Here is a 54214-nt window from a genome sequence, read left to right on the forward strand (position 1 = left end):
TGGCGACGACTGGGACCACGCGATCATCGACTGGCTCGCCGCGGAGTTCGAGGACGAGCACGGTATCGACCTGCGCGACGACCGGCAGGCGCTCCAGCGCCTGAAGGACGCAGCGGAGGAGGCGAAGATCGAGCTCTCCAGCCGGAAGGAGACGGAGATCAACCTGCCGTTCATCACGGCGACGGACGACGGCCCGATCCACCTCGAGAAGTCGCTGACGCGTGCGAAGTTCGAGTCCCTGAGCGCGGACCTCATCGAGCGCACGCAGGCGCCGACCGAGCAGGCGCTCGAGGACGCGGACTACTCGAAGGACGACATCGACGACGTCATCCTCGTGGGTGGGTCGACGCGGATGCCCCAGGTCAAGGAGCAGGTCGAGGAGATGCTCGGTATCGACCCGAAGGGGAACGTGAACCCGGACGAGGCCGTTGCGCTCGGTGCGGCGATCCAGGGTGGCGTGCTCGGCGGCGAGGTCGACGACATCGTCCTGCTGGACGTCACGCCGCTCAGTCTCGGTATCGAGGTGAAGGGCGGGCTGTTCGAGCGCCTCATCGAGAAGAACACGACGATTCCGACCGAGGAGTCGAAGATCTTCACGACGGCGGCGGACAACCAGACGACGGTGCAGGTTCGCGTGTTCCAGGGTGAGCGCGAGATCGCGGACGAGAACGAGATGCTCGGCGAGTTCCACCTCACTGGCATCCCGCCGGCACCCGCTGGAACGCCCCAGATCGAGGTTGCGTTCAGTATCGACGAGAACGGTATCGTGAACGTCACCGCGGAGGACAAGGGCAGCGGGAACAAGGAGGACATCACCATCGAGGGTGGCGCTGGTCTGTCGGACGCGGAGATCGACCAGATGCAGGAGGAAGCGAAGGAGCACGCCGAGGAGGACAAGCTCCGCCGCGAGCGCATCGAGGCGCGGAACAACGCCGAGGCGACGCTCCAGCGTGCGGAGAAGCTCCTCGACGAGAACGCCGACGAGGTCGACGACGCGCTCATCGAGGACATCGAAGCGCAGATGGACGAGCTCGAGGCGACGCTCGACGACGACGAGGCGTCGAAGGAGGAGATCGAGGACGCGTCGAAGGCGCTTTCGAACGAACTCCAGGAGATCGGGAAGCAGATGTACGACGGTGCCGCGCAGGGCGGCCCCGAGGGCGGCGCGCAGGCCGGCCCCGGCGGCATGGGCGGCATGGGTGGTGACGGTGCCGCTGCTGCGGAAGGCGACGACGAGGAGTACGTCGACGCCGACTTCGAGGACGTTGAGGAAGACGAAGAAGCGTAAGCGACGAGTCTTCCTCTAACAGTGAGAGCTTCGCTCTCACGGGTTCGAAGAGGACGAAGAGGCCTGACGGCCTCGACGTCCTCTTCTGCCCGCCAGAAATCTTCGATTTCTGGGGACGTCGAGGAAGACGAGGAGGCGTAAGCTGACGCGTCTTCGGTAGTCGGGCGGGTCTTCTCGGTTCTTTTCTGGTGGTCGTGTGTTCGCGAGTGGCGTCGCTGTGGGTGGTTCGAGGGTGATTGGCGGGTGCTCGACCGAACCCGCGCTTTTCAAGTGGTTCAATGGATTAACTGGCTGTAACGAGATGAGTGAGGACTTCTACGACGCGCTCGGTGTGAGTCGAGATGCGTCCGAGGACGAGATCAAGCAGGCCTATCGGAAGAAGGCCGCGGAGTATCATCCGGACGTGTCCGACGCGGAGGACGCTGAGGAGAAGTTCAAGGAGGTCAAGAAGGCGAAGGAGGTGTTGACCGACGAGGAGAAGCGGCAGGCGTACGATCGGATGGGCCACGAGCGGTTCGAGCAGGCGGAGAAGCGCGGTGGGTTCGACCAGGGTGCCGGTGGCGCGGGCGGTGCCGGTGGGCCGTTCGGTGGCGCGGGCGGCGCTGGCGGGCCGTTCGGTGGCGCTGGCGGTGGTGGTGGTATCAACGATATCTTCGAGCAGTTCTTCGGTGGCGGTGGTGCCGGCGGCGGGCAGCGCGGGCCGCGTCCGGGTCGAGACCTCCGGATGGAGCTCGGCCTCGACCTGGAGGAGGCGTTCGAGGGCGTGACGAAGGAGGTCTCTATCACGCGACCGTCGCGGTGTGACGTCTGCGAGGGCGAGGGGCATCCGCCGGAGGCGGACGCGGAGACGTGCCCGGAGTGTAACGGCGAGGGGCGCGTGACGCGCGTCCAGCAGACGCCGTTCGGGCGGATGCAGCAGACGGGCGAGTGCCCGCGCTGTGACGGTGCTGGCGAGCTCTACGACGAGACGTGCGGGGAGTGCCGTGGCGACGGCATCGTCCGGGAGGACGTGACGATGCGCGTCGACATCCCGGAAGGTATCAAGACCGGACAGACGATTCGCCGCGAGGGCGAGGGTGCGCCCGGCGAGCCAGGTGCGAGGAACGGCGACCTCCTCATCGACGTTCGCGTCCGCGACCACGACGAGTTCGAGCGCGACGGCGACGACCTCTACTATCGCCTCCCGATATCGTTCCCGCAGGCGACGTTCGGGGACGAAGTCACCGTGGACGTGTTCGGTGAGGACGTCACCGTCGAGATTCCCGCAGGCACGCAGAGCGGCGAGCAGTTCCGCGAGCGGGGCGCCGGGATGCCCCGCACGCATCGCCGCGGCCGTGGGAGTCTCGTCGTGCAGGTGCAGGTCGTGACGCCGGACCCGGGCGACCTGAACGAGGACCAGCAGGAGGCACTGGAGGCGTTCGCGGAAGCCGGCGGCGAGGAGATCGAGCTCAAAGAGGGGTTCTGGCAGAAGATCAAGAACTCGTTCTGACTGCGACGACCGATACCGAGTCCTTCACCGACGGTTCCTTCGCCGTCGATCGCTTCGCGTACGATTCCTTCACCGCTGATTCCCGCACCGCAGATTCCTTCCTCGCCGACGTTCGCCTGATCTCGTACGGAGTGTGGTGTCAGTCGCGGGCGTCCGGTTCGGCGGGTTCCGGCGAGTTCTCGTTCCCGGAGACGGGTCGCCGGGTCTCGTCGCTCCGGTCGCTGGCGCGGCCTTGTCCGTCCGTACCGGTCGCGTCCGTCGATGATGCGGCTGCGTCGTTCGTTCCCGGCGTGTTCGCGTCCGGTGCCGCCTGTGCGGACTGCGGGTCGTCTCGCTGACGGCCACGGCCACGACCGCGACGCTGCGACGGCTTCGATTCCGTGGGCTCCTGCGCGGACTGGGTCTCCTCGGTCGCTTGCTCGCGCTGCGTCTCGAGCAGTTCGAGGACGGCCTGCTGGAGGCGTTCCGGTTCCGCTGCGTTGTCGAACTCCACGTACCCGATACCGCGGTTGCTCCCGACGGAGAGGAACGAGATGGTCGCGAACCCGAGCATCGACTGCAGGCGGCTCTTCGAGAGTTCGACGCCCCGGATCATGTGGAGCGGGAGTTCGCGGGATTCTTCGCGGTACGCCAGGTGGTACTGCCGGCGGACGCTATCGGTCGTGACGACGTACTTCGTCCGGTAGAGGACGACGTACTTGATCGCGAGCCGGACCGCGCCGATGACGGTCAACCCGAGGACGACGAGGCCGGCGATGCGTGCGTTCTCTCCCTCGCCGAACAGCGTCGGGTTCTGGTAGAGGAACGCGCCGACGAACCCGCCGACGATGATAGTCAGGACGAGGTAGCCGAGCACGAGCTGGGTTGCTGGTGATGCGACGGTGACGATGTCGCCACCGAAAGTGTCTTCGTCTCGATTCGCCACGAACCGTTCGTCTGAGTCTTCAGTCATGGGTTAGCCGACGATGTTCAGCGAGTACGCGAGGATGGTTCCGACGATGTACAGTGCCGGTGCGGCGGCGACCGCGAGGAGTACGAGGAACCCCGTGAATCGCGACGCGCCGTGATTGATGCGGGCACCGAGGTACATCGAGTACAGGTAGTAGAGCACGCACCCGACGAGCGCTGCGAGCACGAACTGGCCCTCCTGGGAGACGGCCGCGACGTTCACGGCGTCGGGGCGGCCGGACGCGAGCGTGAACTCGCTCCCGAGCGCGTCGATGAAGAAGTAGATGAACTCCTTCTGGATGGCGATGACGAACGCCGCCGCGACCTCGGTCGTCGCCGACTGCGAGAGGTACCAGACGAGACTGAACAGGCCCGCGAGGTACGCGCTCGTCGAGTACGTTATCGTGTGCGCGGTCTGCAGGACGCCCTTCGAGTTGAGCGTCAAGAGGACCGCGGCGTGGTAGTTGACGAGCGTGAGGACGGCAGCGACCGTCAGGAACGCGGAGTTCTGGATGAGCGCGGAGAGGAACTGCCAGAGCGCCGTCGGGTCGGCGAGGCCGCCGGCGAGTGCCTCGAACCACGACGGCGCCGCCGCGGTACTCTGCACGCCGATGCCCGCGAGCGTCAGCGGGACGGCGTACAGCGCGAGGTTCACGACGTACACGACCGCGAGCCGGTTCATCTCGAGCGCCGTCCACACCCAGCCTGCGGCGTAGTTATCGGTCCGCGACTGGACGAACCGCCGCGGTTGGAAGACGGCGTTGAACAACCCCCGAACCACCCCTGCAACGTATCCAGTTGCCATCGCGTAACACGCCTACGTTCAGATAGAACCCTCATAACGATTGTGGCACTTTCGAGCGTTGTCGTGCGGATTTCTCGCACGTGACGGTGTCGTCTGTCCGTTTCGCGTCCGACGAGCGACGTGGTGGTCGCGTTCGACGCACGCCGACGTCCTGAATCTTTGACAGGATGAGGACCGTCGGGTCTTTGGCTGCCCGCCGGTTACGGCCGCGTATGGAGACGCTCGTCGACCTCGTCGCGCGCTCGCGACGCTCTGACGCACCCGCGCTCCGCGCTCCCACGCACGACCAGTTCTACGACTACCAGCGCCTCTGTACGACGACGTGGAAGACCGCGAACTTCCTGCACGCTCGCGGCGTCCGCGCACGCTCGACGGTCGGCGTCGGCGACGACCCGCGCGCCCAACCAGTGCTCGCCGTCCTCGCGAGCGCACTCCTCGGCGCGAAAGCGTACGTCGGCGCGCCCAGGGACGTCGACGCCCGCGCCGTCGTCGCGCACGTCGACGACGTCGACGACTACGACCTCGAACCCGGCACGCAACGCGTCGCGTACGGCGGCGACCACGACGACCCCGACGTCTACCACTTCGAAGGCGACGTCTGGAGCGAGAACCCGACGATGCCACCCGAAGCCCAGTCGCGCATGGACGTGAACGTCGCGCTCGTCACCGGCACCGAAGCACTCACGCACGGCGAACTCCTCGCCGCCGCCACCGACGTCGCCGACCGCCTCTCGCTCAGCGACGAGGTCGAAGTTGCCGTCCGCGCCCCGATCTCCGACCCGCGGGCGTTCGCCGCCGGCGTCCTCGCACCGCTCGTCGTCGGCGGGACCGTCGTCTTCCCGGACGACGACACGGTCGCCGACGCCGCCGTCACCGCCCCCGACGCAGACGACGTGCCCGAGAGCCGGACGCTCGGCGTCCGCGACGTGGAGTTCTAGTCCGACGGCGGGGTCGCCGTTCGGTCACTCGTAGGTGAACGTCATCCCGCCGTCGAACGTCAGGTCGCCACCGTTCAGGTGGGTGGCGTGCCCGGAGAACCCGAACACGAACAGGTTCGCGACGTCGACCGGCTCCATCATCTCCTTGACGCGTGATTGGCCGAGCATGACGTCCTCGATGACCTCGTCGACCGAGATTCCGCGTTGGTCGGCGGTGTCGGGTATCTGGTTCGTGACGAGCGGTGTCTTCACGTACCCGGTACTGATGGAGAACGCACGAAGGCCGTCGCCGCCCTCGGCGGCGATCGATTGCGTGAGCCCGCGGAGGCCGAACTTCGAGACGTTGTACGCGACCTTGTCTGCGGTGACGTAGTGCCCGTGGACGGACGCCATGTTCCCGATGGCGCCGACCCCGTCGTCGGTCGCGCGGACGTGCTGGATCGTTCGTTTCGCGAGCGCGAGCGGGGCGCGGAGCATGACGTCGTGCATCTGGTCGTACTTGTCCATCGGGAAGTCCTCGATGGCGTCGATGTGCTGGATGCCAGCGACGTTCGCGAGGTACCGGACGGTCCCGTGCGTGGCCGCGTTCTCGACGATCCGGTCGTGGTCGGCGTCGTCCGTGAGGTCGGCGACCGTGGTCTCGAGGGCGCCGGCGACGTCGAGGTCGTCCGCGTTCTCGCTCGTCTCGGCGAGTCCGTCCTCGTCGATGTCGGTGGCGAGGACGGTGAGGCCGTTCGCGGCGAGCGCGAGTGCGGTCGCTTGCCCGATGCCCGACCCGGCGCCCGTGACGATGCAGACGTTCTCGCGCGAGAAGGTCGGATCGTCGACGAAGAGCACGTCGTCGTCGGTGATCGCGTCGACCGTCAACCGGTCGTGCGTGGGAGTTTCTGCCATCGTCTAGCGGTGGTCCTGCAATCGGTGAAAAACGAGAGGTTGACATGTATACCACGTGCACCGGGTCGTGCGTTCGGGCGAGACGGGGGTCTGGGGGGCTGTCGGCAAGTGAAAGTACATGGATAAAAAGACATAAACTGTCAGGCGTCGACGGTTTGGTAAATGATATCACTCCAGATGGACATGGTCCAGTACGACTGTCCGTACATCGACACGACAGTCGAGAACGACGTGTCCTTCTACGCTCGTCAGTGGGACTTCGACCACGAGCGAGAGGAACTGGAGACCAGGATCGTCGTCGACGGCGACGACCGGGGTACGGTCGACAACGGACTCCGCACCCTGCGCGACCATCCGAACATGCGCGGGTTCGACCTGCTTCGACGAGACGGCGACGTCGCACTCATCCGCTCGCGAATCGAGCAAACGAACGCGATGGCGGTCATCCGGGACCGCGGCGGCTACATCACGGGACCGTTCGAGATTTCGGACGGGAGCGAGATCTGGAACGTCGGCTTCGACCGCGAGGACGTCGCCGAGGGCGCACTCAGTGCACTCGAACGCGACAACGACTTCTCGGTCGAGTCCCGCGAGTCGATGACGCTCGAGGACTACTACGACCTGATGCGGAACGTCGACCCCGCCACGTCCATGCTCGACGGTTGCCGAGAACTCTCCGCGACCGAACGCGCGACCCTTCGAGCAGCCGTCGAGGACGGCTACTTCGAGACGCCGCGAGACGCGACGCTGTCGACGCTCGCGGAGACGTTCGACGTCTCGAAGATGGCGGTCTCGAAGAACCTCCGGCGTGGCGAACGCAAGCTCCTCGGACGCATCATGGAGGCGATCGAGGAGTTGGACGTCGAGGAGACGTAGGAAGAGGGCGAGCGCATCCAGTCGTCTCGCGGTCGCCAGCGTTACTCGACGCCGCTACCCTGCATCAGTCGCTGGATCTCCTCGCGTTCGACGAGTGCCTGCGGGTCGCCGCTGTCGACGATCTCGCCGCGTTCGATGACGTAGAGTTCGTCGACGACGTCCGGCACGTGCGTGACGTTCGACTCCGCGATCAGCACCGCGATCCCCTGATCGTTGATGTCCTCGATGTAGCCCTTGAGTCGCTCGACGATGATCGGCGCGAGCCCTTCCAGTGGTTCGTCGAGGATGAGGAGGTCGGGTTGGAGCGCGAGTGCACGACCGATCGCGACCATCTTGGCTTGCCCGCCACTGAGGTTCTCGACGAGTTGGTCCCGTCGGTCGTCGAGCTCGTCGAGGAGGTCGAAGACGTCCTCGATGACGGCGTCCTCGTCTGTGATTCCGCGAGCGTCGCCGGCACTCCATATCGGGAGTCGGAAGTTCTCCTCTATGGACATCCCCGTGAAGAGCTTGCGGTCCTCGGGTTGGTACCCGATACCGCGCCGTGGGACGACTTCCGCTCTGACGTCCGTCAGTTCCTCGCCCTTGAATCGGACGGATCCACCGCGGACCTCGGTGAGACCCATGATGCCGCGGAACGTACTCGTCTTCCCGGCCCCGTTCCGGCCGACGAGCCCGATCGCCTGCCCCGCCTCGACGTCGAGGTCGACGTCGTCGGTGACCTGGAAGCCGGCGACGGCGGCATCGAGCCCGCGGACGCTGAGGAGTGGCTGGTCGCTCATTCTTCCACCCCCAGGAGGACGCGACGCAGTTCGTCGTCCGTCTCGAGTATCGACGCCTCCCCCTCGCCGAGCACGCTCCCCTGGTGGAGCGCGATGACGCGGTCGGCGTGCTCGGTCACGATGTCCATGTCGTGCTCGATCGCGACGGTCGTCACGTCCTCCGCGCGACTCACGTTCACGATGGTCTCCATGACGTAGTCCGTCTCCTGGGCGGACACCCCAGAGGTGGGTTCGTCGAGGAGGAGGACGTCCGGGTCCAGTCCGAACGACATCGCGACGTCCAGTAGCTTCCGGTCGCCGTGCGGGAGCGTGTCGGCGACGACGTGCTGCTGGTCGTCGAGCCGGAAGCGCTCGAGGAGGTCGTCGACGATCGCCTCGACGCCTTCGTGTTCGTCGCTGAAGCTGAACGCGCTCCCGAGCAAGCCCTGCTCGGAGAGGACCGCCGTCCGCAGGTTCTCCCTGACGGTCATCTCCTCGAAGACGTGGACGACCTGGAAGCTCCGGACGACGCCCGCCTTCACGCGGTCCTCGGGCGCCATGTCCGTGATGTCGAGCGTGGTGTCATCGCCGTCCTCGTCCGTCCGATGGAGGACGACGCTCCCCTCGTCCGGTTCGAGCAGCCCCGTGAGGAGGTTGACGAGCGTGGTCTTGCCGGCGCCGTTCGGCCCGACGATGAACACCATCTCGCCGGGTTCGCGGCCGAACTCGACGTCGACGTGGTCGGTCGCGACGAGCTGCCCGAACGACTTCCGTAGGTTGCGTGCTTCCAGCATCATCGCACCCCGAACACGAGTACCAGCAGGTTGCGTTTCGCGCGCGAGAGCGCGGTGCCGAACGCCTCGGCACCATCTTGCACCCACTCGCGGACGACCGACGGGTTGGCGGCGAGCGCGGCCGTGCGCTCGCGGAAGCCGCTCCCGGACTTGAGCGACCCGACGATGCCGCGCGGGAACCCGAACACGAGCAGCACGAGAACGACGCCGGTAAGCGCGTCGAAGTAGTTCGTGAGGTCGCGGCCGACGTCCTGGAGGAACACGAGCACGACCCCGCCGACGAGCGGGCCGAGCAGGGTCCCGAACCCGCCGAGGATCGCCATGAACAGGATCTCGCCCGAGCGCAAGAAGTACAGCGTCGATTCCGGCCGCACGTGCTGCTGGACGAGCCCGTACATCCCGCCTGCGACGGCGCCGTAGACGCCCGAGAGGACGAACGCTACCAGCACGTATCGCTTGACGGGAATGCCGATGAACTGGGCGCGCGTCCGGTCCTGTCCGATGGCGTCGAGCGCGTTCCCGAACGGCGATTGCACGATCCGCCACATCACGAACAGCGCGAGGACGACCACCAGTACCGTCAGGTAGTACACGACGACGCTGTACACGTCCGCGCCCATCTCCGCGCCGAAAAGCGTCGCCTGGTTCGCATCCCCCGGCCTGACGGGCAAGCCGTCGCTCCCGCCGAGGTAGCTCTGTCCCTGTGCGATCGCGAACAGGAGCTGGCCGAACGCGAGCGTCAGCAGCGAGAAATACAGGCCGGTGTGGCGGAGCGACAGGAAACCGACGACGCCCGCCATCGCCGTCCCGACGAGCGTTGCAGCGGCGAGCAACAGCACCATGCTCGTCACGTCGAACTGCGTCGCGAGCACCGCAGCGGTGTACGCGCCCGTTCCGAAGAACGCCGCGTGCCCGAACGACACGAGCTTCGTGTGTCGCAGCAGGAGGTTCAGACCGACGGCAGCGAGCCCGAACAGCACGCCCTGATGGAGCACGCGGAGCTGGATTCCGGGCGAGAGCGACGCCATATCCGGGACGGCGACGAACAGCACGAACAACGCCAGCCAGCCCACGAGGCGGCGTGGCGTCAGTACCATGCCGCGGGTGACGCGGACGTATCGTTCGCCGTCGCGAGTCGTCGTGGACGGCACGTAGCTGCTGCGCCCCCACGCCTCGAGCGACCGGGAGTCGTCGACGGCGGTGCCACGGTCGCTCACGCGGTCTCACCCCAGGTTCCGAAGAGGCCGTTGGGTTTCACGAGCAGTATCAGCGCCATGATGGCGAACGGTGCGGCGATCTCCGCGGGCGGGTACTGCCAGATCGCCCATCGGCTGAGGACGCCGACGATCATCGCGCCGACGAACGCGCCACGGAGACTCCCGAGGCCGCCGATGACGATGATGACGAACGACAACACGAGCGGGTTCGCGCCCATCGCGAGGTTCGCGTTGCTCTGCGGGAGCGCCATCGCGCCCGCGAACCCGGCGAAGAACGCCCCCATCGCGAACACGAGCGTGAAGGTCCGGTCGGTACTCACACCGATCGCGGTCGCCATCTCGCGGTCGATCGCGGTCGCGCGGATGATTCGACCCGTCTTCGTGCGATTGAAGAAGTAGAACAACCCGACGACGACGGTCGCACCGACGCCGATGATGACGATCTTGAACGTCGGGAACGTCAACCCGACGAACTCGGCGGCCGGGATGGCGTTGATGCCGCTGTAGATGTCCTGTGCGCGAACGGGCCGGGGCCCCCAGACGAGCTTGTTCACGTCCTTCAGGATGAGGAGCAACCCGAACGTGAGTACCAGCTGGTACACCTCGTCTCTCTCGTACAGCGGTCTGAGGAACAACGCCTCGAGGAGGATGCCGAGCGGTATCAGTACCGCGGCCGCCACGACCGCCGCGAGCAGGGAGAGCGCGAGGAACGCGGCGAGCCCCACGACCCCCTCTGGGTTCGCGAACGCGCCGCTCACGTACCCGAACACCGAGAAGGCGACGTACGCGCCGACGGCGTACAGCTCGCCGTGCGCGAGGTTGAGGACGTCGAGGATTCCCAGGATGATCGTGAGGCCGGACGCGATCAGGAACAGGATGAACCCGTACTGGATCCCGTTGAGGGTGTGCGTCGCGAAGTTCGCTAGTTCGCTAACCATGGTACTCGGAGTTTCTGCGGCGGTTTCGCGTCCGTGACCCCCTGTGCAATCGCGAGGTCACCAGCTGTTCACCCACTCTTCGGCGTCCGTTCCGATGGGAGGTGCGACCTCCTGCGGCGTGAATACGTTCACGTCCGCGAGGACGGCTGCGCCGAGGTCCTCGTCCCACTCCATCCGCCCGGAGTACGCGTTCGACTTGCCCTGATGGTCCGACCCCATCACGTGGTATCCCGCAGGCGTGTGGAAGCCGTGGTCTTCGAGCGACCGCGCGATCTGTTCCTGGGACGGCCACTCGCCCGTGATCTCGACGGCCTTCTCGGTCGCGGTCGCCCACGCCGTCACCGCGCCGTAGCCGCTCATGAAGTGCGCGGTCGGGACGACGTCGTACTGGTCGCGGGCCGCTTCGAAGAGTTGCTGGTTCGGACTCCAGCGCGAGCCGTTCGGGAAGTCCCAGTACCAGTTCCGACTGCCCGAGAACGCCTGTGCTTGCTCGACGACGTCGCGACCGAGTTCGTCGACCGCGCTGTAGAGCACGCTGCCGACGAGTTGCGTGTTGTCGAACATGTCGTTCGCCGCCGCCTGATTCATGAGGGTCGTGACGTCGCCGCCCCAGCAACTGGAGAACGTGACGTCCGGTTCGGTGTCGTTGACCTCCGTGATGTGCGTGGACATGTCGTCGGCGAGCAGGTCCGGGAATCCCTCGTGGACGACCTCCACGTCGCCGACGAGCTTCTCGATGGCGAGCTTGAAGAACTTCCACTCGTCCTGCCCGAACGCGTAGTTCGGGTTGATGCCCGCGATGCTGTCGATGTTGTCCGCGCCGAGGCGCGACACCGCCTCACGCGCCGCCGTGACGCACTCCATGACGTCGTAGTTCTGGAACCGGAACGAGTACGTCGGGTCCGACACCGTATCCTCGTACAGCGTCGTGACCGTGCCGTCCGTCCCGACGTTGACGACGCCCTGGGACTCGACCTCGGGGGCGAGCGCGGCGTGCCCACCGCTGGAGATCGGGCCGAACGTCACGTCCTTACCCTCCTCGACGAACTGCGTGTAGTTCTCGACGGCGGCGTCGGCCTCGTGCGCGACGTCGAGTCGCATCTCCCGGCCGGCGATACCGCCGGCGTCGTTGATTCGCTGGATGGCGATCTCGGCGCCGTACTGGGCCTGGAGACCCAGCACCGACGCCGCCCCTTCGGTGAACGTCTGCAGACCGGCCTGTATCGGTTCGTCCGGGACGTCGGCGTCGCCGTTCGTTGCACCATCGCCGTCGTCGCCGAGGAGTGTACTGCAGCCAGCGAGTGCTGCGGCGACCGCGGTCCCGCCAACCATCCCCAGCATCGAACGTCGGTCGATTCCTCCGTCGAAGTCCGTAGTTTCTCTCGTCATGGTCGAATACACGCAGTGGCGCACCATCGGACCGTGCCAATGGTACCCACTGTCACATGTATAGGGTGGAGAGAAACGGCCGAATAACCGAGCGTTTACACGTCAACCCGACGGCCAGCCCGAGCCCACGAAGCCGCGGCAGCGCGACGATGGCGTCAGCGAGCGTTCTCGACCTTCTCTAACGCCTCCGGATTCTCGATGCTGCTCATGTCGCCGAGTTCCTCGCCGGTGTAGACGCCCTCGATGGCGCGCCGGATGATCTTCCCGCTCTGGGTCTTCGGGAACTCGTCGACGAACAGGACCTCCCGCGGGCGGAACGGCTTCCCGAGTTCCTCGCCGACGACCGCGCGGAGTTCCTCGCGGAGGTCGTCGGACTCCTCGACGCCGTCCTCGAGGACGACGTACGTGACGACCGCGGTCCCCGTCGTGTCGTCGGGGGCGCCGACGGCGGCGGCCTGGTTGACGGCGTCGTGCTCCATGAGTGCGCCCTCGACCTCCGCGGGGCCGACCTTCCGACCGGCGACGTTGAGCGCGTCGTCCGCGCGACCGTGGAGGAACCAGAAGCCGTCCGCGTCCATCTGCGCCCAGTCGCCGTGGTCCCAGAGGTCCTCCCAGTTACTCCAGTACTCCTCGAGATAGCGCTCGTCGCCGCTCCAAAGCGACTTCGTCATGCTCGGGCACGAATCGCGGGCGACGAGGAACCCGCGTTCGTTCGTGTCCTTGATGGACTCGCCGTTCTGGTCGACGATGTCGATGTCCATGCCGAGGCCGGGGCCGCCGAGCGTACAGGGTTTGAGGTCGTTTATCGGCATCGGCATCAGGAAGCACCCGCAGATCTCCGTGCCGCCAGAGATGTTGATGATAGGGGCGTCGCCGCCACCGACCTCGTCGAGGAACCACTGCCAGCTCTCGGGGTCCCAGGGCTCCCCGGTGGAGCCGAGCAATCGGAGACTGGAGAGGTCGTGGCCTTCGAGCCACTCGTCGCCGTGCTTGCGGAGCGCGCGGATGGCGGTCGGCGAGATACCGAACTGCGTGAGGGAGTGGCGGTCGATCATCTCCCAGAACCGGTCGGGCTCGGGATGGTCGGGCGCGCCCTCGTACATGAACATCGTGTTCCCGAACGAGTGGTTCCCGATGAGCGTCCACGGCCCCATCATCCACCCGATGTCGCTCACCCAGAAGAAGCGGTCCGAGGGCTTGAGGTCGAACCCGAAGTAGAGCTCCTTCGCGCACTGCAGCTGGACGCCGGCGTGCGTGTGCACGATACCCTTCGGCTTCCCCGTCGTCCCCGAGGAGTACAGGAGCATCGACTCCTGGTCGCTATCCAGGGACTTCGTGTCGTAGTCGTCGTCCTGCGGCTCGACGGCGTCGCTCCACGTCTCGTCGCGGCTCGTCCACGGCACCGACTCGTCGTCGCTGTCGACGAGCCCGAGGCGCTCGAAGACGACGGTGTGCTCGACGTGCCCGGCCTCGTCGATGGCGTCGTCCGCGGCGTCCTTCAGCGTCACCTCGCCGCCGCGACGATAGAACCCGTCGCCCGTGAACAGCACCGAGCACTCCGAGTCCGCGATACGGGTTGCGGTCGCGTCGACGCCGAACCCACTGAAGATGGGGACCGCGATGGCGCCGACCTTGAAGCACCCGTAGAGGATGCTCACGACCTCCGGCACCATCGGCATGTACAGCCCGACGGTGTCGCCGGTCTCGATGCCGACGGACTCGAGGTAGTTCGCGACCTTGTTCGACTGCCGGTGGAGTTCGTGGTAGGTGACCTCGCGGACGTCACCGGGTTCGCCCTCCCAGATGCACGCGACCTTGTTCCGCTGCTCGGCGTCGGGCGCGGCCCACCGGTCGACGGTGTTGTGCGCGATGTTCAACTCGCCGCCGGGATACCAGTCCGTGAACTGCGGGCCGTCGGTGTCGTCTCGAACCGAGTCGTAGTCCTCGTAGAACTCGACGTCGAGGTAGTCGACGAGCTCGTCCCAGAACCAGTCGACGCCGCTCTCGGGCTCCCCGTCGACCTCGGTCGACGTCCGCTCGATCAGTTCGTCGTAGTCGCTCATGCCGTAGGTCTGCATGAACTCGTACACGTTCGTCGATTCGACGAACTCGCGGTCGGGTTCGAACGCGACCTCGGATACGTCTTCGAGGGAATCCATCTCGTTTCGCAAGTCTTGCAGGGACGACAAAGAAGTTTCTCTCCGGCCGGCACTCGAAACGAGGTCAGCGAGAGCGTCGCCGCGCTAGTTGTCGTCCTCGCGCCACTTGTGCTCGCACTCGGTGCAGATGAAGAACCGCGTCTCGGACTCGTCGGCCGCTCGAATCTGCTGCATGTAGTAGTACGCACGGTCGTTGTCGCACTTCGGGCAGTGCGCGGTCGTCCGCGGTAGCCCCTTCTCTTCGGCGCCGCTGATGTCGACGACCTCGGAGTGCTCCTGGCCTTCCGTCGTCACCATCTCCTCCTCTTTCTCCGAGTCACGACCCTGTTCGTGCCCGCAGCTCCCGCACACCCAGTGGTCGCCTTCGGTCTTCATCATCGAACCGCATTCGTCACAGAACTCCATTCTTAGCCCGGGCTACGACCGGCCGTCCTGTTAAGTCGTCCGCTTCCAGACTGCTATCGGTCCCCTCGCACCGATGGACGCGTGCCGGCCGGCGGTCACTGCTCGACGTCGGCGGTGACGACGTCGTCCAGTTCCTCGTGGAGGTCGGCAACGGCGTCGAACGCGTCGCTGTCCGTCTCGGAGACGAGCGCGCCGAGGTTCGCTTCGGTTCCCTCCTCGAACGTGACGGTGACGTCCGCGAGTTCCGCTGCGACGTCGTCCCGCACGATCGGGTACGAGAACTCCGCGAGCGCGGTCTCGACGTGCTCGTACGTCAACGTTCGACCCATGATACTGAGTGACAACCGTCGGGTCCTTAGTGGTACCGCCAAGTCCACCCGGTCCTCGGCCGCTGCGGCGTCGGCCGGTCGTCGCGTGGACTCCAGAAGCGGGAAATACGGGCCGCCTGTACCGGTACGTGATGACGCTCTCGGAGGAGGCACGCGAGCGGCTGGCGGACATCGTCGAACTCCAGCCGACGAAGAACGGGGAGCTACAGGAACGATGGGGGATGGACAGCGGGAGCGACGTCCACGGCTACCTGGAGAACGAACTGAAGGAGTACTACTACCGGGACGACGACAGCCTCATCCGGGCGACCGCGGACGCCGCGGAACTCGTCGACGTGGACCCTGGCGTCGAGTCGAGCGACGACGGAACGACGACCGCGGTCCGCGTGCCGCGCCTCCAGGCGCAGCTCGTGGAGGTCGTGCCGGCGGCGGACGAGGACGGCAAGAGCGTGGTCGGGACCCTGCACGCGCTCCGGGACGCGTACGACGTCGACCCGTCGACGGACGACGTCCGGTCGGCGCTCCAGGCGCTCAAACGCAAGGGCGTCGTCGAGGTCGTGTACACGACCGTGCCGACGTTCCGGCTCGCGGTCGACCGCGACGAACTCGACGTCTCGGTGTCCGAGGACTGACTGCGCACGGCGACGGCGACCCCGACCGAGCGGTCAGTCGTCGTCGGGCGCCGGTCGTCGCCGTTCTTTCCTGCGGTCGAGCACGCGGCGGACGCCTTTCCCGGGGCCGCCGTCGATGGGCCATCCTCGCGTGCGCCACGCGGGCGGTTCGGGCTCGAACTCGTTGCACGCGCCGCGACATTCGGCGCTCGTCTGACAGCGCCCCTTCGCCTCGCACCAGGGGACGAGGCCGTCGCCCGCGGCTTCGAGCGCGAAGTGCCGGCAGTCGGGTCGCATCGCGTCGACGTACGACCGCCAGCCGCGCTCGTACGCGCGCTCGGCGATGGCGAGGCGCTTCCGGCGCTTCCAGTCGACGTCCGCGTACTCGAAGCGCGCCGCGGACGCGTCGTACCCGCTCGCTGAATCCGCGGGATTGGGGTTCTCGAGGATGCGCGTCCCCGGGTCGTCGACGGCGAGCGTTCGCGGATGCCAGAGGACCTCGGCGCTCGTGCGGTCGGCGTCGGTCCCGACGGCGTCAGAGACCGCGAGGATACCGGCTTCGACGGGGAGCCCTTCGAGCAGGAGGCGCTCGTTCACGTCCTCGTTCGCGCGCACCGCGACCCACGCTTCGTCGGCGAGCGCGAGCGCGACGTCCGTCTCGAGCTGGTCCGCGAGTGCACGCGCTGCGGTCTTGTCGAGATCGGGCTTGTTCTCGACGGCGACGATACGCCGCACCCACTCCTCGGGGTACGGGCCGATGCGTCGGATCTCGATGCGCCCGGAGCGCTTCCGGTGCTCGAGCGCGCCGCGCGCGGAGAGCGCGTGGACGCTCTCGCGGACGTACCGCCACGGGTACCCGGGGTCGGGGAGCGCGTCCCGATAGTACTCCCAGTCGGCTGGCGCGTGCCGGACGACGTGCAGCTGGTTCGACGACAACGCGTCCGGCCCGAACGCGGCGCGCGCCGTCAGCCCCGCGAGGTCGCACTCCAGTACGACGGTGTCCCAGCGTCGCGACTGCGTGCCGAGCTGGCGCGCGACGAGGACCGCGCTGTCGCGCTCGCCCGACGGCGGCCACTCGCGCTCCACCCACCGACAGGTCGCCAACTCGAACGGGAACTCCGCATCCGCACCCGGGAGACTCACGCGACCGACTCCGCCCCCGAACGCCGAAGCCGTTTCGGTACCCTTACCCCGAAGAACAGACACGTTCCCGGCGTGTCCACCGCGAAATCCCTCCACTCCATCCGTCGATTGCTGGCGTTCGCGTGCCTGCTGCTATCGCTCCTGCTCGTCGGCGTCGGCGAACTCGTCCTCGATATCGACTACAGCGGCATCGCCGTCTGGCTCGTCCTCGCGGGGTTCGGAGCGACCGTCGTGACGGGCATCTGGTTCGTGCGAACCCTGCTCGCGAAGGCACCCAGCGACGACGCGCCTCGCCGGAACCCCGCTGGCGACGGTGATGAAACCAGTTCGAGCGAACAGGACGACGGACGGCCGTGAGCAGTCGCTCGCGACCCGGACCGCGGCGACCGCCGTCGGCCCGCTATATCTCGTCTTCCTCCTGAAGTTCGTTCAGGTACTCGTGGGCCTGTTCGAGTATCTCGCGCGGACCGTCCTGCGTGACGGTGTTCACGGCCTGCTCGTAGTCGCGCCACTGGAGGTCGCGGTGCTCGGTCGAGAGTTCGGCGCTGGCCTCGTAGGACTTCGCGATGAACAGGTGCACGGTCTTGTGGATGGTCTTCCCGCCGGCCTCGAAGACGTAGTCGTAGTCCTCGCGGAACCCGTCCAGTAGCCGGAAGTCGTGGATGCCGGCTTCCTCCTTTACCTCTCGAATCGCGGTCTGCTGCAGCTCTTCTTCGCCCTCAACGCCGCCCTTCGGGAACTCCCAGTCCCCGGGACGGCTCTTGAGGAGAAGGTACTCGCGCTGGCCCCGCGTATCCCGGAAGAGGATGGCGCCCGCGCTCGTAGCTTCGACTGTCATTGCAGGTACGTAATTCACCCCGATTTAAGAGAATATCGGAGAGCGTTCCGTTGTGCTTTAGGTCGTTGCCCGAGACTGCTCGTACAGGAATGAGTTTCGTCACACGCCTCACGCTCTCGAGCGGGGACCGCGCCGCGCTCGACGGCGTGGTCGCCGACATCAAGCAGACCGCGTCCCGGAAGGGCGCGGAACTGAAGGGACCGCACTCGAATCCACCGACAGAGCTCCGCGTTCCCCTGGAGAAGTCCGTCGCGGGCGACGACTCCTTCGGGAACTGGGAGTACACCGTCTACGAGCGTACCGTCGAGGTCGTCGGGCACGACGGCCTCGCGCGCAGCATCGCGGACTGGGACTTCCCGTCGTCGGTCCACGTCGCGGTCGAGGTCGAGAACGTTCGCTCGCAGGGCCAGCGCCCGCTGTAATCGGGTTCTTCTATTCGGCGTCGCTCGAACTCGCGTTTCGGAGTCTGTTCGCGGGGACCACACCGGTCAGTCGTCGTCGCTCCAGTGGAGTGCCAGGCGACTGCGGGCGCTCGCGCCGGTGCCTCCTGGTCGGTCGTCGTCGGGTCGCTGCGCGTCCGCTGACTCGCTGCTGGCGTCACGACTGTCCTCTGGTTTCCCGGTCCCGTCGCCCGTGACGTGCTCGTGCGTGCCGACGGCGTCGGGGACGGGGAGCGTGACGGTGGTGTCGTCGACGGCGAGCGTCACGTCCGTGTCTCCGTCCGCGTCCGCGACGGCGGCGGCGAGCGCGTTCTTGGCGGCAGTCACGTCCGCGTCGGACTCCCGGGTCGACGATGCGTCCGTCGCGTGGTCCGCGTCGCCAGCCATGCCGTCCGTCGCGGCGCTCGCGCCCGGCGCGCGGTAGGCGTCCCAGTCGATGGGTTCGACGTCCTCGCTCCGCCCGGCGAGGACGGCGTTGAGGATGGCGCCCATGAGGACGACCATCCCCGAGATGTAGAGCCACGTGAGGAGGAGGACGACCACGCCGACGACGCCGTACGTGTCGGATTTCGCGGCGAAGCGCGCGTAGTGCCGGAACGCCGCCTCGGTCGCCACCCACCCGACGGCGGCGAAGACGGTGCCGGGGAGGACCTCGCGGACGGTGACGTCCTCGTCCGGGAACACGTAGTAGATGGGGAAGAACGCGAGCGCGAGTCCCGCGACGACGCCCGCGAGGGCGACGGTCTGCCCGAGCGCGCCGTCCGGGGCGGCCGGGAGAACGCTGTCCACGGTCGCACCGAGCGCGACAGCGGCGAGGAACGCGACGAGCACGAACAGGCCGTCGGTGAGCTGGTCGAGCGTCGTGTTCGCGGCCTCGCTCTCGTAGATGTCCGAGAACGCGACGTCGAGACTCCGGAATATCTTCAGCATCCCCCACGCGAGCGCCCCGAACCCGACGAACGTCAACTGGGAGTTCTTCGAGGCCTCGCGGACGGTCTCGGCGACGAGAGCGCCCGTCTGCGGCGTGAAGTACCCGCCGACGAGTTCGACGACGCGGTCCGCGAGCGCCTCGGTCGCGAACGCGTCCAGCAGCAGGACGAGCACGAGCATGAACGGGAGCAGCGAGAGGAAGGCGTGGTACGCGATCGAGCCGGCGAGGAACGTCACCTTCTCGGCGCGCGCCTCGCGGTACGACCGCACGAGGATGACGCGGAGCAGTCGCGCCCAGCGATGCATACCGGGGCGGTGTCGCTCGCACCGTGAAAAGCCACCGGCTCAGCGTCTGTCGGTCGACAGCTGTCCGATCCGAGGCCGGTCGGTCGGCTTGCGACCGGCTCAGCGCTCGTCGGTCGTCCAGACGAGGCGGAGTTCCGAGCGCGCCTCGGGGCCGCCGAAGATGCCGGGGCGTGCAACGGTTGTCGTCTCCGCGGTCGCGGTCGTCGGTCGCGGGAGCGAGTACTCCGTGCCGTCGACGACGACGGTCGCGCGCTCGGCGGATTCCAGCGCTGACGCGAGCGCCACGAGGTCGGCCGAGGACAGGTCGGTGACGGTGCCCGAGTCCGCGCCGTCAGTGAGCCCCTCGAGGAGTGCCGCGCCGTGGTCGACGGTCGCGGTGCCGCCGTTCGCGAGCGCTGCGGCCGCGGGCGTCCCCGGCCACGGGAGCGGGTCGACGTCCTCGCTCCGCCCGGCGAGCACGGCGTTGATCGCGGCGCCCAGGAGGACGACGAGCCCGGAGACGTACAGCCACGTCACGAGGAGGAGGACGGCACCGAGGAGACCGTAGGCATCGTTCGAGCCCGCGAGAGTGGCGTACGTCTGGAACGCGGATTCGAGCGTCGCCCACCCGACGGCCGCGAAGACGGTGCCGGGGAGGACCTCGCGGACGGTGACGTCCTCGTCCGGGAACACGTAGTAGATGGGGAAGAACGCGAGCGCGAGTCCCGCGACGAACGCGAGCCAGACCACGGCCTGGCCGACGAGCCCGGAGCCGTCGAGCGAGACGACGGTGCCGGCGAGCGCGGCGAGCGCCGCGGCGGTGCCGGCGCCGAGGAGGACGACGACGCCGTCGGAGAGCTGGTCCGAGAGCGGGTTCGCGGCCTCGCTCTCGTAGATGTCCGAGAACGCCTTGTCGAGCGTCCGGAACACCTTCAGCGTCCCCCAGACGAGCGTGACGAGGCCGAGGATGGAGAGACCGGTGCTCGCGCTCGCTTCGACGACCGCGTCGGCGAGGAGCGCGCCGTTGTTCGGGGAGACGTACCCGCCGATGCCCGTGACGACGTCGCGAGCGACAGCGCCGTCGGTCGCGGCCTGCACGGCGACGAGGAGGACGAGGAGGAACGGGAGCAGGGAGACGAACGCGTGGTACGCGACGCTCCCCGCCATGAACGTCAGGTTCTCGGCGCGCGCCTCGCGGTAGACGGAGACGACGATGGCGCGCCCGAGCGCGATTCGTGACATGAATCGCATACGTTGGCGCGAGAGATAAGTGCCGCGTCCCGGTCCCGTCCGCGGAATCGCCGGTCGGGACGCGCTCGCTCAGCGCTCCGGGTGCTCCAGGTCCGGTGGGAGGCCAGTGTGTCGCAGCCCCGACCAGTCCTCGACGTCGAACCGGTAGACGCGAACGCGCTCGGTCTCGAACGCGCGCTCGAACACGTCGGGATGCCACGCGTTGTCCTGCATCGCCTCGTCGTGCGCCTCCCACTCGCCACGCGGGATCTCGTGGATGCGTCCCTCGCAGACGACGCTCCGCCAGTGGAACGGGGATTCGGCGGCGTAGACGAGGTACGTCGCGCGAGACTCGCCGCTGCTCAGGTCCGCCTTCCGGCTGGTGTCGCCGGCGACGAACGTGAAGTAGAGCCCTCGGTCGCCGTCGTACCCGAACGATATCGGGAGGACGTACGGCGCGTCGTCCGTCGAGAGCGCGAGGATACCGACGCCGTGACTCGACAGGAAGTCCCTGATGTCATCCTCGTCCATCCGTTCGATTCCGAGCGTCTCCAGCGTCTCGACAGTCATACGGATATATTGAACGCAAGACCTCTTAAACATCGTCTCGGCACCTCTCTACCGAGTTCTGTTGCGCACATTAGTGTCGGATGGTCGCCCGACGAGCAACCCGCTCGGGTGGTCGACCGACGACGCGGGTCACCGCGTCGGTGCGAGTTAAGTGCGCGGCGGTCCTCGAACCACGCATGTCCCACATCGACCGCGACCGCCTGGTCGGGTTGCGACGCGAGTTCCACCGACACCCCGAGCCCGCGTGGCGCGAGTTCTGGACGACGGCACGGATCGTCGAGGAACTGGAAGCCATCGGCGTCGACGAGCTGTACGTCGGTCGCGACGCGCTCGACGGCGACAGCAGGATGGCCGTCCCCGAGGACGCGGAACTCGCGGACTGGCTCGAACGCGCCCGGGACGCGGGCGTCGACGAGGACACGCTCGCGGCGATGGACGGCGGCTACACCGGCTGCGTCGCCGTCGTCGACTGCGGCCCCGGACCGACGGTCGGTCTCCGCGTCGACATCGACGGGCTGCCACGCGCGGAGTCGACCGACGACGAGCACCTCCCCGCGAAGGAGGGATTCCGCTCGGAGACGGGCGCGATGCACGCCTGCGGGCACGACGGGCACGCGACCATCGGGCTCGGCGTCGTCGAAGCCATCCGCGACAGCGAGTTCTCGGGGACGCTGAAGGTGTTCTTCCAGCCCGCCGAGGAGGTCATCGGCGGCGGGAAGGCGATGGCGGCGAGCGAACACATTGACGACGTCGACTACCTGTACGCGCTCCACCTCGGCCTCGACCACCCCACCGGCGAGGTGGTCGCGGGCATCGACGGGTTCCTCGCGGTCGAGCACCTCGACGTCGACTTCCACGGAGCGCCCGGGCACGCCGGCGCGAAACCCGAGGAGGGCCGGAACGCGATGCAGGCGATGGCGGCCGCCGTGCAGAACATGTACGGCATCAGTCGCCACTCGGACGGGGCGACGCGCGTGAACGCCGGCGTCGTCGAGGGCGGGACGGCGTCGAACATCATCCCGGAGGACGTCCGTGCACAGGTCGAGGTACGCGGTGAGACGACCGAGTTGAAGGACTACATGAGCGACCGCGTCCGCGACGTCGTCGCGGGCGCCGCACGGATGCACGACTGCGAGTTCGACGTGGAACTCGGCGGGCAGGCGCCGAGCGCGACGAGCGACCAGGCGCTCGTCGACTTCGTGATGGACGCCGCCGACGGCGCGGACGGCGTCACGTCGATCGTCGAGCGCGACGCGCTCGGCGGGAGCGAGGACGCGACCTTCCTCATGCAGTCCGTACAGGACCGCGGCGGGCTCGCGTGCTACGTCGGCGTCGGCACCGACCACCCGGGCGGGCACCACACCGCGACGTTCGACGTGGACGAGGACTCGCTCCCCGTCGGCGTCGACGTCCTCGTCGGCGCCATCGAACGCGTCGCCGAACGTCGTCCCTGACACGATCCGACCGACCAGCTTTCCTCCATCCCGACCATCACGTGCCAGTCATCGCATCGTAACCACCGCTGCCGAACACACAACACAGGTTATGGAATAATTCAAAGTTCAACTGCGGAAATTTTATTATAATGTGGCGTATTGATGCGTGTATGGCAAAGCGAAAAGAACGTGCGACTGGTACCGCGGTCGCAGCCGTCTGCGGACTCCTCACGGGCGGATTCGCGCTCTCGGTCGGCCTGCTGGAGTTCCTCATCGGCCTCCACTTCACACCAGGGGGGCTGCTGGCGGTCGTCGGCTACTTCGTCGGCGGATTCCTCGTCGTCGGCGCGTCGACTGGCGTGTTCGTGATGCGGCCGACCGCGCGCAAGCTCGCCGTCCCCATCTACGTCGGGGCGGCAGTCGTGTTCGGCATGATGATAGCGACGAACCTGGACTCCACGCCGACGGCACTCGTGGGCGGCGTCATGGCCGGCATCAACGCCATCGGCGTCGTCGCGCTGCTCGCGTCCGAGGACGTGGAGGTCGGTGGCCGCACGGACACCAGCGACAAGCACGCGACCGACATCGGCACCGGCTTCCGGTGAGCCGCGCTCTCGGTCCGGGGAGAGCCCCGGTTTGTGCCTGCGAGGGCGTCGTCGATGTGGACGTCGGGTGTGATGCCCCGGCGACCCGTCGCTGAACTGTCAGGCCGCCGCTTTTTCTTGCTTCGTTGACTGGTTCGGTGTATGCCACGTCGCCCGCTCGCGCTGACGTTGTTGTCGTGTTGGTCCGTGCTCGGCGCAGCCCTCCTCGTCGCACTCGTCACCGTCCTGACCGACTACGCGAACACCGGTCAGGTCCCGGCAGTCATCGCGGGACTCGGCGTACTGGTCGCGGTCGTCGGCCTCGTCGTCGCCGGCGGCCTCTGGCGGACGAGCACGTGGGCCCGACCACTTGGCGTCCTCACGTACGCGCTCGCAGGACTGGTCGCACTCGCGGTCGCCGCGAGCGTCGACGCGTGGCTACCCGCAGCCCCGGTGCTCGCCGGGAACGCACTCGCCGTGCTCGCGCTCGCCCGCCACACCGCCGGCTTCGAGGACGGCGAGAGACGACCCGACGAGGTCAACGCGCACGTCGGCCGGTGAACCGGTCGCGTATCGAGGACGAACGAGAGACGTTCAGGGTCGGTCCGGTCAGTACTTCGGGTCCGCGCCGGTCGTCGCGTACACGTCCTCCATGATGTCGTCGCGGCGACTCTGCCACATCTCGAACGCGTCCGGCGAACTCGGGTAGTCCTCGTAGTGCGAGAGGAGGTCGTCGGCGACGTTCTTCGTCTTGTAGAAGTTGTAGATCTGCCCCCAGTACCCGAAGCTCTTGATCGCCGCCTTCAGCTTGAGGCGGAGCCCGAAGCTCGTCGACCCTTCGTAGAGCGCCTCCGCGAGGTTCTCCCCCGGGAGCGCCGCCATGAGGCCCATGAGGTCGTCGACGTCGACCGCGGTCGACAGGATGTTGTACACGTCCAGCGCCGCGTACCGGCCGCCGAAGTGCTCCATGACGCGCTCGTTGTACTCCCAGAGCGCCGCCTCGCCGACGTCGCCGTCCTCGATGGCGCCGATCGCTTGCTCGGCCGCGTACTTCCCGGCGTACGCCGCACCCGCGATACCGCCACCCGTCGTCGGGTTCACGTGCCCGGCGGCGTCACCGACCGCGACGAACCCCGGCGCGACCGCCGAGTCGTACGGGCGTCGCGTCGGGAGCGCCGCCCCGAGCTTGTCCGTGACCTCCGCCCCCTGGAACTCCGGGCGACTGCGGAGGTCGCGTTTGAGGTCCTCGACGAGCTGCATCGGCTCCTCCGTCATCTGGAACCCGAGCCCGGCGTTTATCTCCGTCTCCGTCCGCGGGAAGTACCAGAGGTACCCCGCCGCGCGCTCGGTCGGCTTGAACACGAGCGCGTCCGACCACTCCACTGGCTCGTCGACCTCGACGATCTCGCGGTACGCCGAGCAGAACTGCGAGTAGTTCACGTTCGTATCGAACGTCGCACCTTCGAGGTCGGCCTTGTCCTGGAGGATGGAGAGCGACCCGGCGGCGTCCACGACGACGTCCGCGTCGTACGTCACGACGTCACCGCTCCGGTTCCCGCGGACGCCCGCGACCTGGCCGTCGTCGGCCTGCATGACGTCCTGGACGACGGTGTCGTAGTGGAACTCGGCGCCGGCTTCGGTCGCGCCTTCGATGATGAGGCGTCCGTACTCCCAGCGGTCGATGACCGCGAGCTCGCCCGGCACCGGGATGTCGAGCACGGTGTCCTCCTGGGGTATCTCGAAGCGCCCGTGGTCGACGTCCGTGTTCGTGAACGCCGACTGGATCTTCGACTTCGGGATGGCTTCGGGGAACGCGTCCGCGCCCTTCAGGGCGTCGCCGCACGCGATGTGTCCGGCTTCCGCCTCGGTCTTGCGTTCGACGACGACGACGTCGTAGCCCGCGCGGGCGACCGTCGCCGCGGCGTAACAACCGGATGTGCCGGCGCCGACGACGACGACGTCGTACTCGTGCGTGGTCATACGCCCGGAGAATCGCGCCACGATGAAGAAACTTTACGTGCGATTCCGTCGCCAACGGACCGCCAGAATAGGCATAAAGAGTTTTCTTCGCGCTGGCAGAAGACGCCGGTATGACCGACTACACCGTGGAGTTCGTTGGGACGGGCGAGTCCATCACCGTCTCCGACAAGCAGACCATCCTGAAGCGATGCATCGAGGAAGGTATCGCCCAGGAGTACTCGTGTCGCGTCGGGATGTGTCTGGCGTGCTCGGCGGAGATCGTCGAGGGCGAGGTCACCCAGCCCGCTGCCCGCGGCCTCACGGACGAGGAGAAGGAGGCGTACGCGTTGACGTGCATGGCGCGCCCGAACTCGGACCTGAAGCTCGACCGCGGGAAGTACCCGCCGAGCATCGAGGGCGACGTCGAGGCGATGACCGAGGACGCCGCGGCCGCCGACGACTGACCGCGACCGCGCACCGGACGAGCGGGTCGCTGGGCGCACGACGAGGCGACTCCGCACGGCTTTTATAACGAGACGTCGTTCCGTGGCGTATGGCCGGTATCGTCACCACGCTGTTCGCCTCGCTCCTCGCGTTCGCGGCCGGTGGACTGTTCGCCACGCCGTTCACGACGTTCGACGGGGACTCGACCAACCAGGGTCTCGCCGCGGTGAACGGAGTCGTGTTCGTGCTCGTCGCGTTCTACGTCCAGCTGGACGTCCTGCTGCTCATCGGCTCGGTGTTCGCCGGCGTCATCCTCTTCGGCGGCGTGACCGAGTTCCTGCGCGACTGACCAGAGCGAGACGCCGCTGTCGCCGTTTCTCTTCACGTTCCCTGATACGCTCCGCCGAGCAGTGGCGCGGTGACCGACGCCGTCCTCGAGGACGACGTCAGTCCGCTGCGCAGTTGTTCGGGCCGAGTTCGAGTTCGAACGCGGTCTCGTCGTCGATGGTTTCCCGGCCGAGGTTCACGTCGATGATGCGCTCGTAGTTCTGCGGTGGTGGGGACTCGGAGCGGACCGCGTCCACGAACGCGTCGCGGTCCCGACCGATGTCGTCGAGCAGGTCGTGAACGCCCTCGACCGTGATGGCGAACGTCCCGTCGTCGGTGCGCGCGACGCCCGGTTCGTGGTGCCCGGGGAACAGTCGCGTTCCGGGCGAGAGCGAGCCGAGGGTTTCGGTGACGGTCCGGTACAGGCGTTCGGCGAGTTCCTCCGTGGCGGCCTCCGGGTCCGCGGCGAGTTGCGCTTCGAGGTCCGGTCGCGCGACGCTCTCGACGAACACGGAGTCACCGACGAGGACGACGTCCCCGAACTCGATTCCGGTCATCTCCGAGGTGTGCCCCGGGAGGCCGACCGCGCGCAGCTCGGCGTCGCCGAACTGGAGCGTCTCCCCAGTTGCGAGGGGTCGCGCTCCGTACGTGAGGCCGCGTTCGCGAGCGCCCTCTGGGAGCACCGGTTGCGCGTCGGTGCCGCGAGCGACGTTCCGGACGCCGGAGACGTGGTCCGCGTGAACGTGCGTGTCGATGGCGTACACGATGTTCGCGCCGCGGTCGCTGGCGTCGCGCGCGTACCGGTCCGTGAACGCCCGTAGCGGGTCGACGACGACCGCCTCGTCGCCCGCGACGAGGAGGTAGCTCAGACACCCCGAGGACGGCCGGTCGTACTGGACGAGCGTGCCCGCGGTCGTCTCCGTCTCCGTGGCGGTGATGAGTCGCGCCCACCCCTCCATGCCGTCCTCCAGGTGGACCGCGTCGACGCCGTCGTCCGCGAGCGCGTTCGCGACCTCCGCACTCGCCTCGCCGACCGCGCACACGACGACGACCGGCTCGTCGACGTCCGCGACCAGGTCGGCGACGCCGCCGGTCACCTGCGCTTGCACGAACCGCGCGTACGGCACCTGCTCGACGTCGACGTTCGGCCCGGCGATACGCCACGCCTCGACCTCGTCGCGGTTCCTGAGGTCGAGCACGGTGACGTGGTCCCCGCGAGCGACGCGGTCCGCGAGCGCTCGCGGCGTCACCGTCGGCGCGTCAGAGACGTCCTGCGGAGTCATACGTCCCCGTACGGGACGTGGTGAGATAAAGTTCAAGCCCTCGCGCTCGAATCCACCGGGCATGGACGCACCAGCCCTCCGCGAGACCGTCGAGCGCGAGAAGCAGTCGCAACTGGACCGCCTCGGGTCCTCGAAGTACCTCATCGCGCTCACCGACGCGGACCTCTCCGAGTCGACGATACTCGGCGCCGTGGCCGAGAGCGAGTACCTGGCGCGCGAGACGTTCGAGGCGCTCGCGTCGATGGAGGACGACGACCGCGCACGGGTGGCGTTCGAGGCGGTCGCCGACCAGGAAGCCGAGCACTACGACCGCGTCTGCGAGCGTCTCGGTGCGCGACCGGAGCCCGACCACGCCGGTGCGGTCCACGGCTACCTCCGCGAGCGCGACGACGCGGTCTCGCGCGTCGCCGGCGCGCTCGTCGGCCGACCGCTCGTCAGTCTCCGCGCGCACACGCAGGTCGTCGGATTCTACGTGAACGAGGCCGACGAGACCGGCGCGAACCTCTTCCGCGACCTCAAAGCCGACACCGACGCCGAACTGGAACGCGGGCTCGCCGTGCTGGACGACATCTGCGAGACCGACGAGGACTGGGAGCGCGCGCAAGCGACCGCCGAGTACGTCGTCCAGCTCGCGTACGACGAGTACGCCGACTCGCTCACGGAGATGGGCGTCAACCCGAAGTCGACCTGCTGAGCGGTCGGTCGCCGCGCCGTCCAGCCCTCCGTGACCGGTCGTACCGGCGCGCGAACCCGTATTTTCAAGAGACAGACAGGAGTAGTGCCGTGCATGAATCATCGCTGTCCGGACTGCGGCGTCACGCTCGAAGCGGTCGACTTCGGGATGCAGGACGCCTGGAAACCACACGTTCGCACCGGCGAGAAGAAGGAAGGCTTGCTGGGGAAACTCGGGGTGGACGAGACCGTCCCCGTCGACGCCGGGATGTGTCCCGAGTGCGGGCTCGTCAGACTGTACGCGAACGTCGAGGAGTGACGGCGAGCCGGCAATGGGGGACGCGACGCGGACGCGACCACTACTCTGCGGGGTCTTCAGTGCCCGAGGGAGCGTCGACGCTCTCGGTGACGCTGGCGTCCGTCGCCGCCTCCTCGCCGTCCGCGTCGTCGGCGTCGCCCGCGTCGTCCACGTCGTCCGCGTCGTCCCCGGGCGCGAGCGGTTCGGGTTCCGGCGGGGACGCGAACTCGGTCGGGGCGTCGGGGTCGACGAGCCACGGGACGACGATCCGCGCGAACTCGAAGAGGAAGACGAGCACGAGCGGCCCGAGGAAGATGCCGTACCACCCGAAGAGGACGGGGCCGAGCGTGTACGCGAGCATCACGGCGCCGACGTGGAGCGTCCGCCCGCTCACGTATGGGCGGAGCAACTGGTCGGGGATGTAGTCCACGACGACGAAGGAGACGACGAGGAACGTGACCGGGAACCAGAGCCCGGTCGCGCCCTCGAGTGCGACGAGCGCGAACAGGTACGCCGCGAGCGGGAGCGTCACGAGCTTGATGCCGATGACGGGGACGAGGCTCGCGACGCCGACGAGGAGCCCGACGAGCACGGGTTCGGGGATGCTCGCTGACGCCGGCGAGACGACGTTCAGTGCGACGAACGTCACGACCGCGAGGAACCCCGTGAGGAGCGCGTTCAGGATGTTCCCGAAGTACACGTTCTTCAGGTCGCGGTCCACGGCGACGAAGTACGATTCGAGGACGCCGCCTTCGGGGACGAAGGTGGCACGCCCCCACGCCGCCAGCCGGTAGTCGTCCCGCAGGAGGTAGAACGTGATGATGAGGACGATGAACGCGTGCAGGAGGACGTTGAACAGCTGGCCGACGGTTCCCAGCAGGAGGTCGAGGACTTGCGTGAGGCTCGACCCGAGTTCGAGGTTCGCGAGCTGGGTCGGGTCCGAGAGGATCGTCCGCGCGGTCGCGGAAAGTTCGGTGAAGATCTCGTTCAGGTCGGCGTACGGCTCGACGAGCGCTGCCAGTTGCCCGCCGAGGTCGCTGTCGAGGACGTCCGCGAGCGACCGGATCGCGACCAGGACCGTCCACGCGACGAGCGCGAGCACCGGGAGTCCGACCGTGAGGAGCGTCGCTGCAACTGCGAGCGTCCGCGACCGGATTCGCGGGTGAACGAGGCGGTTGAAGACCGGGCGGGAGACGTAGTACGCGAACACGCCGACGACCACCGTCCCGACGTACTGCCAGACGATGAACGCGAACGCGACGGCGAACGCGAACGCGACGACCCAGAGCGCGACGCGGTCGCGACCGAGATTCGATACTCGCGACGCCACGCCTTCTCCCGACGACCCAGGGCGCCCTGGCTCCTCGCGCCGCGCGTCGTCCGCCTCGTCCGCCCGAGCGTCCTCTGTCATACTGGATTCCTGGTCGTCGTCGCACGACGGGGCCCGGGTGAACCGCCAACGCAGTCCGAAGAACACCGTGCCGACGTGTGCTTCGAATGACTAGAGGACCTCGCAGCGAAAAACCATACGTCCACTCTCGCGACCAGTTGCTTGCACTCCACCCACCTTCGCGACCAGTTGCTTGCACTCACTCACCGCCTCCCGATACGACCGCCTCGTCGAACAACGTCTCGCCGTCGACCATGTGTTCCTCGACGGCGTCCATGTCGAGGGTCACGCCGAGGCCCGGCTGCTCGGGGACCGTGATGTAGCCGTCCTCGATGACGTCCTCCTCGACGAGGTCCTCCCACCAGCCGAGCTCGTAGGAGTGGTACTCGACCGCGAGCGAGTTCGGGATGGCGGCGGCGACGTGCGCGCTCGCCATGGTCGCCACCGGCGAGGAGACGTTGTGCATCGCGACCGGGACGTAGTACTGGTTCGCGACGTCCGCGACCTTCCGGGTCTCGCGCATCCCGCCGACCTTCGGGAGGTCGGGTGCGACGATGTCCACCGCCTGGTTCTCGATGAGGCGGCGTTCCTCGGTGACGCGATACCGGTTCTCGCCGACCGTGATCGGCGTCGTCGTCGACTTCGTCACCTCCTCCTGGACCTCGAGGTTCTCCGGCGGGACCGGGTCCTCGAGCCACCAGACGTCGTACTCCTCGATGGCGTCAGCGAGTCGCTTCGCGCTCCCGCCCGAGAACGTCCAGTGACAGTCGAACGCGACGTCGGCGCGGTCCTTCACGCGCTCCGTGACCTTCTCGACGATCTCGGCCTTGTGACGGATCTCGCCGGGGCGGAGGTGACGGTTCGCGCGGTCCTTCTCGAGGCCGCTCGGGACGTCGAGGTCGAACTTGAGGGCGTCGTACCCGAGTTCCTCGACGACGCGCTCGGCCTCGTCAGCGCACGCTTCGGGGTCGGCTTCCGATTCGGTGTGGCAGTCGCAGTAGACGCGGACGTCGTCCCGGTACTTCCCGCCCAGGAGCTGGTAGGCGGGGACGTCCAGTATCTTCCCGGCGAGGTCGTGGAGTGCGACCTCGATACCCGAGATGGCGGTGACGGTGACGCCCTCGACCGACCCTTCGCCGCTCATCTTCTGGACGAGGTGCTCGAAGAGTCGGTCGATGTCGAGGGGGTTCTCGCCGACGATCATCGGCTTCATGCGCTCGATGAGTTCGGGGACGCCAGCGCCCCAGTACGCTTCGCCGGTGCCGGTGACGCCGGCGTCGGTGTAGATGCGGACGAGCGTCCACGGGAAGTTCCCGTCGACCATCGTCGTCTGGACGTCCGTGATCTCGACGTCGCGGCCGCCGCCGCGGTCTCGTGTGACGCCCATCGTCTCGCCCGAGAGTTCGCGCATGGTGTACTCCGCGTTCGGGTCGTGTAGGTCGGCGTAGTCGACTCCCATAACCCATGGTTTACTCGCAATCCAGTAAAGTTTTCGACGGCGCGGTTGGGTCGTGGTCGCTCACTCGTCCTCGACGACGCGGTCGCGTTCCCAGTCCGGCGGCGGCGAGTTCATGTCCGCCACCTGCTTGCGGATCCACCGGACGTACGCCCCGAGGACGCCCATGGCGACGACGGAGAACGCGAGCGTCACGAACGCGAGGAGCGTGCCAGCGTCCCCGAGGTCGAGGAACGCGAGCGCGCTCGCTGCCGCCAGCACGTACAGTCCGAGGACTGCGAACAGCGTCTGCACGGTCAACAACCGCCGAACGAGACCCCACATGGTTCCATCACCGACCGCCAGCGTCTTGGCTATTGTGACGTCCGCCGCCGAGTCCGACGACAACGTTCGATTCAAACCATCGGCGGCCCTCGTCGTCGAGTGATGTACTCGAGTCACCACGCGGCGCTCTCGCTCGTCGCGGGCGCAGCGCTGGTTCCGTTCGTCCCGACGGTCCTCCCGGCCGTGGCCGTCGTGGCGTACGCGGTCGTGCTCGGCGTCGCCATCGACTTCGACCACTTCCTGGTGGCGCGCTACAACGCCGGGAACTGGCGAGCGCTGCGGGCGTGCGCGACCGACCCGCGGCGCGCGTTCCTCGCGCAGGACGAGATATTCGACGCGGACGAGGTGTGGCCGCTCGAACGACTGCTCTCGCACGCCGTCCTCGCGGGCGTGCTCGTCGCCACACTCCTCGCGGCCGGGCTCGTGGGACTGGCCGTGGTGTCGGCGGTGGTGCTGTACGTGCACGTCCTCTCGGACCTCGCGTGGGACGTCGCGCGGCAGGCCGAGTACTTCGAGCGAGTCAGGGAGACCACGTGACCGCCCGCGGCTTCCGCGCAACGGAAGCCAGCGCGGGTCGCGAACGTCGCCGTGGTGCGTGGGTTTATGTCGTCGCCGAGTGGACTGGGCGACATGAACGAGACGGTTTCGCGGATGCGCGAGAGCGGCGTCGTAGCGGTACTTCGAGGGGTCGACGCGTCGGACGTTCGAGCGGTCGGTGACGCGCTCCGCGACGGCGGCGTGACGGCGATGGAGGTGACGATGGGGAGCGACGACTCGCTAGCGGCCATCGAGGCGCTCGCCGATCACTATCGCGGCGACGACGTCGTGGTTGGCGCGGGCACGGTCCTGGACGCGGAGACGGCGCGACAGGTCCAGCTCGCGGGGGCGTCGTTCGTCGTCAGTCCGACGTTCGACGAAGGCGTCGTCGAGACCTGCAACCGGTACGGGATTCCGGTCGCCCCCGGCGTCGCGACGCCAACCGAAGCCCTGAACGCGTACGAGGCGGGCGCGGACCTCTGCAAGGTGTTCCCGGCGTCCTCGTACGGCCCCGGTCATCTGTCGAGCATCAAGGGCCCGCTCCCGCAGATTCCGCTGATGCCGACGGGCGGCGTCGGCCCGGAGAACGCGGCAGCGTACGTCGAGGCCGGCGCGGAGATGGTCGGCGCCGGCGGCTCGCTCGTCCCCGACGACGCACTCGAACGCGAGGACTACGACGAGATCACGGCGCGCGCCGAGGAGCTCGTCGGCGTCGTCGAGGACGCGCGGTAACGTCGTCGATGCTCAGCTCCTCGCTCGCGTACGGACTGCTGGCGATGGTGACGTGGGGCGTCTGGTCGGTGATTGCGGAGATGGCGACCGACCACGTGTCGCCGGAGGTGGCGATGGTGGTGTCGTACGGGACGGGTGCGGCAATCGCGTTCGGGTACGTGCTGTCGCGCCCGGCCTCGATGGAGTTCTCGACGCGCGGGATCGGTATCGCGGCGGTCGCCGGCGTGTTCGCGGGCGTCGGCGCGGTCGCGTTCTACGTCGGTCTGGACCGCGGGAGTACGAGCGTCGTGACGACGGTTTCGGCGCTCTACTTCGTGGTCGCGGCGGTCATCGCGGTGCTCTTCCTGAACGAGTCCGCGTCGCTGCGGACGGTCGCCGGTATCGCGACCGCGGGCGTCGCGGTCTGGTTACTCGCCGGCTAACTCGGTGACTGCGGCGGCCTCGACGGTGGTAGCGGGGAGTCAGCGGTCCGCTTTCGCGAGCTGGAGTTCGACGCGCGTCCCGGCGTCGCCGGTGTCGACGGTGACGTGTCCGCCGCCGGTGCTCGTGATCCAGTTCACGAGCCAGACGCCGAGGCCGCTCCCGTGTTCGAGCGGGGATTCCTCCGCGCCTTCGAGCACGCGTCGGTCCTGCTCGGGGATGCCGTCGCCGTCGTCGACGACCGTGACGGACACGAACGCGTCCCGCTCCTCGACCGTGACGCTTGTGACGTCGCCGCCGTGCTCGATGGCGTTCGCGAGGAGTTCGTGAACGGCGAACTCGAGCTCCCCGCCGACGTTCACCACGGCGGACCCCTCGACCGACAGTATCGCCGGGTCGAGTTCGGCGCGCGCCACGGCACCCCGGACGGCGGTCGCAGCGTCCGCGTCCGTGATACCGTCGCGGTTCCGAGCGGCTCGTCGGAGTCGCGCCGACTTCTCGCCGAGCGCGACGAGGTCGGCGCTCGTCTCCTTGATGACGTCGACGTGCCGCTCGACCGAGGGGTCGAGGGCGGCATCTGCGAGTGCGTCCCCGTGCCCGGTGAGGACGGTCGCGGCGTTCCTGACGTTGTGCCTGAGCACGCGGTTCAGGACGGAGAGCAATCGATCGCGCTGGTATTGGCGAGTGACGTCGCGCGCCGCGCCCTCGAGCCCGCGGACGTCGCCGTCGACGACCACCGGGACGAGGTTCACTTCGATGTGACGGCGGCGCTGGTCGGTGGCGACGACCGTCAGTTGAAGTTCGGAGACGCGGTCCCCGTCGCGAGCGCGAGCGAACGCGTCGAACGCTCGGTCGCCGTCCTCGTCCGCGATGACGGTGGAGAACGGTTCGCCGACGAGCTCCGCGGGCTCGTACCCGAGGACGGCTTCGACGGTCCCGGACACCGACTCGAACACGCCGTCGGCGTCGACGCGGAACACGATGTCGAACGCGGCCTCGGTGACGTTCCGGAGGCGGCGTTCGGTTCGTTCGAGCGCTTCGATGCGTTCGCGTTCGTCGCTGACGTCCCGGAAGACGGCGACGACGAGCGTCCGGCCGTCGACTGTGACGGTGTCGGCGCGGAGGGCGACCGGGACGGTCTCTCCGCGTCGCGTCCGGAACTCGAGGCCGTCGAGCGCGTCGAACCGCGGCTCGCCGACGGCGTCGCGGTCGTCGAGGACGCCGTCGACCTGCGTCGTGAGGTCCGCGGGGTCGCCGGGGTGGAGTTCCGTGACGTGGACGCCGCGGAGCGTCTCGGGCGCGTACCCGAGGACGTCGGCGGCGGCCTGGTTGACGTCCACGACCGTCTGCGTCTGGCGGTCGACGACGAACATCGCGTCCGGTGCGAGCTCGACGAGCCGGTTCGCGACGGGTGCGGCGTCCACGAGTTCGCTCGCTGCCTGCGGGACGCCGGGCCTGTGGTCGAACGGGTCGTCCGCGGCCGGAACCGGGGCCGTGGTCCGGCCGCCGTCAGCTGTCGTGCCGGCATCCTCGCTGCTTCCTGCGTCACCTCGCGCCGCGGCCGCGTCCTCGTCTTCCGGGAGTGACGCCGCGTCGACGAGCGCGTCCGCGAGCGCTTCGGGGGTCTCGTCGACGGTCGCCGCTGGGAGGTACGCGTCGACGCCGCGGGCGACCGCGTCGGTCGCCACGCGCTGGTTCGGGTCGGTCGGCACGAGGACGACCGGGACGTCGGGGCGAACGTCGCGGACCGTCGAGAGCCGGTCGACGGCGTCGACGGTTCCGTCGTCGTCGCCGAGGACGACGCAGTCCACGCCGAGGGCCGCGTCGCGGTCGACGCCGTCGGCGTCGCGGGTACGAACCGTGACGCCGGTTGCCGGGAGCGCGTCGCGAACGGCGGTCGTCGCGCTCGCGGGTAATCCGGCCGCGAGCACGACCGCAGAGCGCCCGACCTTCGTCATTCACCCGTGCTAACCGCTACGTTCGTATCAAAGCACCGCCGACGCAGTCAGCCGCGTTCGAGCCCACGAACGAGCCGTTCGCTGCGTTCTCGCTCGTCCCGGTCGGTCGCTGGCGGTCGCGTTCGCGGCTACGCGTCGCTGGGGTCCTCGACCTCGCCGCTCTCGGGGTACACGCCGACCTGGTCGCAGACGTCGGCGAGCGGGCACGCGTCCGGGTCGTCGAGACACGCGGGCTTGCGCGCCGAACAGTACTCGCGACCGAACTGGATGGTCGCCGTATGGCCGAACCCGCACTTCTCGGCGGGCACGTCGCGTTCCAGGACCTCGCGGACGCCCTCGTGGTCCGCGTCCGGTGGCGCGATACCCATGCGTCGATAGATGCGGTGGACGTGCGTGTCGACGGGGAACACGCCGCCCTGACCGCCCGCGAACAGGAGCACGCAGTCCGCGGTCTTCGGGCCGACGCCCTTCACCTCCAGTAGCGTATCGCGGACCTCGCCCGGGTCGCCGTCGCGGACGAACGCGTCGAACTCCGCGGTCGACCCGAAGGACTCGAGCACCCACGCGGCGGCGCGATGGATGCTCTCGGCCTTCTGGTTGTAGAGGCCAGCCGCGGAGATGGTCTCCGCGAGCTCGTCGTGCGGCGCCGCATCCAGGTGGGTGGCTAACCCCTCGACCGGCCCGTACCGCTCCACGAGCGCGTCGTGCGCGGGCTGGCTCGCGACGTCGCTCGTGTTCTGACTGAGGATGGTGCGGACGAGGCACTCGAAGCCGTCCTGGCCGCCGTAGGCCTTCTGCCAGTACAGCTCGCCGAGTCGGTCGACGACCGCTTCGGCGCGCGTCCCCGCCGTCTCCGGGTCGAACGACGCCTCGACGCCGCCGCCCGCGCTCCCGCCGGAGATGTTCACGTCCGGTTCCGCGTCGTCGTCGCTCATGCCCGGGCGTTACCGTGGGAGCGGCAAGTACGGTTCGCTCGACGAGGCGAGCGCGACGCGGGCCGCGCGTCGGTCCAAGCGGTTACGGTCCCGGGGCGAGTCGGCGCTCCCATGAGCGAGTCGGCAGACGACCGGAGTGCGACCGCGGATCGCGACGACGACCCGCCGGACATGGGCGACCTCTACGACGAACTCGAGGAGCTCGCGGACGTCGTCGACGACCCCGCGGAGCGCGAGCGCGTCGCCGCGGCGATGCGGACCGCCGCCGCGGTCGAACCCGTCGGCGTGTTCGGGCGCGTCGTCAGCGGCTTCGACCGCGGGGACGCCGCCGAAGCGCTGCTCGGGAGCGCGCTGTTCGGCATCCCGATGCTCGTCGAGGGCGGCACGAGCGAGGTCGGCGGGTTCCTCACGACGCACCCCTACTCGGTGGCGGGGACGTACGCGTTCACCGTCGCCGCGGTCGTCGGCATCCTCTACGTGAGCGACATCCAGGACGTCCGCGTCACCCATCGCCTGCTCGGTATCGTGCCGCGGCGGCTCGCGGGCGTCCTCGGCATCTCGCTCGCGTTCGCCGTCGTCTCGATGACCGCGTGGGGGCGCGTGGACTGGGGGACGCCGGTCGTCGCCGTCGCCGCGGTATCGGTCGCGTGGGTTCCCATGGCCATCGGCGCGGCGCTCGGCGACATCCTCCCCGGGACGTGACGCCGAACGCGCGCGAAGTCCTCAGGCGACCAGGGTCACTGCGTGACCTCGAGGACGACGCGAACGTCGGCGCCGTCGGCGAGCGCGTCCACGACCTCGCGGTCGACGGACTCGGCGGCGCCGTCGGCGTCGAGCATGATGGTGCGGTCGTCGACGTGCGTCGACGTCCGGCCGACCATGCTCCGGTCGTCGGTGAGCGCGAGGTCCGGGTGGCCGCGACCCTCGAACGTCGCAGTCAGGTCCGCTACCTCGAGGGTCATCGTGACGGTCGCAGCGGCGTCCTGAACGGCGTCGCGGAACGAGTCGGAGAAGTCGGCCGGAGAGCGGTCGGCGTCGACCGCGAGAATGCAGTCGCCCGCGGGCGTGAGCCAGTCGTCTGTCGTCACCTCGAACGTGCTCGCGTGCTCGGCGGTGACGTGCTCGTGGCCGGTGGCGTGCACGACCTCCCGGTGCGTGCTCGTCGCGTCGTCGGTCATGCCAGCCGGTACCCCGCCAGTGCACTTATCGCCCGCGGACTGCGGCCGCCAGCGGTCGCGGGGGACGGTCGTTCGCGTCGGCGGACTGGGCTCGTTAGCTCTCGCGGACGACGGTCACGGTGACGGTCCCGCACTCGCACTCGTAGAGGCGGCGTTCGCCGTCACCGAGGTCCATCGCCAGCCCGAACGCGGCCTCGTCCAGGTCCGCGTCACAGCCCTCGCACGTCGCGGTCAGTTCTTCCAGCATGGAATCGGCTACGCGCCACACCCACTTGACGGTGAGCCGTACGCGGAGTGAAAGTGAAACGGGGTGATGGACACAACGCCTATGGGTTCGGGCCGCGCCACTTTCACCGAATGAGCGGTGAGTGGCGCGCCGGCGTGGTCGAGGAAACGTCCGGAGCGGGGCCGCCGTCGGTCGCGTCCTGGGAGCCAGTGACCGTTCCCGGACGCCCCGAGCGGTTCGCTGGCGCGGACGCGGTCGCGTACCGCAAGCGCTTCCCGGACCCGCGTCGCGCGCAAAGCCAGCGTGCGGTCCTCGACTGCCGGGGCCTCTACGGCGACGCGACCGTGTACCTCAACGGCGACGTCCTCGGGACGCACGACGCGTACTTCGCCCCTGCTCGCTTCGAGTTCGAGCCCGCCGACGAGAACGACCTCGTCGTCGTCTGTCGACGCCCGACCGACGGGTACGCCGGCGCGTACGCGTCCGACGTCGTCCCCGACGAACTCTCGGTGCCGGGCATCTGGTGGGGCGTCCACCTTCGACTGCGGCCGCAGGCGTACCTCGCGGACGTCGCGGTGAACGCGCGCCGTCCCGACGCCGACCGCGGCGTCGTCGACGTCGCCGTCACTGTCGACGCCGGCGAACCGGTGGACGACACCGTCACGGTGTCCGTTCGCCCCGAGAACTTCCGCGGGAGCGGCGGCTCCATGGAGCGAGTTCCCGTCGAAGCGGACGCGCGCGAGCGCGTGACCGTCACGCACTCCGTCGACGTCCGCGACCCGGCGTCGTGGTGGCCCGCGGACCGCGGCGACCCGAACCGGTACACGGTCCGCGCGCGCTTCGCCGACCACGAACGCACCGTCTCGACGGGGTTCCGGACGGTCGCGTACGACCGCGACGACGGCCTGCGCGTGAACGGCGAACGCGTCCGCGCTCGCGGCGTGAACGTCCTCCCGACGACGGAACCCGAGGCGGACCTGGAGCGCGCTCGCGACCTGAACGCCACGCTCGTCCGCGTTCACGGCCACGTCCTCCCGTCGTCGTTCTACGACGCCGCGGACGACGCCGGCGTGTTCGTCGCCCAGGACCTCCCGCTCTCCGGGCCCGACCCCGACGGCGGCCGGTCCGTGGAGCGCGGGCGGACGCTCGCCCGTCGACTCGCCGCCCACGTCGACCACCACCCGAGCGTCGCGTGCTACGGCGTCCACGACGACCCCGTGGAGCCGTTCGCCGAACGCGTCGGGACGGGTCGCACCAGCCGGTACCGGATCCGGACGCGCGCCGCGCGAACGACCGTCGACCGAGCGCTCGCCGACGCCGTCGCCGACGCGCTCCCACCGGACGCCGTCACGTTCCCCGTCTGCGGTCCGCTCGGCTCGCAGCCCGACGCCGCCCACCTCTACCCGGGGTGGCGGTACGGGCGCGCTGCCGACGTCGACTGGCTCACGGACACGTATCCCGCGGCCGCGAAAGTCGTCACCGAGTTCGGCGCCGGGTCGCTCACTGCCGCGGGCGGCGGCACGGACGCACCGGTCGGCCTGGACAGGGACGTCCACGACGCAGTGCTCTCGGACGTGGACGCCGGCACCTGGGGCGACCTGACCGCGAGCGACCGTGGCGACGGCGCGAGCCCCGACAGCGCCGCAAGCGACGGTGGCGGGGTCGTCGCCGGCAACGACGTCGTCGCTCGCTCCCAGGGCACGCAGGCGCGGGTGCTCTCGCGGGTCGCGAGCGGGTTCCGCCGGCACGGGAGCGACGTGCTCGCGGCGTTCTGTCTCAGGGACGTCGACGCCGGCGGCGGGATGGGCGTGTACGCGGTCGACGGCAGCGAGAAACCCGCCGCGAGCGCACTCGGCGACGCACTCGCCCCCGTCCAGGCGTTCCTCGCCGCCGACCCGCCTGGCACCGTCCCGGTCGCGCTCGTGAACGACGCCCCCGCAGCCGTCTCTGGGACGCTCACCGTCGAAACGGCCGACGTCGACGCCACGTTCCAGGTGGAGGCGCCAGCGCTCGGCACCGCCACCGCCGGCACCGTCGAGGTCCCCGCCACCGCCGACGTCGTCGACCTCGCGTTCGAGACGCCGGCCGGCGAGGTCACCCGAACCATCCATTTATAAACACGAACGGCAGGTATGCGAACCGTTGACGCCCGTCGTGGGGGCGCCCTCGTCCGATTTCGCCGACTCAGCGGACCGGCAGATTTAAATTACATGATGCGGTATGTACTGGTACCAGAACGCCGCCGGGTGTTCCGGTAGCATCGCTCGCAGACCAGAATGACACGGAATCTTATCGCAGTCGCGTCAACCAAGGTCTCGAGCACACGCTATCCCCCCGGCGCGGGACGGAATAGAGGGTTGACTAACCCATGGTAGATTCGATAGACACATCCAAGAACGTAGAGCTTACCGAGGACGACCTCGAGAACAAGAGCAAGGGCCAACTCATCAAACTCGCCGGCCAGCTGCGAGACCGACGCAACGATCTCAACCAGATGGCGAGCGAGCGCGCGTCCTCCCGCGACGACCTGAACGCGGAGACGCGCGAGAAGGTCGACGAAGCCCAAGAGCACCGCGAGAAGCGCGACGAACTCAACGAGCTCGTTCAGGAGCACAAGGAGAAGCGTAACGAGCTCAACGCGGACGCGAACGAGCTTTTCGACAAGGTCGAGCGGATGAAGTCCGACATGGACCTCGACGACGGCAAGGACCTCGAGAAGCTCGAGTCCGAGATCGAGGACCTGGAGTTCAAGCAGCAGACCGAGGTTCTCTCCAGCGAGGAGGAGAAGGAGCTCATCGAGAAGATCGAGTCCAAGCGCGAGGAGTACGCCGAGCGCCAGGAGAAGATGGGCGACAACGAGGACCTCGACGAGCTCGTCGAGGAAGCGGAGGAGGTTCGCTCAGAAGCCTCGAAGCACCACCAGAAGGTGACCGAGCTCGCTGACAAGGCCCAAGAGCACCACAATCAGATGATCGAGGCCTACCGCGAGGCCGACGACATCCGCGACGAGGCCGACGAGATGCACGAGAAGTTCGTGCAGGCTCAGGAGGCGGCGGACCGCCACCACGAGGACTTCGTGCGCGTCCAGAAGCGCCTCCGCGAACTGGACAAGCAGGAGGAGGAAGAGGAGCAGGCCGAGCGCGAGAAGAAGAAGGAAGAGGTTCAGGAGGAAGCCGAGGAGATCTACGAGCGCTTCAAGGACGGCGAGACGCTCGACACCGAGGACCTCATGAAGCTGCAGAAGGCCGGACGCCTCTAAGCGCGGTTCTCTATCCCGTTCTATTGCAGTCGACTGCCGGCGAGCGACGGCGTCGGCGGGCTGGACGGTATCGACGGCGAGGTGCGGTGTGACTCGGTCGGTGGCGGTCGTTTTTTGCGTGGTCGTTCGTAGGGTAGGGTATGGTAGACGCTCGCGGACTCGCTCGGTTGGGTATCGTGTTGGTGGCGGCGGCCGTCGGCGTGGTCGCTGGCTGGTTCCTGTTCGTCGAATGGGGCCCGGACCCGCTCCGAGTAGTGCTCTTGCTCGCGACCGCGGGACTCGTCGTCTACATCGGGGGGAACGTCGCGGGGAACCTCCTCCCCGAGTACAACGTCGCGGAGGTCGAGGTCTCGGGTCCGATAACGCGCGACGGCGGCGGCGGTCGACTCCCGTCGTCGCCGACGTCACCGGGCGCGGACGAGCTCGTCGACCAGATCGAGCGCGCAGACCGTGATTCGAACGTCGACGCGCTCCTCGTGAAACTCAACACGCCCGGCGGCGCCGTCGTCCCGAGCGACGACATCCGGAACGCCGCCATGGCGTTCGACGGCCCCACGGTCGCGTACACGAACGACGTCTGCGCGAGCGGCGGGTACTGGATCGCGTCCGGATGCGACGAACTCTGGGCGCGCGAATCCAGTATCGTCGGCAGCATCGGCGTCATCATGGCGCAACCGAACGCCACCGCGCTCGCCGAGAAGGTCGGCGTCGACGTCGAGTACCTGACCGCCGGCGAGTTCAAGGACGCCGGCCGGCCGTTCACCGAGTTCACCGACGACGCCCGCGAGTACTACCAGTCACTCATCGACGACCAGTACGACTCGTTCGTCGACCGCGTCGCCGACGGCCGCGACCTCGACCCCGACACCATCCGCGACACCGAAGCCCGCGTCTTCCTCGGCGCCGACGCCAACGAGCGCGGGTTCGTCGACCACCTCGGCGACCGCGACGACGTCGAAGAAGCACTCGAGACCGAACTCCTCGAACCAGTCACCGTCCGCGAGTTCACCCCACAGCGCGGCCTCGGCGACCGCCTCCGCGGCGGCGCCGCCACCGTCGCGTACGCCGCCGGCGCCGGCGTCGCCAGCGTCCTCCACGACGACGACACCATCGAACTCGAACTCCGATAACGAACTCGAAATCCGCTACCGGACACCATCGAAACGCCAACCTGGCAGCCGCCGTATGCTCGTTGTGTCGGTTCTTGCACGGCAGATTTATACGGCCGCTCCTGTTCGATTACGCCAGTGGCTACGCTGGTCGTGTGCGTGGACCGCGCGGACGACATCGGCCGGAAGACCGGGTTGGAGACGCCGGTCGTCGGCTGGGAGGCCGTGCGGTCGCTCGTGACGGACGTCGGACTCGCGGACCCGGAGGACTCGAGCGTGAACTCGCTCCTCGAGACGCTCCGGGTCGCCCGTGACCTCCGCGACGACGACGAGGAGGCGGTCGTCGCGGTCGTGTCGGGCGCGAGCGACAGCGTCGTCGGCGCCGACCGCGCCGTCGCACTCCAGCTCGACGACCTCATCGCGGAGTACGACCTCGACCGCGCCGTCGTCGTCATCGACAGCGCCGAAGACGAACGCCTCGTCCCCGTCGTCGAAAGCCGGTTGAACGTCGACAGCGTCGACCGCGTCGTCGTCCGCCAAGCGCGAGACATCGAGTCGACGTACTACCTCCTCAAGCAGTTCCTCGCCGACGAGGAACTCCGCCAGACCATCCTCGTCCCCGTCGGGCTCGCGTTCGTCGCGTTCCCCGTACTCGCGCTCATGTACAGTCCCGCGATCGGCGCGGCGACCATCACCGCCGTCATCGGAACCTTCCTCCTCTACAAGGGCTTCAGTATCGACGACGTCCTCACCGACGCCGCCAGCCAGACCCGGGACGCCCTGTACTCGGGGAACGTCTCCGTCGTCACGTACGCCGTCGCCGTCGGCCTCACGTTCGTCGGTATCTTCGTCGGCGCGCTCGCCGCCAGCGAGTTACAGAACGTCGAAGGCGTCGTCGTCCCAGCGATGCGGTTCGCGTACGAAGCCGTCCCGTGGCTGACGACCGCCGGCGTCACCGCGAGCGTCGGCCGTATCCTCGACGAAGCCCTCACCGACGACCGCACGCTCTCCTCATCTAGCTTGAACATCCCGTTCGTGCTCACGTCCGTCGCGCTCGTCGTCCGCGGATTCAGCGGGTACTTCCTCGAACGCGCCGGCATCTTCAGTAACTTCGAGGTCGGCCCGCTCGAACTCGGCGCGCTCACCGTGGAGGCGTTCACGCTCGGCACCGGCGAGCGCCTCGCCGTGTTCGTCGTCGCCGCCGTCCTCCTCGCCATCGCCGGCGTCCAGGTCGCGGCGTTCCTCACCGAACCAACCATCGACGAAGAGGGGATGGACGAGGACGGCGACGAACTCGAGACCGGGTCCTAGCGCGCCCGACGAGCGGAGTGGTCGACGGCAGTCCGCGAAACCGCGGGAGGTTTGTGCGCGGCCCACCACCGTCTCGGTATGACAGCCGACGGCTCGTGGGTGAGCTTGTTCTCGGGCGGGAAGGACTCCTCGTGGGCGCTCTACCAGGCGCTCGAACGCGACCTCGACGTCTCTCGGCTCGTGACCGTGCACCCCGAGAACGACTCGTACATGTACCACGTTCCCGCGACCCACCTCACCGGCCTCGCCGCCGAAAGCATCGGTATCGAACTCGTGGACGTCCACCCCGCGGACTTCGAAGCCGAGACCGCGACCGACTCCGGCGCGCAAGGCGACGCGGAACTCGAACCGCTCGAAGCCGCGCTCGAAGAACTCGACGCAGCCCTCCCCGGCGGCATCGCCGGCGTCACCGCGGGCGCCGTCGAGAGCGAATACCAGACGAGCCGCATCGAAGCGATGTGCGACCGCCTCGACTGCGAGCTCTTCGCCCCCCTCTGGCAGGAAGACCCCCGCGAACTCGGTGACGCGATGCTCGACGCCGGCTTCGAAATCGTCATCCTCCAAGTCGCCGCCGACGGCCTCGACGAATCCTGGCTCGGCCGCACCCTCGACCACGACGCACTCGACGACCTCGAAGCACTCCACGACGAATACGGCGTCCACATCCTCGGCGAAGGCGGCGAATTCGAGACGTTCGTCGTCGACGGCCCACACATGAACCACCGCATCGACCTCGAATACGACACCGTCTGGGAAGGCACACGCGGCCACGTCGAGATAACGAACACAGAACTCGAATAGGAACGCCGGCCACGTCCCCCCTCACAGGCAAAGACGTCGTTCGACGCAGAAACGACCGCCTGGCGGCCGCCGTATGCTGGGTGAGTCAGACGACGGAAACGGCGGCCTGGCGGCCGCGGTATGCTCGTGCGACCAGTTACTCCCCGTTAGAGATCTGCGTGTGTGCCCCGATGAGTGCGCCGGCGAGGTCGAGGTCGTCGAGGTGCGTGTGCTCGTCGATGATGGAGTTCCGGAGGTCGCACGCGGTGATGGTGGCGTCCGAGAAGACGACGGAGTGGTCGAGGTGGCTGTCGACGACGGTCGCGTCTCCCATGACGTGGACGTTCTCGCCGAGCGTCGTGTTCTTCAGGGTCGCGGTCTCCGAGATGTGGTTGTCGCCGTTCAGATGCCAGGCGACCGCTTCGAGGTACGATTCGGGCGTGCCGATGTCGAACCACGCGCCGTCGAACGTGAACGCGTACGTGTCCTCGCGATCCTGCAGCCACTGCACGAACCACCCGGGCTCGTCGGGGTTGTTGTCGCCGGACAGGTACGTCTCGAGGAGGCCGACGGTCTCCGCGGTGAACGCGTAGCACGCGATGGAGACGAGCGTGCTGTTCGGGTCCTCGGGTTTCTCCTGGAAGTCGACGACCTGGTCGCCGTCGAGTTCGACGAGCCCGTAGGACTTCGCGCGTTCCTTCGACCCGACGTCGTACGCGGCGAGCGACGGCGCGTCCTTCGCCTCGAAGAAGTCGATGAACTCGGAGATGTCGAAACTGATGAGGTTGTCGCCGGCGACGACGACGAGGTCGTCGTCGACGCCTTCGCGGTCGACGAGCTGGGCGAGCGCGCCGATGACGCCGAACTTCTCGTCCTCGCCGGTCGTATCCTCGACGGAGAGCACTGGCTTCTCGAACTCGCTCTCGGCGAGGTACGTCTCGAAGTCGCCCGCGAACCGTTCGTTCGTGGAGACGTAGACGTCCGTGATGCGGTCGTCCTCCTCGAGTTCCGCGAAGATCTGGTCGATGACCGTCGAGTCACCGACCGGGAGGAACATCTTCGGTCGGTGTTTCGTGATCGGCCACATGCGAGTGGCGTAACCACCCGCGAGCACGACTGCTTGCATACCCCCGAGTTCTCCGTCCCCTTTCAAGACCTTTGTCCTTCCCTCTCGGTCGATTGGCATGTAGCGGCGCCATATGCCGTCCTTAGCGCGACCAGACGGTGAGGAGGTCGGTGGTGGTGGCGGCGAGCGTCGTCGTGCCGTCGACGGTGGCGGTGGCGAGGTTCCCCCGGATGGTCGCGGGTGGGTCGAGCACTCCGGAGCGTCGGACGCCGTCGTCGGTCCGGGAGAGGACGGCGAGCGACAGGCGGTCGTCGGTCGGGACGACGAGTTCCGGGGTGCCGTCGCCGTCGACGTCGAACGCGCGAGCGCCGTCGAGGTTCCGCGACCCGAGCGCGTGCGACGAGTAGCCGTCTGCGGTCGCGACGAGCCGGAACGTCTCGCCGTCTCGACGGTAGAACTCGACGGTCCCGCCGATGTGTGGCGTCTTCACGACCGCGACCTCGGGGACGCCGTCGGGATGGAAGGGAGCGACCGCGAGCTGGTGCCGCCAGCGGTACCCCGAACCGACCGCGGGGCCGCGAGCGACCACGCGCCCGTCGTGGTCGTACGCGACGATGCGCGCGCCGGCGTCAGCGTCGCTCTCGGTGACGAGGATCGATTCGGTGCCGTCGCCGGTGACGTCCGCGAGGATGGGGCTGGTGCCTTCGACGACGCCGCGACCGACCGGGAACGTCGAGACGCTGCCGTCTTGGAGCGAGATGGTCGCGATATCGCTCGCTTCGACGCCGTCGCCGAGCGCGCCGTGGTCGTACTGGCGCGTGGCGCCCGCGAGGACGACCGCGTGCTCGTCCCCGACCACCACGCGAGCGTCCGGGAGCGGGTCGACCTCGTGAGTCCGGTCGCCGACCTGAAGGGAGCCGTCGGCCCGGACCGCGACCGTTCCCGCAGGCGTCGGGGTCGGGTGCGTGAGCGTCGACGTCCCCCGCGGTGGGGCGAGGACGCGATTCGCGTGCGCGTCGAACGCCGGCGGGGTGCCCGCGGGGAGTGACGGTGGCGAGACGGCCGCGACCGTGGCGTCCCCGTCGACGACGCGGACCGCTTCGAGCGTCCCGTCCTCGAGTGCGACCACCCACTTCGTGCCGTCGCCGGAGGGGTCGGGAGCGCCGACGAGCCACGCTGGCGTCCCGGAGAGACCCACGGAGACGGGTTCCGTCGCGGTCACGTCCCCGGCGCCGTCGGCGACGCGGTTCCCCGACGGCTGGCCGTACGTGTAGGCGACGTCACCGGTCGAGACGTCCGCCGGGAGGGTCGACGAGCGCGGCGTCGTGGTCGCGTCCTCGGTCGGGAACGCGCCCTGACAGCCCGCGAGCGCGCCGAGGGCCGTGGCGCTCGCGGCGGCAGCGAGGAGACGCCGTCTGTGCATACCGCAGTGTGGGGAGGCCGCAACAAGACGTTTATCCACCGGTCTCGAAACGGGAGGTATGCGCGAGGCCGAGGCGACCACGCGGCAGCGCATGACCGACCGACTCCGCGACGACCCCGCCACGCCGAGTGCGCTGGCGACGGAGTTCGAAGTGACAGCCGGCGCCGCGCTCCGGCACGTCGAGCACATCTCGCAGACGGTCGCGGGAAGCGACGACGACGAGGAGTTACTCGTCGCCCCACCGGAGTGCGTCGAGTGCGGGTTCAGCGACTTCGACGACCTCCTGAACCGACCGTCTCGCTGCCCGGAATGCAAGCACGAGGGCATCGAGGAGCCCGCGTTCGTCATCGACGCCAGTCCCTGAGCGGGTAGCACCGTCAGCCGACCGTACTCGAGTGGCGACCGGGAACGACCGTAAGCCCGATACCCGCGCGCCCCTCTACCTCCGGGCGATGACAGAGGGGACGCGGGTGGCGAGCGTCGAGGAGGTACCCGTCGCGTCGACGCACCTGTTCCGGGTGCGAGACGGCGACGGCGAGGTGGACGAGGCGATGCTCACGAAGGTGAGCGACGGCGTCGTCGCGTACCTGAACCGCTGCATGCACTTCCGGCACATCCGCATCGACAAGGGCGACGGTGCGCCGATGCGCGACGGCGAACTCGTCTGCCAGAACCACGCGGCGATGTTCGAGGCGGACTCCGGCGTCTGCACGTACGGGCCGTGCCAGGGCGCGGTGCTCGACGAGGTCGGTATCGCGGAGCGCGACGGCGACGTCTACCTCGTCGACGACACCTACGAGTACGTCGGCGACGGCCCGCTCGACGACGACGCGGGCCCGAGTGCGTCCGAGTCGAACCCCGAGTGGGGGTAGGACGTCAGTTCGGGAGCGACCGCAGGCAGGCGTTCACGGTCCGGGACCGCCGCGAGCGCTCGCGACGTACAGCGTCTCGCGGACGCCAGGGAGCGCTTCGGCGGCCGCGGGGACGACCGCGGGGTCCGCGCCGAGGGTCGTGAACGCCGCGTCCACGCCGACGTCGCGAGCGACGTCGACGAGCGGCCGCTGGAGTTCCGGCGGACAGTTCAGCGCGTACACGACGTCCGCGTCAGCGTACACCCCGGGGTCGGGGTCGGTGACGTCGTCGCGAACGAACGCGACGCCCTCCGGGAACGACCCGTCCGCGACCCGGCGCGGTTCGGTGACGTCCGTCGCCGTCACCGCCACGCCGCGCTCGGCGAGCGCGGCCGCCACGTCCGGTCGCTCGCCCACGCCGACCTCCACCACCACGTCGTACGATTCCAGGCGGTCCGCGAGCGCCGCGACGACCGCGTCTCGTGTTCCCACGCCGGGATGTTTATACGTGGAGGTATCTAACGGTAGCGCATGCTCGTCGACATCGTCCCTGTCGGGGAGGTGCCGGCGCACGTCAAGCGCGCCGCCTCCGAGGGACTCAGGTCGGTCTACGGCTGCGACGTGAGCGTCCACGAACCCCAGCCGTCACCGAAGGAAGCCTACGACACGCAGCGCAAACAGTACGCCGCCGAGGAGTTCATCCAGCTCGCCGAACGCGAAGGCTCGGGCGACAAGAACATCGCGATCACCGCCGAGGACCTCTTCTATCGCCGGCGGAACTACGTGTTCGGGCTCGCGTACCTCGACGGGAGCGGGAGCGTCGTCTCCACGTACCGCCTGCAGACGTCGAGCGACGGCGGACTCGCGGAGACCGACGACGGCGACGTCTTCCAGAACCGAATCCGGAAGGAGATCGTGCACGAGATCGGGCACACGATGGGGCTCGAGCACTGCGACAACAAACGCTGCGTGATGAACTTCTCGCCGACCGTTCGCGAGGTCGACGTGAAGGAGGAGACGCTCTGCGGGACGTGCCAGCGTCAAGTCCTCTGAGATGGCGTTGCCCGCTGGCTGGCACCGAGAGTACGAGGGACGCCACGGTGCGGAGTACTTCTACGACCGACGGAACCTCACGGTGAGCGTGCTCCCGCGGTACGAGCGCGCGTCCGGTCGAGCGAGCCAGAAGAAGCCCGTGGGGTACGTGGTGCGCGTGCATCGCATCCTCGACCCGGAGCCGTCGGTCCCGATGACGCTCGGGGAAGGCGAGACGTTCGCCGCCGCCAAGGACCTGGCGCAGAAGTACATGCGGCGAGTGGATACGCGGAGTCTGCGCGCGGCGAACGAGGACGCGTTCGCGGCGTTCACGGACGTTGCGAGCTACGACGACGACGTGCTCGTCGACCTCTGTCGGTCGCTCGCCCGGTCACCGGTCGACGCGGTCGTGCACGTCGACGACGGCCGGGTCACCGTCACGCACGCATCGAACGCGTCACCGGCATCGGTCCGCGACCGCCTCACGGCGCGCGTTCGCCAGTTCGGCGAACTCACCGAACCCGGCGATAGCGCGTGTTACCTCGCTCGCGCGACGACCGACCTCGTGTGGGTCTCTCGCGGTGGCGCTGACGGCACGCTCGTCGAGTTCGCGGACGCGCACGACGACGTCGGCGCGTTCCTCGACGAGGTCGGGTCGTTCGTTCGCCGACGCGACGTCGACGACGACGCTCACGAGACGTAACGGAAGCGAGACGTAACGGAAGCGAGACGTAACGGAAGCGAGACGTGACGCGAGCGAGAAACGCCGGGCGAGAAACGCGAGGCGACAGGCTAGTTCGCGTAGTAGTACTCGCCGTCCTTCCGCTGCTGTTTGTCGAGTTGACTCCCGGGCTTGTTGACGCGCGGACGCTTCGTGCGTTCGTCGCGCCGGAACGTCACGCCGAGGTTCGAGAGGAACTCGTTCATCCCCGACCGCATCTCCTGGGGTGGCGTCGCGTGCCCGTGCTTGGCGGGTTCGCCCTCGAAGACCTGCAGGCGGTCCGCGAGCAGGTCGATCATGTAGATGTCGTGGTCGATGACCATCACGGTCGCGTCCTGGCGTTCGGCGTACCGGCGGATGGCTCGCGTCGCCTGCACGCGCTGTTCGACGTCCAGATGCGCCGACGGTTCGTCGAGCAGGTAGAGGTCGGCGTCCTCCGAGAGACACGCGGCGATGGCGACGCGCTGGCGCTCGCCACCGGAGAGGTCCTCGAGGTTCTGCTCCATGATGCGGTTCAACTGCAAGGGTTGGGCGATCTCGGTGTCCCAGTAGCTCGACCCGAACTGGTCGGTGATGGACTGGAGGAACACGTCGACGCGCATCGGTTGCGCGATGTCGATGTACTGGGGCTTGTAGGAGATGTCGAGGTCCACGTCGACGTCGCCGCTCGTCGGTTCGAGGTTCCCCGCGAGCATCTTGGCGAACGTCGACTTCCCGATGCCGTTCGGGCCGACGATACCCAGCACCTCGTTCTCGCGGATGGCGCCGCCGTCGACGGAGAGACTGAACTCGCCTTCGCCGTAGCTCATCTCCATGTCGGGGTACTCCGCGAGCACCTGGCCCTTCTCGACGGGCCGCGGTGCGTGCTCCTCGAACTTGATGGCGTTCGGGCGAACGCGCATGTTCTCGTTCTCGAGGTAGCCCTTGAGGTACTCGTTGATGCCGTTCCGGACGCTCTTCGGGTCCGTGACGACACCGTACGCGCCGGGTTCACCGTACGCGATGTTGAGGTTGTCTGCGAGGAGGTCGAGGATGGCGAGGTCGTGCTCGACGACGAGCATCGACTTCTCGCCCTCGTCCGCGAGCTCGCGGATGATGCGCGCCGCGGTGACGCGCTGCCCGATGTCGAGGTACGGCGTGATCTCGTCGAGGAAGTAGAAGTCAGCGTCGCGAGCGAGACACGCGATGATGGCGACGCGCTGGAGTTCGCCACCGGAGAGGCTGTCGATGGACTGGTCCATCACGGGCCCGATCTCCATCCGTTCGACGAGTTCGTCGAGGACGCCGCGTTCGTCGGTCGCCTCGAGGAGTTCGCGCGTGACGCCGTCGAACTGCGAGGGAATCTCGTCGACGTACTGCGGTTTCCGCGACACCGACAGGTCCCCTTCGTCGAGCCGCTCGAGGTACGTCTGCTTCTCGGTGCCGCGGTACTCGTCGAGCACCGCCTCGAAGTCCGGCGGGTCCGCGTACTCGCCGAGGTTCGGCATGAGTTCGCCCGCGAGGATGCGGACCGCGGTCGTCTTCCCGATGCCGTTCGGGCCGAGGATACCAGTCACCTGTCCCTGCTGGGGCGTCGGCAGCCCGTACAGCGAGAACGCGTTCTCGCCGTACCGATGCGCGGGATGCTCCTCGAGTTCGCTCGGGAGGTTGATGATCTCGATCGCGTCGAACGGACACTTCTCGACGCAGATACCGCAGGTCTCCCCGAGACAGATCTCCTCGCTGATGCGGACCTGGTCGGGTTTCCCGTCCTCGGCGTCCTCGCCGCGGACGGTGATGCACTCCTTGCCCGTGCGGTTCGGCGGACAGAAGTTCTTGCACTCGTAGTTACAGCGGTCGGGCTGGCAGCGTTCCAGGTCCACGACCGCGATGCTATCGTCGGCCATCTTAGGAGAACAGGCCGGGGAGTGCGTGCTTCGCTCCGGACGCGAGCGCCTCGTTGGCGGCCGCCGCGGCGTGCGCGTCGGAGGTGAGGATGACCGTCCACGTCACGAACCACATCGAGAACGTGATGAGGAGGATGAACAGGAAGTCCTTCGCGCCGAAGTCGTCCTTGTAGATACCCATGGCTTGCTGGAGGAGGGGTTGGACGACGACGGCGGCGAGGACGATGAGCTGCGCCGTCTGGTCCTTCGAAGCGGCGGCGGCAGTCATGTCCTGCGTGAGGAACCACGACCCGAACGCGGCCGCGACGCCGAGGCCAGCGGCGATGCCGGTTCGGGTTACGGCAAGGACGTGTGCTTGTCGTTGGCTCTGCGTCTCTGTCGCCATACGGTCCCGTCCGGGACGTCGCCCCAAAAGCCGTTCGCTCTCGGTGCGAGCGCGCTCCCGACGCGGTCGACGGTCAGATTCCAGGGGTGACCCACACGCGGTTCGGGTCAATCTTTAAGAGCGAGGGGCGTTTCGATTCGTAATGATGAGTGATTCAGGGGAGGACCTCGACGAGCTACCGCCGAGCGCGAAACTCGTCTACAAGGTACTCGAGTACGACGGCCCGCTCACCCAGAAACAGATAGTCGAGGAGTCGATGCTGTCGGCGCGAACGGTCCGGTATGCGTTGGAGCGCCTGCAGGACATCGACCTCGTCAGTCAGGACGTCTACTTCGCGGACGCTCGACAGAGCCTCTACGAGTTGACGGGCGAACCCATCGCGGCGGACGGTGGGGAGACCGAGGGCGACGTCGAGACCTGCTGCGCCGAATAAGAGCGGTTCGTCTGGCCTTTTCCGGACTCAGTCCGTGTGCACCGTTATCGGCGCCTTCCGGTCGATGGCGCGCTCTAGCTCCTCCGCGATGGCGCTTCCGCGCGACACCTGGACCTCGCCGCCGCGACCGACCGTCGCCGTGAACAGGTACTCGTCCTCCGCGCGGACCTCGACGGTCTCGCCGACGTGCCCGTCGACGGGCACGACGATGTGCCGGCTCGTTATCTCCGGTTCGGTGAGTTGTCCAGTCGACCCCCCACCGCCACGGCCGCTACTACCGCTGTCACCACTACCACTTGATCCCGTCTCGTAGTGCGGGTTCTCGTCGTGCGTGCGAACGTCGATGTCGATACCGAGGCGGTTCTCGACGTCCTGGATGCGGCCGCCGCCCTTCCCGATGACGCTTGAGATGTCGTCGTCGTCGACGTACACGACCGCCGTGTTCTGGCCCTTCAACTGGACGCTGACGTGGCCGCGAGCGATCGAGCGGATCTCGCGCTCGATCTCCTGTTTCGCGATGCGGTTCACGCCCGTCTCGCTCCCGCCGTCCTCCGCGTCGTCGAGCGGAACCGTGACGACCTGGCGGTTGAACGTGTAGATCTCGTACTTCGGTTCGCCGCTCTCGAAGTCGTTGATCGTGATGACGGGCCGCGCCAGGTCCTCCTCGGTGAGGCCGTGAGGCACCTTCACTTCGGTGTTCACGTCGTACACCGTGTCGACCTCGCCGGCTTCGATGTAGACGACGGTGTCGACCACCTGGGGTATCATCCCGAGTTCCACGCGGCCGACGAGGCGCTGGAGCGCGTCGATGGCGCGCGTCGCGTGGACGACGCCGAGCATCCCGACGCCAGCGAGCCGCATGTCCGCGAACACCTCGAAGTCGTCGGTCTTCCGGACTTCGTCGTAGATCGTGTAGTCCGGACGCACCATCAGGAGCGAGTCCGCGGTGTTCGCCATCGACCCGTCGAGTTCGGTGTACTGCGTGATGTCCGCGTCCACCTGGAGGTCCCGTGGTTTCTCCATGGTCTTCACGGAGAAGTCGTGGTCGTTCAGGTAGTTCGCGACCGCTTGCGCGAACGTCGACTTCCCCGCGCCCGGACTCCCGGAGATGAGGACGCCGCGCTGGCGTTCCAGAAGGCGCTCTTTGAGTTCCTCGGCGAAGTCGTAGTCGTCGATGTCGGTGAGCGCGATCGGGCGGACCGCGGTTATCTCGATGCCGTCACTGAACGGTGGGCGGGCAACCGCGATGCGGTAGTCGCGGAACTGGACGATGTCCATCCCGGTCTTCGAGAGTTCGAGGAACCCGTCGGATTCCTCCTTGGCGGCGTTGAGTATCTCGGTCGCGTACTCGTCCATCGTCGCCTCGTCGAGCGGGTCGTCGGCGATCTGGACGTAATGCATGTCGCCGATCTCGCCGCGTTTGGCCTTCGGGACCGCGCCCGCCTTGAGGTGGACGCTCATCGTGTCCTCGGTGAAGTACGTCTCGACGTTGAGCGTCCCGAGTTCCTCGACCTCGGGGGAGACGACGTCGACGTCGATGCCTTTCGCCTTCGCGACCTCGCCCTGGACGACGTCGCTCGTCAGGAAGACGGCGTCGCGGTCCTCGGCGAGTTCGCGGATGAGCGCGTCGATCTCGCCTTCGCTCGCCGCGTCGATCGCGACGTCGTCGGGGCGCTCGCCGATGTAGGATAGTTCGATGACGCCGTCGTCGGCGCGTTCGGCGAGTCGCTGCAGTTCCTCCAGGCCCGCCCAGCCGGTGTCGTGGCCTGCGTTGGCCTGCGCTTCGAGTTCGGCGACGACGGCCTCGGGCACCATGATGGTCGCACCCTGGTACGTGCCGTCGTCGATCTTCGCGGACACGCGGCCGTCGACGACCACGCTCGTGTCCGGGACTACGTTCATGCTCGACCCTACGGGCCTCGCTGTTTAAAAGGGTGGTCCGTTGGTCGGTGCCACGGAGTCTCGGGGTCGCGGGCGGCTGTCCGCGTGGATTCCAGCGACGTGGGAACGAGCGGGGGACTGTCGTTCGTCGACGACGTGACCTCGCGCATGGACCCGTCGATGGAGTTCGGCCTGGGTGGGTTGAATCGGTTCGTCGAGGCGGACTCGCTCACAGACCAGATAGGGTTGGACGACGAGGAGATCGCGTGGCGGAAGACGTTCATCGGGTTCGACGACGAGGACGAACGTCGGCTCGAGGACCTGGAACCGCTGCTGCGCGAGAACCAGGACGCTATCGCGGACGCGTTCTACGACAACCTCACGGCGCACGAGCAGACGACGCGCATCATCGAGCGGTCGCCGAAGGGCGTCGAGGACCTGAAGCGCACGCAGAAGGCGTACCTGGTGTCGCTCGCGACCGGCGACTACGACGACGAGTACTTCACGAACCGGGCGCGCATCGGGAAGCTCCACGAGATCCTGGACATGCCCCTGAAGCAGTACGTCGGCCAGTACGGCCTGTACTACGACCTCATCCTGTCGCGAGTGGACGAGCGCGTGCAGGGCCAGGTCGTCGACGCCAT

General features: G+C 68.0%; 60 protein-coding genes (2 of these 60 cut by a window edge). 29 read left to right on the plus strand and 31 right to left on the minus strand.

Annotated features, from left to right (window positions below):
* Nucleotides 1-1288 carry the 3' portion of a molecular chaperone DnaK gene (dnaK, locus tag VYJ16_RS01055; protein WP_336348470.1) on the plus strand. It extends 605 nt beyond the left edge of the window, so the window shows 1288 of its 1893 coding nt (coding positions 606-1893); its start codon lies beyond the left edge, outside the window; the stop codon is at nt 1286-1288.
* Between the two features lie 301 nt (nt 1289-1589).
* Nucleotides 1590-2777, plus strand: coding sequence for a molecular chaperone DnaJ (gene dnaJ, locus VYJ16_RS01060; RefSeq protein ID WP_336348471.1), 1188 nt, complete (start codon nt 1590-1592; stop codon nt 2775-2777).
* A gap of 139 nt (nt 2778-2916) precedes the next feature.
* Here dnaJ and VYJ16_RS01065 read toward each other — a convergent pair whose 3' ends face one another.
* Nucleotides 2917-3729, minus strand: a complete 813-nt coding sequence (locus tag VYJ16_RS01065; protein ID WP_336348472.1) for a PH domain-containing protein — start codon at nt 3727-3729, stop codon at nt 2917-2919.
* 3 nt (nt 3730-3732) lie between these two features.
* Nucleotides 3733-4530, minus strand: a complete 798-nt coding sequence (locus VYJ16_RS01070) for a hypothetical protein (protein WP_336348473.1) — start codon at nt 4528-4530, stop codon at nt 3733-3735.
* A 212-nt stretch (nt 4531-4742) separates the two neighbouring features.
* Between VYJ16_RS01070 and VYJ16_RS01075 the strand changes: the two genes are divergently transcribed.
* A complete protein-coding gene (locus VYJ16_RS01075; RefSeq protein ID WP_336348474.1) occupies nt 4743-5468 on the plus strand; it encodes a hypothetical protein in 726 nt (241 codons plus the stop codon).
* A 24-nt stretch (nt 5469-5492) separates the two neighbouring features.
* Here the strand turns inward: VYJ16_RS01075 and VYJ16_RS01080 are convergent, their stop codons facing one another.
* Nucleotides 5493-6362 (minus strand): SDR family oxidoreductase, encoded by an 870-nt coding sequence (locus VYJ16_RS01080; RefSeq protein ID WP_336348475.1) that lies wholly within the window; start codon nt 6360-6362, stop codon nt 5493-5495.
* A gap of 162 nt (nt 6363-6524) precedes the next feature.
* Here VYJ16_RS01080 and VYJ16_RS01085 point away from each other — a divergent pair, with 162 nt between their 5' ends.
* Nucleotides 6525-7238, plus strand: coding sequence for a helix-turn-helix domain-containing protein (locus tag VYJ16_RS01085; protein ID WP_336348476.1), 714 nt, complete (start codon nt 6525-6527; stop codon nt 7236-7238).
* Between the two features lie 41 nt (nt 7239-7279).
* Here the strand turns inward: VYJ16_RS01085 and VYJ16_RS01090 are convergent, their stop codons facing one another.
* The 8 genes from VYJ16_RS01090 to VYJ16_RS01125 form a co-directional block, all read right to left on the minus strand.
* Nucleotides 7280-8017, minus strand: a complete 738-nt coding sequence (locus tag VYJ16_RS01090) for an ABC transporter ATP-binding protein (RefSeq protein ID WP_336348477.1) — start codon at nt 8015-8017, stop codon at nt 7280-7282.
* Nucleotides 8014-8793 carry an ABC transporter ATP-binding protein gene (locus tag VYJ16_RS01095; RefSeq protein WP_336348478.1) on the minus strand — a complete coding sequence of 260 codons (780 nt, stop codon included), beginning with the start codon at nt 8791-8793 and terminating at the stop codon, nt 8014-8016. The genes VYJ16_RS01090 and VYJ16_RS01095 overlap by 4 nt, the downstream gene beginning before the upstream one ends.
* Nucleotides 8790-10007, minus strand: coding sequence for a branched-chain amino acid ABC transporter permease (locus VYJ16_RS01100; RefSeq protein WP_336348479.1), 1218 nt, complete (start codon nt 10005-10007; stop codon nt 8790-8792). The genes VYJ16_RS01095 and VYJ16_RS01100 overlap by 4 nt, the downstream gene beginning before the upstream one ends.
* A complete protein-coding gene (locus VYJ16_RS01105) occupies nt 10004-10945 on the minus strand; it encodes a branched-chain amino acid ABC transporter permease (RefSeq protein ID WP_336348480.1) in 942 nt (313 codons plus the stop codon). The genes VYJ16_RS01100 and VYJ16_RS01105 overlap by 4 nt, the downstream gene beginning before the upstream one ends.
* Before the next feature lie 57 nt (nt 10946-11002).
* Nucleotides 11003-12334: an ABC transporter substrate-binding protein gene (locus VYJ16_RS01110; protein ID WP_336348481.1), complete on the minus strand. Its 1332-nt coding sequence runs from the start codon at nt 12332-12334 to the stop codon at nt 11003-11005.
* A 155-nt stretch (nt 12335-12489) separates the two neighbouring features.
* Nucleotides 12490-14493 (minus strand): AMP-binding protein, encoded by a 2004-nt coding sequence (locus VYJ16_RS01115; RefSeq protein ID WP_336348482.1) that lies wholly within the window; start codon nt 14491-14493, stop codon nt 12490-12492.
* An 84-nt stretch (nt 14494-14577) separates the two neighbouring features.
* Nucleotides 14578-14898 carry a transcription factor S gene (locus tag VYJ16_RS01120; RefSeq protein WP_336348483.1) on the minus strand — a complete coding sequence of 107 codons (321 nt, stop codon included), beginning with the start codon at nt 14896-14898 and terminating at the stop codon, nt 14578-14580.
* A gap of 95 nt (nt 14899-14993) precedes the next feature.
* Nucleotides 14994-15227 (minus strand): DUF5789 family protein, encoded by a 234-nt coding sequence (locus tag VYJ16_RS01125; RefSeq protein WP_336348484.1) that lies wholly within the window; start codon nt 15225-15227, stop codon nt 14994-14996.
* A gap of 131 nt (nt 15228-15358) precedes the next feature.
* Between VYJ16_RS01125 and VYJ16_RS01130 the strand changes: the two genes are divergently transcribed.
* A complete protein-coding gene (locus VYJ16_RS01130; protein WP_227131527.1) occupies nt 15359-15859 on the plus strand; it encodes a DUF5797 family protein in 501 nt (166 codons plus the stop codon).
* A gap of 33 nt (nt 15860-15892) precedes the next feature.
* Here the strand turns inward: VYJ16_RS01130 and VYJ16_RS01135 are convergent, their stop codons facing one another.
* Nucleotides 15893-16981, minus strand: a complete 1089-nt coding sequence (locus VYJ16_RS01135) for a DUF5787 family protein (RefSeq protein ID WP_336348485.1) — start codon at nt 16979-16981, stop codon at nt 15893-15895.
* A gap of 72 nt (nt 16982-17053) precedes the next feature.
* Here VYJ16_RS01135 and VYJ16_RS01140 point away from each other — a divergent pair, with 72 nt between their 5' ends.
* The gene (locus VYJ16_RS01140; RefSeq protein ID WP_336348486.1) at nt 17054-17338 is read left to right on the plus strand and encodes a hypothetical protein; all 285 of its coding nucleotides are present in this window, start codon (nt 17054-17056) and stop codon (nt 17336-17338) included.
* A 43-nt stretch (nt 17339-17381) separates the two neighbouring features.
* Here the strand turns inward: VYJ16_RS01140 and VYJ16_RS01145 are convergent, their stop codons facing one another.
* A complete protein-coding gene (locus VYJ16_RS01145; RefSeq protein ID WP_336348487.1) occupies nt 17382-17819 on the minus strand; it encodes a bis(5'-nucleosyl)-tetraphosphatase in 438 nt (145 codons plus the stop codon).
* An 89-nt stretch (nt 17820-17908) separates the two neighbouring features.
* On the opposite strand from VYJ16_RS01145, the gene VYJ16_RS01150 reads away from it, so the two are divergent.
* Nucleotides 17909-18241 carry an uS10/mL48 family ribosomal protein gene (locus VYJ16_RS01150; RefSeq protein ID WP_336348488.1) on the plus strand — a complete coding sequence of 111 codons (333 nt, stop codon included), beginning with the start codon at nt 17909-17911 and terminating at the stop codon, nt 18239-18241.
* 66 nt (nt 18242-18307) lie between these two features.
* On the opposite strand, the gene VYJ16_RS01155 is transcribed toward VYJ16_RS01150, so the two are convergent.
* From VYJ16_RS01155 to VYJ16_RS01165, 3 genes are all read right to left on the minus strand, one after another.
* Nucleotides 18308-19495: a YihY/virulence factor BrkB family protein gene (locus tag VYJ16_RS01155; protein WP_336348489.1), complete on the minus strand. Its 1188-nt coding sequence runs from the start codon at nt 19493-19495 to the stop codon at nt 18308-18310.
* Nucleotides 19496-19594: 99 nt separating this feature from the next.
* Nucleotides 19595-20716, minus strand: a complete 1122-nt coding sequence (locus VYJ16_RS01160; protein WP_336348490.1) for a YihY/virulence factor BrkB family protein — start codon at nt 20714-20716, stop codon at nt 19595-19597.
* A gap of 78 nt (nt 20717-20794) precedes the next feature.
* A complete protein-coding gene (locus VYJ16_RS01165; RefSeq protein ID WP_336348491.1) occupies nt 20795-21274 on the minus strand; it encodes a pyridoxamine 5'-phosphate oxidase family protein in 480 nt (159 codons plus the stop codon).
* Between the two features lie 176 nt (nt 21275-21450).
* On the opposite strand from VYJ16_RS01165, the gene VYJ16_RS01170 reads away from it, so the two are divergent.
* The 3 genes from VYJ16_RS01170 (at nt 21451) to VYJ16_RS01180 (ending at nt 23855) form a co-directional block, all read left to right on the plus strand.
* Entirely contained in the window at nt 21451-22728 is a 1278-nt protein-coding gene (locus tag VYJ16_RS01170; protein ID WP_336348492.1) for an amidohydrolase, read from the plus strand.
* A 152-nt stretch (nt 22729-22880) separates the two neighbouring features.
* A complete protein-coding gene (locus VYJ16_RS01175; RefSeq protein ID WP_336348493.1) occupies nt 22881-23315 on the plus strand; it encodes a hypothetical protein in 435 nt (144 codons plus the stop codon).
* Nucleotides 23316-23456: 141 nt separating this feature from the next.
* A complete protein-coding gene (locus VYJ16_RS01180; protein ID WP_336348494.1) occupies nt 23457-23855 on the plus strand; it encodes a hypothetical protein in 399 nt (132 codons plus the stop codon).
* A 48-nt stretch (nt 23856-23903) separates the two neighbouring features.
* On the opposite strand, the gene VYJ16_RS01185 is transcribed toward VYJ16_RS01180, so the two are convergent.
* Nucleotides 23904-25274, minus strand: a complete 1371-nt coding sequence (locus tag VYJ16_RS01185) for a geranylgeranyl reductase family protein (protein ID WP_336348495.1) — start codon at nt 25272-25274, stop codon at nt 23904-23906.
* 110 nt (nt 25275-25384) lie between these two features.
* On the opposite strand from VYJ16_RS01185, the gene VYJ16_RS01190 reads away from it, so the two are divergent.
* Nucleotides 25385-25717: a 2Fe-2S iron-sulfur cluster-binding protein gene (locus VYJ16_RS01190; protein WP_336348496.1), complete on the plus strand. Its 333-nt coding sequence runs from the start codon at nt 25385-25387 to the stop codon at nt 25715-25717.
* Nucleotides 25718-25806: 89 nt separating this feature from the next.
* Nucleotides 25807-26046: a hypothetical protein gene (locus VYJ16_RS01195; protein WP_336348497.1), complete on the plus strand. Its 240-nt coding sequence runs from the start codon at nt 25807-25809 to the stop codon at nt 26044-26046.
* A 97-nt stretch (nt 26047-26143) separates the two neighbouring features.
* Here VYJ16_RS01195 and VYJ16_RS01200 read toward each other — a convergent pair whose 3' ends face one another.
* Nucleotides 26144-27307 carry an MBL fold metallo-hydrolase gene (locus VYJ16_RS01200; RefSeq protein ID WP_336348498.1) on the minus strand — a complete coding sequence of 388 codons (1164 nt, stop codon included), beginning with the start codon at nt 27305-27307 and terminating at the stop codon, nt 26144-26146.
* A gap of 61 nt (nt 27308-27368) precedes the next feature.
* Here VYJ16_RS01200 and VYJ16_RS01205 point away from each other — a divergent pair, with 61 nt between their 5' ends.
* Nucleotides 27369-28001: a rubrerythrin family protein gene (locus VYJ16_RS01205; RefSeq protein WP_336348499.1), complete on the plus strand. Its 633-nt coding sequence runs from the start codon at nt 27369-27371 to the stop codon at nt 27999-28001.
* A gap of 93 nt (nt 28002-28094) precedes the next feature.
* Nucleotides 28095-28298, plus strand: coding sequence for a hypothetical protein (locus VYJ16_RS01210; protein WP_336348500.1), 204 nt, complete (start codon nt 28095-28097; stop codon nt 28296-28298).
* Between the two features lie 40 nt (nt 28299-28338).
* Here the strand turns inward: VYJ16_RS01210 and VYJ16_RS01215 are convergent, their stop codons facing one another.
* The 3 genes from VYJ16_RS01215 to VYJ16_RS01225 form a co-directional block, all read right to left on the minus strand.
* The gene (locus tag VYJ16_RS01215; protein ID WP_336348501.1) at nt 28339-29688 is read right to left on the minus strand and encodes an AI-2E family transporter; all 1350 of its coding nucleotides are present in this window, start codon (nt 29686-29688) and stop codon (nt 28339-28341) included.
* 178 nt (nt 29689-29866) lie between these two features.
* On the minus strand, nt 29867-31126 hold the full coding sequence (locus VYJ16_RS01220; protein WP_336348502.1) for a mandelate racemase/muconate lactonizing enzyme family protein: 1260 nt from the start codon (nt 31124-31126) through the stop codon (nt 29867-29869).
* 60 nt (nt 31127-31186) lie between these two features.
* Complete coding sequence (locus tag VYJ16_RS01225; RefSeq protein WP_336348503.1) at nt 31187-31447, minus strand: hypothetical protein; 261 nt, start codon at nt 31445-31447, stop codon at nt 31187-31189.
* Between the two features lie 102 nt (nt 31448-31549).
* On the opposite strand from VYJ16_RS01225, the gene VYJ16_RS01230 reads away from it, so the two are divergent.
* The 3 genes from VYJ16_RS01230 to VYJ16_RS01240 all read left to right on the plus strand — a co-directional run bounded on the left by VYJ16_RS01230 (nt 31550) and on the right by VYJ16_RS01240 (nt 33138).
* On the plus strand, nt 31550-31984 hold the full coding sequence (locus VYJ16_RS01230) for a hypothetical protein (protein WP_336348504.1): 435 nt from the start codon (nt 31550-31552) through the stop codon (nt 31982-31984).
* Nucleotides 31985-32077: 93 nt separating this feature from the next.
* Nucleotides 32078-32716, plus strand: a complete 639-nt coding sequence (locus VYJ16_RS01235; protein ID WP_336348505.1) for a bifunctional 4-hydroxy-2-oxoglutarate aldolase/2-dehydro-3-deoxy-phosphogluconate aldolase — start codon at nt 32078-32080, stop codon at nt 32714-32716.
* 8 nt (nt 32717-32724) lie between these two features.
* Entirely contained in the window at nt 32725-33138 is a 414-nt protein-coding gene (locus tag VYJ16_RS01240) for an EamA family transporter (protein WP_336348506.1), read from the plus strand.
* A 39-nt stretch (nt 33139-33177) separates the two neighbouring features.
* On the opposite strand, the gene VYJ16_RS01245 is transcribed toward VYJ16_RS01240, so the two are convergent.
* Both VYJ16_RS01245 and VYJ16_RS01250 read right to left on the minus strand, forming a co-directional pair.
* Complete coding sequence (locus VYJ16_RS01245) at nt 33178-35094, minus strand: PAS domain-containing protein (protein WP_336348507.1); 1917 nt, start codon at nt 35092-35094, stop codon at nt 33178-33180.
* Nucleotides 35095-35222: 128 nt separating this feature from the next.
* Nucleotides 35223-36029 (minus strand): endonuclease III domain-containing protein, encoded by an 807-nt coding sequence (locus VYJ16_RS01250; protein WP_336348508.1) that lies wholly within the window; start codon nt 36027-36029, stop codon nt 35223-35225.
* Between the two features lie 111 nt (nt 36030-36140).
* Here VYJ16_RS01250 and VYJ16_RS01255 point away from each other — a divergent pair, with 111 nt between their 5' ends.
* The gene (locus tag VYJ16_RS01255) at nt 36141-36731 is read left to right on the plus strand and encodes a DUF2391 family protein (protein WP_336348509.1); all 591 of its coding nucleotides are present in this window, start codon (nt 36141-36143) and stop codon (nt 36729-36731) included.
* 35 nt (nt 36732-36766) lie between these two features.
* Here the strand turns inward: VYJ16_RS01255 and VYJ16_RS01260 are convergent, their stop codons facing one another.
* The gene (locus tag VYJ16_RS01260) at nt 36767-37207 is read right to left on the minus strand and encodes a DUF371 domain-containing protein (RefSeq protein ID WP_336348510.1); all 441 of its coding nucleotides are present in this window, start codon (nt 37205-37207) and stop codon (nt 36767-36769) included.
* Nucleotides 37208-37301: 94 nt separating this feature from the next.
* Nucleotides 37302-37454: a hypothetical protein gene (locus tag VYJ16_RS01265; protein WP_336348511.1), complete on the minus strand. Its 153-nt coding sequence runs from the start codon at nt 37452-37454 to the stop codon at nt 37302-37304.
* A gap of 110 nt (nt 37455-37564) precedes the next feature.
* Here VYJ16_RS01265 and VYJ16_RS01270 point away from each other — a divergent pair, with 110 nt between their 5' ends.
* From VYJ16_RS01270 to VYJ16_RS01290, 5 genes are all read left to right on the plus strand, one after another.
* A complete protein-coding gene (locus tag VYJ16_RS01270; RefSeq protein WP_336348512.1) occupies nt 37565-39550 on the plus strand; it encodes a glycoside hydrolase family 2 protein in 1986 nt (661 codons plus the stop codon).
* Nucleotides 39551-39801: 251 nt separating this feature from the next.
* Complete coding sequence (locus VYJ16_RS01275; RefSeq protein WP_336348513.1) at nt 39802-40692, plus strand: coiled-coil protein; 891 nt, start codon at nt 39802-39804, stop codon at nt 40690-40692.
* A 140-nt stretch (nt 40693-40832) separates the two neighbouring features.
* Nucleotides 40833-41822, plus strand: a complete 990-nt coding sequence (gene sppA, locus VYJ16_RS01280) for a signal peptide peptidase SppA (RefSeq protein ID WP_336348514.1) — start codon at nt 40833-40835, stop codon at nt 41820-41822.
* Between the two features lie 117 nt (nt 41823-41939).
* Entirely contained in the window at nt 41940-43112 is a 1173-nt protein-coding gene (locus VYJ16_RS01285) for a DUF373 family protein (protein ID WP_336348515.1), read from the plus strand.
* Nucleotides 43113-43190: 78 nt separating this feature from the next.
* Nucleotides 43191-43913, plus strand: coding sequence for a diphthine--ammonia ligase (locus tag VYJ16_RS01290; RefSeq protein ID WP_336348516.1), 723 nt, complete (start codon nt 43191-43193; stop codon nt 43911-43913).
* 136 nt (nt 43914-44049) lie between these two features.
* Here the strand turns inward: VYJ16_RS01290 and VYJ16_RS01295 are convergent, their stop codons facing one another.
* Nucleotides 44050-45018: a nucleotidyltransferase family protein gene (locus VYJ16_RS01295; RefSeq protein ID WP_336348517.1), complete on the minus strand. Its 969-nt coding sequence runs from the start codon at nt 45016-45018 to the stop codon at nt 44050-44052.
* A gap of 82 nt (nt 45019-45100) precedes the next feature.
* Nucleotides 45101-46381: a hypothetical protein gene (locus tag VYJ16_RS01300; RefSeq protein ID WP_336348518.1), complete on the minus strand. Its 1281-nt coding sequence runs from the start codon at nt 46379-46381 to the stop codon at nt 45101-45103.
* Between the two features lie 58 nt (nt 46382-46439).
* Between VYJ16_RS01300 and VYJ16_RS01305 the strand changes: the two genes are divergently transcribed.
* Together VYJ16_RS01305 and VYJ16_RS01310 are read left to right on the plus strand one after the other, a co-directional pair.
* Entirely contained in the window at nt 46440-46745 is a 306-nt protein-coding gene (locus VYJ16_RS01305; RefSeq protein ID WP_336348519.1) for a transcriptional regulator, read from the plus strand.
* 88 nt (nt 46746-46833) lie between these two features.
* Nucleotides 46834-47253 (plus strand): Rieske (2Fe-2S) protein, encoded by a 420-nt coding sequence (locus tag VYJ16_RS01310; RefSeq protein WP_336348520.1) that lies wholly within the window; start codon nt 46834-46836, stop codon nt 47251-47253.
* A 33-nt stretch (nt 47254-47286) separates the two neighbouring features.
* Here the strand turns inward: VYJ16_RS01310 and VYJ16_RS01315 are convergent, their stop codons facing one another.
* A complete protein-coding gene (locus VYJ16_RS01315) occupies nt 47287-47724 on the minus strand; it encodes a UPF0146 family protein (RefSeq protein ID WP_336348521.1) in 438 nt (145 codons plus the stop codon).
* A gap of 39 nt (nt 47725-47763) precedes the next feature.
* On the opposite strand from VYJ16_RS01315, the gene VYJ16_RS01320 reads away from it, so the two are divergent.
* Both VYJ16_RS01320 and VYJ16_RS01325 read left to right on the plus strand, forming a co-directional pair.
* Nucleotides 47764-48285, plus strand: coding sequence for an archaemetzincin family Zn-dependent metalloprotease (locus VYJ16_RS01320; RefSeq protein ID WP_336348522.1), 522 nt, complete (start codon nt 47764-47766; stop codon nt 48283-48285).
* Nucleotide 48286: 1 nt separating this feature from the next.
* Nucleotides 48287-48967: a hypothetical protein gene (locus tag VYJ16_RS01325; protein WP_336348523.1), complete on the plus strand. Its 681-nt coding sequence runs from the start codon at nt 48287-48289 to the stop codon at nt 48965-48967.
* A gap of 89 nt (nt 48968-49056) precedes the next feature.
* Here the strand turns inward: VYJ16_RS01325 and VYJ16_RS01330 are convergent, their stop codons facing one another.
* A complete protein-coding gene (locus VYJ16_RS01330; protein WP_336348524.1) occupies nt 49057-50871 on the minus strand; it encodes a ribosome biogenesis/translation initiation ATPase RLI in 1815 nt (604 codons plus the stop codon).
* Nucleotide 50872: 1 nt separating this feature from the next.
* Nucleotides 50873-51256: an EMC6-like membrane protein gene (locus VYJ16_RS01335; RefSeq protein WP_336348525.1), complete on the minus strand. Its 384-nt coding sequence runs from the start codon at nt 51254-51256 to the stop codon at nt 50873-50875.
* A 142-nt stretch (nt 51257-51398) separates the two neighbouring features.
* Here VYJ16_RS01335 and VYJ16_RS01340 point away from each other — a divergent pair, with 142 nt between their 5' ends.
* Entirely contained in the window at nt 51399-51689 is a 291-nt protein-coding gene (locus VYJ16_RS01340) for a winged helix-turn-helix transcriptional regulator (RefSeq protein ID WP_379761778.1), read from the plus strand.
* Between the two features lie 27 nt (nt 51690-51716).
* On the opposite strand, the gene VYJ16_RS01345 is transcribed toward VYJ16_RS01340, so the two are convergent.
* On the minus strand, nt 51717-53591 hold the full coding sequence (locus VYJ16_RS01345) for a PINc/VapC family ATPase (RefSeq protein ID WP_336348527.1): 1875 nt from the start codon (nt 53589-53591) through the stop codon (nt 51717-51719).
* Nucleotides 53592-53738: 147 nt separating this feature from the next.
* Here VYJ16_RS01345 and VYJ16_RS01350 point away from each other — a divergent pair, with 147 nt between their 5' ends.
* A protein-coding gene (locus VYJ16_RS01350) for a protoglobin domain-containing protein (protein ID WP_379761974.1) crosses the window boundary here: on the plus strand, nt 53739-54214 show its 5' portion. Its footprint extends 1153 nt past the window's final position; the window shows 476 of its 1629 coding nt (coding positions 1-476); the start codon lies at nt 53739-53741; its stop codon lies beyond the right edge, outside the window.

It is taken from the genome of Halorubellus litoreus (assembly GCF_037081675.1).
In the GTDB taxonomy this organism is placed as follows: domain Archaea; phylum Halobacteriota; class Halobacteria; order Halobacteriales; family Natrialbaceae; genus Halorubellus; species Halorubellus litoreus.

Excerpts from the sequence above, each read along its gene's own strand:
- dnaJ (WP_336348471.1), top strand. The coding sequence starts at position 1,590 with ATGAGTGAGGACTTCTACGACGCGCTCGGTGTGAGTCGAGATGCGTCC.
- VYJ16_RS01065 (WP_336348472.1), bottom strand. The coding sequence starts at position 3,729 with ATGACTGAAGACTCAGACGAACGGTTCGTGGCGAATCGAGACGAAGAC.
- VYJ16_RS01070 (WP_336348473.1), bottom strand. The coding sequence starts at position 4,530 with ATGGCAACTGGATACGTTGCAGGGGTGGTTCGGGGGTTGTTCAACGCC.
- VYJ16_RS01075 (WP_336348474.1), top strand. The coding sequence starts at position 4,743 with ATGGAGACGCTCGTCGACCTCGTCGCGCGCTCGCGACGCTCTGACGCA.
- VYJ16_RS01080 (WP_336348475.1), bottom strand. The coding sequence starts at position 6,362 with ATGGCAGAAACTCCCACGCACGACCGGTTGACGGTCGACGCGATCACC.
- VYJ16_RS01085 (WP_336348476.1), top strand. The coding sequence starts at position 6,525 with ATGATATCACTCCAGATGGACATGGTCCAGTACGACTGTCCGTACATC.
- VYJ16_RS01090 (WP_336348477.1), bottom strand. The coding sequence starts at position 8,017 with ATGAGCGACCAGCCACTCCTCAGCGTCCGCGGGCTCGATGCCGCCGTC.
- VYJ16_RS01095 (WP_336348478.1), bottom strand. The coding sequence starts at position 8,793 with ATGATGCTGGAAGCACGCAACCTACGGAAGTCGTTCGGGCAGCTCGTC.
- VYJ16_RS01105 (WP_336348480.1), bottom strand. The coding sequence starts at position 10,945 with ATGGTTAGCGAACTAGCGAACTTCGCGACGCACACCCTCAACGGGATC.
- VYJ16_RS01110 (WP_336348481.1), bottom strand. The coding sequence starts at position 12,334 with ATGACGAGAGAAACTACGGACTTCGACGGAGGAATCGACCGACGTTCG.
- VYJ16_RS01115 (WP_336348482.1), bottom strand. The coding sequence starts at position 14,493 with ATGGATTCCCTCGAAGACGTATCCGAGGTCGCGTTCGAACCCGACCGC.
- VYJ16_RS01120 (WP_336348483.1), bottom strand. The coding sequence starts at position 14,898 with ATGGAGTTCTGTGACGAATGCGGTTCGATGATGAAGACCGAAGGCGAC.
- VYJ16_RS01125 (WP_336348484.1), bottom strand. The coding sequence starts at position 15,227 with ATGGGTCGAACGTTGACGTACGAGCACGTCGAGACCGCGCTCGCGGAG.
- VYJ16_RS01130 (WP_227131527.1), top strand. The coding sequence starts at position 15,359 with ATGACGCTCTCGGAGGAGGCACGCGAGCGGCTGGCGGACATCGTCGAA.
- VYJ16_RS01145 (WP_336348487.1), bottom strand. The coding sequence starts at position 17,819 with ATGACAGTCGAAGCTACGAGCGCGGGCGCCATCCTCTTCCGGGATACG.
- VYJ16_RS01150 (WP_336348488.1), top strand. The coding sequence starts at position 17,909 with ATGAGTTTCGTCACACGCCTCACGCTCTCGAGCGGGGACCGCGCCGCG.
- VYJ16_RS01155 (WP_336348489.1), bottom strand. The coding sequence starts at position 19,495 with ATGCATCGCTGGGCGCGACTGCTCCGCGTCATCCTCGTGCGGTCGTAC.
- VYJ16_RS01160 (WP_336348490.1), bottom strand. The coding sequence starts at position 20,716 with ATGTCACGAATCGCGCTCGGGCGCGCCATCGTCGTCTCCGTCTACCGC.
- VYJ16_RS01165 (WP_336348491.1), bottom strand. The coding sequence starts at position 21,274 with ATGACTGTCGAGACGCTGGAGACGCTCGGAATCGAACGGATGGACGAG.
- VYJ16_RS01170 (WP_336348492.1), top strand. The coding sequence starts at position 21,451 with ATGTCCCACATCGACCGCGACCGCCTGGTCGGGTTGCGACGCGAGTTC.
- VYJ16_RS01175 (WP_336348493.1), top strand. The coding sequence starts at position 22,881 with ATGGCAAAGCGAAAAGAACGTGCGACTGGTACCGCGGTCGCAGCCGTC.
- VYJ16_RS01180 (WP_336348494.1), top strand. The coding sequence starts at position 23,457 with ATGCCACGTCGCCCGCTCGCGCTGACGTTGTTGTCGTGTTGGTCCGTG.
- VYJ16_RS01185 (WP_336348495.1), bottom strand. The coding sequence starts at position 25,274 with ATGACCACGCACGAGTACGACGTCGTCGTCGTCGGCGCCGGCACATCC.
- VYJ16_RS01190 (WP_336348496.1), top strand. The coding sequence starts at position 25,385 with ATGACCGACTACACCGTGGAGTTCGTTGGGACGGGCGAGTCCATCACC.
- VYJ16_RS01195 (WP_336348497.1), top strand. The coding sequence starts at position 25,807 with ATGGCCGGTATCGTCACCACGCTGTTCGCCTCGCTCCTCGCGTTCGCG.
- VYJ16_RS01200 (WP_336348498.1), bottom strand. The coding sequence starts at position 27,307 with ATGACTCCGCAGGACGTCTCTGACGCGCCGACGGTGACGCCGCGAGCG.
- VYJ16_RS01205 (WP_336348499.1), top strand. The coding sequence starts at position 27,369 with ATGGACGCACCAGCCCTCCGCGAGACCGTCGAGCGCGAGAAGCAGTCG.
- VYJ16_RS01210 (WP_336348500.1), top strand. The coding sequence starts at position 28,095 with ATGAATCATCGCTGTCCGGACTGCGGCGTCACGCTCGAAGCGGTCGAC.
- VYJ16_RS01215 (WP_336348501.1), bottom strand. The coding sequence starts at position 29,688 with ATGACAGAGGACGCTCGGGCGGACGAGGCGGACGACGCGCGGCGCGAG.
- VYJ16_RS01220 (WP_336348502.1), bottom strand. The coding sequence starts at position 31,126 with ATGGGAGTCGACTACGCCGACCTACACGACCCGAACGCGGAGTACACC.
- VYJ16_RS01225 (WP_336348503.1), bottom strand. The coding sequence starts at position 31,447 with ATGTGGGGTCTCGTTCGGCGGTTGTTGACCGTGCAGACGCTGTTCGCA.
- VYJ16_RS01230 (WP_336348504.1), top strand. The coding sequence starts at position 31,550 with ATGTACTCGAGTCACCACGCGGCGCTCTCGCTCGTCGCGGGCGCAGCG.
- VYJ16_RS01235 (WP_336348505.1), top strand. The coding sequence starts at position 32,078 with ATGAACGAGACGGTTTCGCGGATGCGCGAGAGCGGCGTCGTAGCGGTA.
- VYJ16_RS01240 (WP_336348506.1), top strand. The coding sequence starts at position 32,725 with ATGCTCAGCTCCTCGCTCGCGTACGGACTGCTGGCGATGGTGACGTGG.
- VYJ16_RS01245 (WP_336348507.1), bottom strand. The coding sequence starts at position 35,094 with ATGACGAAGGTCGGGCGCTCTGCGGTCGTGCTCGCGGCCGGATTACCC.
- VYJ16_RS01250 (WP_336348508.1), bottom strand. The coding sequence starts at position 36,029 with ATGAGCGACGACGACGCGGAACCGGACGTGAACATCTCCGGCGGGAGC.
- VYJ16_RS01255 (WP_336348509.1), top strand. The coding sequence starts at position 36,141 with ATGAGCGAGTCGGCAGACGACCGGAGTGCGACCGCGGATCGCGACGAC.
- VYJ16_RS01260 (WP_336348510.1), bottom strand. The coding sequence starts at position 37,207 with ATGACCGACGACGCGACGAGCACGCACCGGGAGGTCGTGCACGCCACC.
- VYJ16_RS01265 (WP_336348511.1), bottom strand. The coding sequence starts at position 37,454 with ATGCTGGAAGAACTGACCGCGACGTGCGAGGGCTGTGACGCGGACCTG.
- VYJ16_RS01270 (WP_336348512.1), top strand. The coding sequence starts at position 37,565 with ATGAGCGGTGAGTGGCGCGCCGGCGTGGTCGAGGAAACGTCCGGAGCG.
- VYJ16_RS01275 (WP_336348513.1), top strand. The coding sequence starts at position 39,802 with ATGGTAGATTCGATAGACACATCCAAGAACGTAGAGCTTACCGAGGAC.
- sppA (WP_336348514.1), top strand. The coding sequence starts at position 40,833 with ATGGTAGACGCTCGCGGACTCGCTCGGTTGGGTATCGTGTTGGTGGCG.
- VYJ16_RS01290 (WP_336348516.1), top strand. The coding sequence starts at position 43,191 with ATGACAGCCGACGGCTCGTGGGTGAGCTTGTTCTCGGGCGGGAAGGAC.
- VYJ16_RS01295 (WP_336348517.1), bottom strand. The coding sequence starts at position 45,018 with ATGCAAGCAGTCGTGCTCGCGGGTGGTTACGCCACTCGCATGTGGCCG.
- VYJ16_RS01300 (WP_336348518.1), bottom strand. The coding sequence starts at position 46,381 with ATGCACAGACGGCGTCTCCTCGCTGCCGCCGCGAGCGCCACGGCCCTC.
- VYJ16_RS01305 (WP_336348519.1), top strand. The coding sequence starts at position 46,440 with ATGCGCGAGGCCGAGGCGACCACGCGGCAGCGCATGACCGACCGACTC.
- VYJ16_RS01310 (WP_336348520.1), top strand. The coding sequence starts at position 46,834 with ATGACAGAGGGGACGCGGGTGGCGAGCGTCGAGGAGGTACCCGTCGCG.
- VYJ16_RS01320 (WP_336348522.1), top strand. The coding sequence starts at position 47,764 with ATGCTCGTCGACATCGTCCCTGTCGGGGAGGTGCCGGCGCACGTCAAG.
- VYJ16_RS01325 (WP_336348523.1), top strand. The coding sequence starts at position 48,287 with ATGGCGTTGCCCGCTGGCTGGCACCGAGAGTACGAGGGACGCCACGGT.
- VYJ16_RS01330 (WP_336348524.1), bottom strand. The coding sequence starts at position 50,871 with ATGGCCGACGATAGCATCGCGGTCGTGGACCTGGAACGCTGCCAGCCC.
- VYJ16_RS01335 (WP_336348525.1), bottom strand. The coding sequence starts at position 51,256 with ATGGCGACAGAGACGCAGAGCCAACGACAAGCACACGTCCTTGCCGTA.
- VYJ16_RS01340 (WP_379761778.1), top strand. The coding sequence starts at position 51,399 with ATGATGAGTGATTCAGGGGAGGACCTCGACGAGCTACCGCCGAGCGCG.
- VYJ16_RS01345 (WP_336348527.1), bottom strand. The coding sequence starts at position 53,591 with ATGAACGTAGTCCCGGACACGAGCGTGGTCGTCGACGGCCGCGTGTCC.